Here is a 55497-nt window from a genome sequence, read left to right on the forward strand (position 1 = left end):
AGGCCCTCGCCGAGGAATTCGAAAAAACAACAACAACCGTTGCACTTGGAACTTGAGTTAACCAATCGTGAACGCCCACGGCCAACCCCTTGAAATCCCTCACCCCGAAACCCGCGCCACACGCGGCGCGTCAGGCATTGAACAGGAAGTGCAGCACGTCCCCGTCCTTGACCTCGTAGGTCTTGCCCTCGACCCGGAACTTGCCCGCTTCCTTCGCCCCCGCCTCGCCCTTCCCGGCGATGTAGTCCTCGTAGGCGATGGTTTCGGCCCGGATGAAGCCCTTCTCGAAATCCCCGTGGATCACCCCCGCCGCCTGCGGCGCCAGCGTCCCCTTGGGGATCGTCCAGGCCCGCGCCTCCTTCGGCCCCACGGTGAAATAGGTCTGCAACCCCAGAAGCGCATAGCCCGCCTTGATCAGGCGATCCAGCCCCGCCTCCTTCAGCCCCATCTCCTCCAGGAACAGCTTCGCTTCCTCCTCGGGCAGCTGCGCCAGTTCCTCCTCGATCCGGGCCGAGATCACCACCGAGGCCGCGCCCTGCGCCGCCGCCATCTCGGCCACCCGCGCCGACTGCGCGTTGCCCGAGGCCGCCGAGGCCTCCTCGACGTTGCAGACATACAGCACCGGCTTCGCTGTCAGCAGCTGCAACATCCGCCACTGCTTCCTGTCCTCGTCCGCGATCTTCAGCGTCCGCGCGGGCCTGCCTTCGTTCAGGGCCGCCAGAGCCGCCCGCAGCAGACGGTCCTGGTCCAGCACCTCCTGATCCCCGCCGCGCAGCTTTTTCCCCAGCGCGACCAGCCGCCGCTCGATCGACTCCATGTCGGCCAGCATCAGTTCCGTCTCGATCGTCTCGGCATCGGCAACCGGGTCGATCCGGCCCTCGACATGGGTGATGTCTCCGTCCTCGAAGCAGCGCAGCACATGGGCGATGGCGTCGCATTCGCGGATGTTGGCCAGGAACTGGTTGCCCAGCCCCTCGCCCTTCGACGCCCCCCGCACCAGCCCCGCGATGTCGACAAAGGTCATCCGCGTCGGGATGATCTGCTTCGACCCGGCAATGGCCGCAAGCTTCTCAAGCCGGGCATCGGGGACCGACACCTCGCCCACGTTGGGTTCGATGGTGCAGAACGGGAAGTTCGCCGCCTGCGCCGCCGCCGTCCGGGTCAGCGCGTTGAAGAGCGTGGACTTGCCCACATTCGGCAGCCCGACGATGCCCATCCTGAAACCCATGTGACCCTCCTGTGGCGACAGGGGGCCTTCTACGGGCGCGGGACCCGAGGATCAAGCGGCCCCCATTGATTTCCGCTCGCCCCCCGTGGCAGATGGAGCCGTTGACAAGGGGGACCGCCATGACACGGATCGACGACACCTTCGCCCGGCTGCGTGCGCAGGGCAAAAAGGCCTTCGTCGCCTATATCATGGGCGGCGACCCGGATGAGGCGACCAGCCTTGCCATCATGCAGGGCCTGCCCGCCGCCGGGGTCGATGTGATCGAACTGGGGATGCCCTTCACCGATCCGATGGCCGATGGTCCCACGATCCAGGCCGCAGGCCAGCGCGCGCTGGAAGGCGGCATGACGATGGACAAGGTGCTGGCCATGGTCCGCGCCTTCCGCAAGGGCGACCAGACCACGCCGATCGTCCTGATGGGCTATTACAACCCGATCTATTCTCGCGGGGTCGACCGCTTTCTGAAGGACGCGACCGAGGCCGGGATCGACGGCCTCATCGTCGTGGACCTGCCGCCCGAGGAAGATGACGAGCTTTGCCTGCCCGCCCAGAAAGCGGGCCAGAACTTCATCCGCCTTGCCACGCCGACGACCGACGACAGGCGCCTGCCGAAGGTGCTTCAGAACACCTCGGGCTTCGTCTATTACGTCTCGATCACCGGGATCACCGGGGCTGCTGCCGCTCAGGCCTCCGACGTCGGGCCCGAGGTCGCGCGGATCAAGCGGTCGACCGACCTGCCGGTGATCGTGGGCTTCGGCATCTCCACGCCCGAGCAGGCGAAGGCCATCGCCTCGGTGGCCGATGGCTGCGTCGTCGGCTCGGCCATCGTCAAGGACATCGGCGCAGGCGTGCCGGTTGCCGAGGTTCTGGCCCGCGTCAAGGCGCTGTCCGACGGGGCACATTCGGCCTGACAGCGCGCGTCGCGCCGATCTCCTGCGGAAATCGGACCGGAACGCGTGCCGCGTTCCGGCGCCCGGCCGGGCAAGGTCGCGGAAAGCGATGGACGGGACCGCGCCGCATTGGTAACACGATCTTACCAATCTGCCGCAAGGGACCCGGCCATGCCCGTCATCACCTGCATCGAGGACCTCAAGCGCCTGCACCGCAAGCGCACCCCGAAGATGTTCTGGGACTATTGCGAAAGCGGCAGCTACACCGAACAGACCTTCCGCGAGAATACCTCGGACTTCGCGAAACTGCGCTTCCGCCAGCGCGTCGCCCGCGACCTGACCGGACGGGTGCTGGAGAGCACCATGGCCGGGCAGAAGGTCTCGATGCCGGTGGCGCTGGCGCCCGTCGGCTCGACCGGCATGCAGCACCCGGACGGCGAGATCCACGCCGCCCGCGCCGCCGCCAAGGCCGGGGTGCCCTTCACGCTGTCCACCATGTCGATCTGCTCCATCGAGGACGTGGCCGCCCACAGCCCCGAGCCGTTCTGGTTCCAGCTTTACGTGATGAGGGACGAGGATTTCGTCGATGCGATCATCGAACGCGCGCGGGCCGCGAAATGCTCGGCCCTCGTGCTGACGCTGGACCTTCAGATCCTGGGCCAGCGCCACAAGGACCTGAAGAACGGCCTGACCTCGCCGCCAAGGCCCACGATCCCGAATCTGATCAACATCGCCAGCAAGCCGCGCTGGGCCTGGAACATGGCTCGGACCCCGCGGCGGCAGTTCCGCAACATCGTCGGCCATGTTAAGGGCGTGCAGAAACTGTCGGACCTGACTGCCTGGGCCAACGAACAGTTCGATCCCAAGCTCGACTGGTCCAAGGTCATCCGCATCCGCGACCAGTGGAAGGGCAAGTTCATCCTGAAGGGCGTGCTCGACCCCGAAGACGCGAAGATGGCCGCCGATGCGGGGGCCGATGCGGTGATCGTGTCGAACCACGGCGGGCGTCAGCTGGACGGGGCGCTGTCGTCGATCCGCATGCTGCCCTCCATCGTCCGCGCCATCGGCGACCGGACCGAGGTCTGGATGGATGGCGGCATCCGGTCGGGTCAGGACGTGCTGAAGGCGCTGTCCCTCGGCGCGAAAGGCACGATGATCGGCCGCGCCTATATCCATGGCCTTGGCGCAATGGGCGAGGCCGGGGTGAGCGCCGCGCTGGAGGTGATCCGCAAGGAGATGGACATCACCATGGCGCTGTGCGGCGAACGCGACGTGAAGAACATGGGCCGCCACAACCTTCTGGTGCCCGAGGATTTCGAGGGCCGCTGGGCCTGAAACCCCGCTCGTCCTCCGCCTTCGGCGTCTCCTCGCTGCCGTCCCGCGAAGAGACGGCGACCACTCAGGACGTGCTGCCGCTTGCAATTTGATCAAATTACGGCATAAACGCAGCGACTGTTCCCGGGGCGCCCGCCATGTCACTTGAAACCATCGCCGGAATTTCCACCGACCGTCTGGCCAGCTTTGCCCGGCGCGAGGCCGAGGTCTACGCCAGGGCCCGCCCCAAGGCCCTGAAAGCCTTGAAGGACGGTGCCGGCACCTTCCTTGGCGGCGTGCCGATGCACTGGATGGCCGACTGGCCGATGCCGCATCTGCCCGTGGTGGCGAAAGCCCGGGGCGCGCGGATCGAGGATATCGACGGTCACACCCTCGACGACTTCTGCCTTGGCGACACCGGGTCGATGTTCGGCCACTCGCCGCCGCCCGTGGCGAAAGCCATCCGCGCCCAGGCCCGCCGCGGCCTGACCTACATGCTGCCCACCGAGGCCGCGCTTGAGGCTGGCCGCCTTCTGACCGACCGCTTCGGCCCCTTCCGCTGGCAGATCGCCACCACCGCGACCGACGCCAACCGCTTTGCCCTGCGCGTCGCCCGCGCCATCACCGGCAAGCCCAAGGTCCTGGTCTTCAACGGCTGCTACCACGGCACGGTGGACGATACCTTCGTCAGCCTGGAAAACGGCCGCACCGTGAACTCTCCCGGCCTTCTCGGCCAGGTGAACGACCTGACGCAGACCGCCGTCTGCGCCGAATTCAACGACCTCGCCTCGGTCGAGGCGGCGCTGGCCCAGGGCGATGTCGCCGCCATCCTGACCGAGCCGGTGATGACCAACTCCTGCATGGTGCTGCCAGAAGCCGGGTTCCACGACGGCCTGCGCCAGCTGTCGCGGAAATACGGCGCGCTGCTCATCATCGACGAGACGCATACCATCTCCTCCGGCCTTGGCGGCTATACCCGCGTCCACTCGCTGCGCCCCGACATCTTCGTCGTCGGGAAATGCGTGGCGGGCGGGATGCCCACCGCCGTCTGGGGCCTGACCGACGAGACCGCAAGGCGCTATCACGAGGCGGACGCGAAACGCGAGCCCGGCCGCACCGGCATGGGCACCACGCTTTCCGCGAACCCGATGCAGTTCGCCTGCCTCGTCGCCACGCTGTCCGAGGTCATGACGCCCCAGAACTACGCCCATATGGAGAAGCTGGCCGAGCGTCTCTCGCACGGGCTGGCGAAGACCATCGACCGCCTCCGCGCCCCCTGGCATGTCGTCCGGGTCGGCGCGCGGGTGGAATTCATCTGCGCCCCCGGCCCGCTGCGCAATGGCACCGAGGCGGGCATGGCCCACCAGCCCCGGGTCGAGGCCGCGATCCACACCGGCCTCATCAACCGCGGCACGCTGATCGCGCCGTTCCACAACATGATGCTCATCAGCCCGGCGACGAGGAAGGCCCAGGTTGACAGGCTGATCGCAAACTTCGACACCATCCTGACCGACCTTTTCAAAGCAGCCTGAACATGCCCCAGACCAGCCCCTCCGGGTCCACCCCAGCCGAGGCGGAAGCCTTTCTCGCGGCCCATCCCGAGATCGAGGCTTTTGACATTATCCTGCACGACGCCAACGGAATCGGCCGGGGAAAGATCATCCGGCGCCATGAGCTTTTGTCTTTTTACAACAACGGCCGTCATCTGCCGATTTCCATCCTCGGCCTCGACATCTGCGGCGAGGATGTGCATGAGACCGGCCTCATCTGGGATCAGGGCGACGGCGACCTGCGCGCCTGGCCGATCCCCGGCACGCTGAAGCCGCTGCACAACACGCAGCCCCCGCGCGGCGAGGTGTTCATGTCGATGTACACCCTCGACGGCGCGCCGATGACCTCGGACCCCCGCCATGCCCTGCAACGGCAGGTGGACCTGCTGGCCGCCGAGGGCCTGCACCCCGCCGGGGCCTTTGAACTGGAATTCTTCCTTCTCGACCCCGAACGCGGCCCGGACGGCAAGATGCAGCCCGCCCGCGACGTGCTGGACCGCCGCTCAAGCCGCAAGACCGAGGTCTATTCGGTGGACCACCTGCACGGGATGCTGCCGCTCTTCTCCGACATCTATGCCGGGGCCGAGAAGGCCGGTATCAAGGCCGAGACGCTGATCTCCGAATACGCCCCCGGCCAGTATGAACTGACGTTGCATTACCGGACCGACGTGATGCAGGCCGCCGACGACCTGATGCGCCTGAAACGCATCGTCCGCGCCCAGGCCCGCGCCCATGGCGTCGTCGCCTGCTTCATGGCCAAGCCGAACGAGAACTACGCAGGCTCGGGCATGCATTTCCACGTCTCGCTGCTGGACGACAGGGGCCAGAACGTCTTTGTCGAGGCCGAAGAGGGCAAGTGGAACCGCACGCTCCTGCACGCGCTCGGGGGCATGAAGCAGACCATGGGCGAATCGATGCTGGTCTTTGCGCCGCACGCCAACTCCTGGCGCCGCTTTGCCAACCAGTCCTACGCGCCGGTCAGCCCGACCTGGGGCGTCAACAACCGCTCGGTCGCGCTGCGGATTCCGGCGGGCGACATCAAGGCGCGGCGGATCGAGCACCGCCCCGCCGGAGTGGATGCGAACCCCTATCTCGTGGCGGCAACCGTGCTGGCCGGGATCCGCAAGGGTCTGCGGGAAGGGATCGACCCCGGCCCGGAAACCACCGGCAACGGCTATGCCGACGAGGACAGCGCCGGCATCCCGACCGACTGGAAATCCGCGATCGACGCCGCGAAACGCTCGGCCTTCCTGAAGGAGGCACTGGGCGAGGACATGCACCGCACCTTCACCGCGATCAAGGCGGCGGAATATGCCCGCGTGATGCGCACGGTCAGCGAGGTGGACTTCGACCTTTACCTGCACACGGTATGATCGGCCGGGCAGGGCGCCCAGCGTGCCCTGCGATCATCCAGGCTTGAGCCCGGCCTCCCCCCGCGCTATCTGCACCGCGATCCCGACGCCCGGAGGCCTTGATGCCCGTCTTCCTCACGACCGCCGATCCCGGCTTCGAGGCCGACTTCCAGAGGCTTCTCGGACAGAAACGGGAAGAGGCCGAGGATGTCGATCAGGCCGTGGCCGCCATCATCGCCGATGTCCGCAACCGGGGCGACGCTGCGGTGATCGACCTTACCGCCCGCTTCGACCGGCTGACCCTGACGCCCGACAGGCTCGCGTTTTCGCCCGAGGAGATCGAGGCCGAGATCGCCAGGGTCTCGCCCGAGGACCGCGCGGCGCTGGAACTGGCGGCGGATCGCATCCGCTCATACCACGTCCGTCAGAAGCCGCAGGACGAAAGCTGGACCGACAGCACCGGGGCCACGCTCGGCTGGCGCTGGACGCCGGTGTCCGCTGCGGGGCTTTATGTGCCCGGGGGGCTGGCGTCCTATCCGTCGTCCGTCCTGATGAACGCGATCCCGGCCAAGGTGGCGGGGGTAGGGCGGCTGGTCATCGCCTGCCCGACGCCGGGCGGCGTGGTGAACCCGCTGGTCCTGCTGGCGGCCCGCATCGCCGGGGTGGATCAGGTCTACCGGATCGGCGGGGCGCAGGCGATCGCGGCGCTGGCCTACGGGACCGAAACCATCGCCCCGGTGGACAAGATCACCGGCCCCGGCAACGCCTTCGTCGCCGCCGCCAAGCGCCGGGTCTTCGGGCGCGTCGGCATCGACATGATCGCCGGACCCTCGGAAATCCTGGTCATCGCCGATGCCGACAACGACCCCGACTGGATCGCGCTTGACCTTCTGTCGCAGGCCGAACACGACGAAAGCGCGCAGTCGATCCTGGTCACGACCTCCGCCGCCTTCGGGCAGGCCGTGGCGGATGCCGTCGCCAGGCGCCTGGAAACGCTGGAGCGCCGCGCCATCGCCGGGGCCTCCTGGGCGCAGCACGGCGCGGTCATCGTCACGCGCGACCTGACCGAGGCCGCCGAACTTTCCAACCGCGTCGCCCCCGAACACCTGGAGCTTTGCACCGCCGATCCCGAGGCGCTGGCGCGGCAGATCACCCACGCCGGCGCGATCTTCCTGGGCCAGTACACGCCCGAGGCCATCGGCGACTATATCGGCGGTCCGAACCACGTCCTGCCCACCGCGCGGTCAGCCCGGTTCTCCAGCGGCCTCTCGGTGCTCGACTTCATGAAACGCACCACGCTGGCAAGGATGACGCCCGAGGCGCTGAAGGCCATCGGCCCGGCTGCCGAACGACTGGCCAGGTCGGAAAGCCTTGAGGCGCATGGGCTAAGCGTCCGCGCCCGGCTGGACCGGCTGAACGGCTGAGCCTGCCGCTTGCCGGGGGCGGGGCAGACGGCGCAGCCCGCGCCCGTCGCGCCCCATCGGGCCGATTGCTTCCGCGGCCTGAACGCCCCCATCCCCGCTTGACCCACTGCCCCAAGGTCGGGCATCACGGGCGGACCCTTCGGAACACAGCCCATGAACCGCATCTGCCAGATCGAGATCGACGAGAAAGGCCTCGCGCGCCCGACGCCCGAGATCGAACAGGAACGCCGCGTCGCGATCTACGACCTGCTGGAGGAGAACAGCTTCACCCCCGCCGCCCGCCCCGACCGCGAGATGCCCGAAGGCCCCTACCGCGTGCTGCTGGCGATCCGCGACGGGCGGCTGGTCTTCGACATCGCCACCGAGGCAGGGGAAAAGGCGGCCGAGTTCCACCTCTCGCTTGGCCCCTTCCGCCAGGTGGTGAAGGACTACTTCCAGATCTGCGAGTCCTACTTCGACGCGGTGAAACGCCTGCCGCCCAGCCAGATCGAGGCGATCGACATGGCCCGTCGCGGCATCCACAACGAGGGCGCCTCGATCCTGCGCGAACGGCTCGAGGGCAAGGCCGAGGTCGATACCGACACCGCGCGGCGTCTGTTCACGCTGATCTGCGTGTTGCACTGGGGCTGACGTTGGGCGACTTCCCCCAATCGGTGCTGTTCTGCTGCGACCACAACGCCGTGCGGTCCCCGATGGCCGAGGGGCTGATGAAGCAGATGTACGGCCAGCGCGCCTATGTCCAGTCGGCAGGCGTGAAGAACGACATGGAGATCGACGGCTTTTCTGTCGCGGTCTGCAAGGAACTGGGGATCGAGCTGTCCCGCCACCGCTCGCGGTCCTTCGAAGAGATGCAGGACTGGGGCGACGACCTGTCGCAGTTCGACCTCATCATCGCGCTGTCCCCGGCCAGCCAGCGCATGGCGCTGGAGCTGACCCGTTTCCACCATCTCGAGATCGAATACTGGCCGATCCTGGACCCGACCGGCCTGGGCGAGACGCGCGAGGCGAAGCTGGCCGCCTACCGCCAGGCCCGCGACCAGATCAGGGCGCGGATGCTGGAACGCTTCGGCCCGCCCACGGAAACCCCCGGGCGCTGACCCTTGGCGCAAGACGGGCCATGTCGCCCAGCCTGCTCGGCCGCGATACCGACGATCCCGCCACGTTCCAGGGCAGGGCGCTCTCGATCCAGCCGGCCGCCGCAAGCACAGGCCCCGCGGCCTCGCGCCCCCCGACCCTCTAGACCTTCGTCTTGCGCGCGAACAGCTTGCGGAACCGGGCCCGGTTGGTCTCGATGAACAGGTCGAACGGCGCCCCCAGCCGCCCGGCCCGGTCCAGCATGTAGACCACACCCGCCAGGGATGCCAGCACCGCGCCCAGCGTGTTGACGATCAGATCGCCCATCGTGTCGGGCAGCCCCGACTTCATCATGTTGAAGCCGAACAGCGTGTCCATCGCATATTCGAAGATTTCCCACAGCACGCCCACGGTCATCGCCAGGCAGAAGGACAGCACCCCCAGCGCCCAAGGCGGGGCGGCATAGCGGTCGCCTTCGAACAGCATGAAGACCAGAAGGAACCCCAGGATCCCGAACCCCATGGCCGAGCCGAAATGCAGCACCAGGTCCCACCACCAGAACCGGTCGTAGAAGTCGTAGACCTCGCCCAGATACAGCGTCGCCAAGACGAAAAGCGCGATGGCGGCCAGGAAACTTGGCGGCAGGCGCAGGCCGACCCGGCTGGCCAGCTTGCCCGGCAGCACCGTCAGCACCAGCGCCGCGAGCGTGATGAAAACCGCCGGAAGCACGCCATTCCAGGCCGCCACGACCGCCTCGACCGCCAGCAGCAGCCGGATGCCGGTCAGGACGATGGTCGATGGCGCGGGCACTGCCTTCTCCTTCCGTGGCTCTCGTGGCCTATATTGGGGACATGACCGCCAAGTCCAAGCCCAGCCTGCGCCTCGCCTCCTGGAACATCCACAAGGCGGTGGGAACCGACCGTCGCCGCGATGCCGACCGGGTGCTGGCCGGCATCGCGGCGTTGCAGGCCGATGTCGTCGCGCTGCAAGAGGCCGACTTCCGGCTTGGCGACCGCCCCTCGGCCCTGCCGCGCGACCGCATCGCCGAGGTGACGGGCCTCGTCCCCCTGCCGATCGGTCGCAATGCCGTCAGCCTGGGCTGGCATGGCAATGCGCTTCTGGCGCGGCCGGGCATAAGGCTTTGCGGTCTTGACCATCTGGACCTGCCGGGGCACGAGCCGCGCGGCGCGGTGATCGTCGATCTCGACACGCCCCTGCCGCTGCGCGTGGTCGCGGTGCATCTGGGGCTGCTGCGTGCGGCGCGGCGGCGACAGCTCGATGCGATCAAGGCTGCGTTGCAACGCCATCCGGCGCGGCCCACGGTGATCCTGGGTGATTTCAACGAACATTCCCGCCGCGTCGGGCTGGGACGAATCGCGCAGCCCTTCGCGATCCTGCCCACCGGCCCGACCTTCCCCGCGCGCCGGCCCTTCCTGCCGCTGGACCGGATCGCGCATTCGCACGACCTGGACCTCACCCCGCTCGACCTGCCGTCGACCCCCGGCCCGCAGCCCTCGGACCACCTGCCGCTGCTGGCCGAGCTGCGCTGGCGCTGACGGGCACTCCCGGCCACGCGATGGCAGCGGCTGGCCCTTCCAGCAGGACGTCCCTGCGGCTTCGGGCGCGCGAAGCCCCCTTGCGGCAGCCGTCACGGGCCGCGATCAGAAGTTAAGAATTTCCGAAGGCCCGCAGCCAAAAGATTGATTTAAAAGGATCCGGAAGCCTGCCCACGCGTGGACCGATCAGGGGATGATCTCGAAGCGGTCCACATCGACCAGCCCCATGTCGGTGATCTTCAGATGCGGGATCACCGGCAGGGCGAGGAAGGCCAGTTGCAGGAACGGCTCCTCCAGCACCACCCCCAGCGAGGTCGCTGCGGCGCGCAGCCGGACGAGGTCCTCCCGCACCTCCTCGAAGGATTTCAGGCTCATCAACCCCGCGACGGGCAGGGCAAGTTCGGCCAGCACCCGCCCCCCCTCGACGACGACGAACCCGCCCTCGATCTCCACCAGCCGGTTCGCCGCGATCGCCATGTCCGCGTAGTCCGCCCCCACCACCGCGATGTTGTGATGGTCGTGGCAGACCGTCGATCCGATGGCCCCGCGGCGCAAGCCGAAGCCCTTGACGAACCCCGTCGCCCGGTTGCCGTTGACCCCGTGCCGCTCGATCACCGCGATCTTCACCAGGTCGCGGGCAAGGTCCGGCCGCTTGTCCCCGTCCTGGGGCGCGATGTCGAAGGTCAGATGTTCGGTGATGATCTTGCCCGGCAGGATGCCGATCACCGGGGTCTCGACCCGGTTGCCCCCGGTGCGGAAGTGCCCCGCCTCGATCCGCGCCGATGTCACCGAGCCCCGCGCCACCGGCTCGGTTGCCCCCCGCGCCGCAAAGGCGGCATCATCCGCCACCACGCCCCCCGCCAGAACCAGGCTCGCATGGCAGCCCTCAAGACTGTCCACCACCACGATATCCGCCCGCTTGCCCGGCGCGATAAGACCGCGGTCCTTCAGCCCGAAGGCCTCGGCCGCCGAGAGGCTTGCGACCCGGTAGACCGCCAGCGGCGGCGCGCCGAGGCTGATCGCGGTGCGGATCATGTAGTCCAGATGCCCATGCTCGCCGATGTCCAGCGGGTTCCGGTCGTCGGTGCAGAAGGCAAGATAGGGCGCGAAGCGTTCGGTCAGCAGCCCGGCCAGCGCGTGCAGGTCCTTCGAGACCGACCCTTCCCGGATCAGCACCCGCATTCCCTTGCGCAGCTTTTCCAGCCCCTCGTCGTAGGAGGTCGCCTCATGTTCCGTCCGAATGCCCGCGCTGATATAGCCGTTCAGGTCATTGCCCCGCAAAAGCGGCGCGTGCCCGTCGATGTGGCGGCCCTGGAAGGCCTGGAGCTTCTCCATGCAGCCCGGGTCTTGCATCAGCACGCCGGGGTAGTTCATGAACTCGGCCAGACCGATCACCTTGGGGTGGTCCATCAATGGCACGAGGTCCGCAGCCGAAAGCCGCGCGCCGGTCGTCTCCATATGGGTCGAGGGCACGCAGGACGACAGCTGCACCCGCAGGTCCATCACCAGCTGAGACGCCGCATCAAGGAAATACCGGATGCCCTTCACGCCGCAGACATTCGCGATCTCGTGCGGGTCGCAGATCGCCGTGGTCACGCCGCGGGGGGTGACGCAGCGGTCGAATTCGTGCGGGGTGACGAGCGAGCTTTCCACATGCAGGTGCGTATCGATGAACCCCGGCACCAGCACGCGGCCCGAGACGTCGATCTCGCGCCTGCCGGAATAGGCTCCGAAGACCCCCACGATGGTGTCGCCGCAGATCGCCACGTCGGTTTCCACCAGATCGCCGGTCATCAGGTCGAAGACCCGCCCGCCCTTGAGCACCAGATCGGCGGGCGCCAGACCCCGGCCCTGTTCAATTCTGTCTGACAGCGGTGCTTTCGGCATGGCATTCTCCTTCCCGATCAGGGAACCTGAAAGCGATTGCGGCGTAAAGAGGCCGCGACCCTGACGGAACGACCCATGCGCCCCCCCATGCGCCCCCTGCGCGGCATTGCCCTGAAACTGGCCTCGGTGATGGTGTTCATCGTCATGGCCTCGCTCATCAAGTCCACCACAAGCCATGTGCCCGCCGGGCAGGCGGTGTTCTTCCGGTCGTTCTTTGCGATACCCGTCATCATGGCCTGGCTCGCCTGGCGGCACGAGTTGCGGACCGGCCTGAAGACCGTGCAGCCGCTGGGCCATGTCTGGCGCGGCGTGGTGGGCACACTGGCGATGGGCCTCGGCTTTGCGGGGCTGGGCTATCTGCCCCTGCCGGAGGTCACCGCCATCGGCTATGCCGCGCCGCTGCTGACCGTGATCTTCGCCGCGATGTTCCTGGGCGAGGAAGTGCGGGCCTTCCGCATCTCGGCGGTGATCCTGGGGATGGTGGGCGTCCTGATCGTGCTGGCCCCGCGCCTGTCCATCGACCCGGGGTCTGCGGGCGTGGCCGAGGCGCTTGGCGCGATGCTGGTCCTGGGCGGGGCGGTCTTTGCGGCCCTGGCGCAGGTCTTCGTGCGCAAGCTGGTGATGACCGAGCAGACCTCGGCCATCGTCTTCTGGTTCTCGGTCACTGCGGCGGTCCTGTCGCTGGTCACGCTGCCGTTCGGCTGGGTCTGGCCCACCCCGCGCGAGGCGGCGATCCTGGTCGGCGCGGGGCTTCTGGGGGGGCTGGGGCAGATCCTGCTCACCTCCAGCTACCGAGAGGCGGATGCGTCGCTGGTGGCGCCTTTCGACTATGCCTCGATGATCTTTGCGCTGGGGATCGGCTATTTCGTCTTTGCCGAGGTGCCGACCTGGCCGATGCTGGGCGGGGCCGTGCTGATCGTGACGGCGGGCATCCTCATCATCTGGCGCGAACGCAAGCTGGGTCTGGAGCGGGCGCGGCAGCGCAAGGCGATGACGCCGCAGGGCTAGTCTCCTCGTTCGCCTTCGTCTCCTCGTCGGTGCTCCCCCGCGAGGAGGAGCCGAAGGAGCACGACGAGCCATCACAGGCACAACCGGTCCACCACACGGAGGCCCATCGCCTGCACCGTGACGTCGCGATCAAGGCCCATCGGTCAACCCTCGTTTCCCCTTGGGCACAGTCTGCGGCGGCAAGTCCGGGCTGGCGGGCCGGGCGGATTTGACCCGTGCAATCGGGGGGCGGGAGGCATAGAGTTGGACAGGGCCGCACCGGCCGAAAGGGAGAATGCGTCATGGCCAAGGGCATGAACAAGCGCAAGGAAGTGAAGAAGCCGAAGAAAGAGGCAGCCAAGGCCCCGGTTCAAGTGTCGTCGACCAACGCGAAGGTCACGATCTCAGCGGGCAAGCCGAAGGATTAGGCGGGTCTGTGCGCGGCAGCCAGCACCAGAAGGCCGCCCGCAATTGCCCAGTTCTTGACGAAGATGGACATCTGCCAGCCGTCCTGTGGCTGGAAATGGAAGACGCTGGTCAGCGCGCAGTAGCCCGCAGCGACGATCGCCGCCTGTCGCACCGTCGGCGGCCACAGGAGACCGATGGCCAGGAGCGCGTTCAACCCGAGTGCGGGCCAGACCAGCCAGACGGGCGCGCCGAGCCCTGCCAGCAGGCCCTGAGCGGCGCCCGGGTCCAGGGTCTTCTGCACGGCTCCGGCAGCGAACAGGGCTGCCAGCAGGATACGTCCGGTCAGGTCCATGTCTGCCTCCGTGATGCGGAAGCTACGCGGCAGCGGGGCGAAAGTTGCGGCGGCACCAGGCAAGGGGGGCGATCCGCCGAGGCGACCTCAGAACACCTCTTTCACCGCCTCCATGGCCACATAGGTCGAGGTCGAGGCGACATGCGGCAGGGCAGAGATCACCTCGCCCAGCACGCGGCGGTAGGACTGGATGTCGGCGGTGCGGACCTTGAGCAGGTAGTCGAAGCTTGAGGCCATCATGTGGCACTGTTCCACTTCGGGCACCGTCAGCACCGCCCGGTTGAAGGCGGTCAGCGCCGCCTCGCGCGTGTCCGACAGGCGCACTTCGACGAAGGCGACATGCGCCTGGCCCATCCTGATCGGGTCGAGGATCGCGCGGTATCCGGTTATGATCCCGATCTCCTCCAGCCGCTTCATCCGCGCCTGGGTGGGGGATTTCGACAGACCGATCCGGCGGGCAAGTTCCACGGCGGAGATGCGGCCTTCGGTTTGCAGGACCCGCAGGATGGCAAGGTCGAAACGGTCAAGGTCGCTGCGGTCGTTTGGCATGGGGTTTCTGCTGATTTCTCCGAGTCCGGCCCGCATATAGCATGATCTTCAGGAAAACAGCCTGCCGTTTTCGCGTTATGCTGGGCGGAAAGAAGGGTGTCTGCGATGAAAGATCAAACCGCTCCTGCTGCCTGGTCCGTCATCACGACGGGCGCACTGACCGACGAGACCGCGCTGGTCCAGCGCCTTGCGGCCGAGGCCGCGCTGGACGCGCCCGCCCGCGCCGCCATCGTGGCGCAGGGGGCCGACCTGGTGCGGCGCATAAGGTCCAGCGCCCGGCCCGGGCTGATGGAGGTCTTCCTTGCCGAATACGGCCTGTCCACCGACGAAGGCATCGCGCTGATGTGTCTGGCCGAGGCGCTGTTGCGGGTGCCGGATGCCGAGACGATGGATGCGCTGATCGAGGACAAGATCGCCCCCAGCGACTGGGGCCGGCATCTGGGGAAATCGGCCTCCAGCCTGGTCAATGCCTCGACCTGGGCCTTGATGCTGACCGGCAAGGTGCTGGACGACCGCGAGGGCGGCATCGCGGGTGCCCTGCGCGGCGCGGTGCGGCGGCTGGGCGAGCCGGTGATCCGCACTGCCGTCTCCCGCGCGATGCGGGAGATGGGCCGCAACTTCGTGCTGGGCGAGACCATCGACACGGCCATGGACCGGGCCGAAGAGATGGAGGCGAAGGGCTATACCTACAGCTACGACATGCTGGGCGAGGCGGCCCGGACCGAGGCCGATGCGCGGCGGTATCACCTGTCGTATTCCCGCGCGATCACGGCGATTGCCCGGGCGGCCAAGGGCAACGACATCCGCACCAATCCCGGCATCTCGGTCAAGCTCTCGGCGCTGCATCCGCGCTATGAGGTCGCCAAACGCGCGCGGGTGATGGAGGAACTGGTCCCCCGCGTCCGCGCTCTGGCCTCGCTGGCGAAGGCGGCGGGGCTGGGCTTCAACATCGACGCCGAGGAGGCCGACCGGCTGGCCCTGTCGCTGGAGGTGATCGAGGCCACCCTTTCGGACCCTGCGCTGAAGGGCTGGGACGGGTTCGGCGTGGTGGTGCAGGCCTACGGGCGCCGCGCGGGGGCGGTGATCGACTGGCTGCACGCGCTGGCGGTGAAGCTGGACCGGCGGATCATGGTCCGGCTGGTCAAGGGCGCCTATTGGGATGCCGAGGTGAAACGGGCGCAGGTCCTGGGGCTGGAGAGCTTCCCCGTCTTCACCCGCAAACAGTCGACCGATGTGTCCTACATCGCCAATGCGCGGAAACTGCTGTCGCTGACCGATCGCATCTATCCGCAGTTCGCCACCCACAATGCCCATACCGTTGCTGCCGTCCTGCATATCGCGGACGAACTGGGCCTGACGCCGATGGACTACGAATTCCAGCGTCTGCACGGGATGGGCGAGCGGCTGCATGACATCGTGCTGACCGACCACGGCACGCGCTGCCGCATCTATGCGCCGGTGGGCGCGCACCGGGACCTGCTGGCCTATCTCGTCCGGCGTCTGCTGGAGAACGGCGCGAATTCCAGCTTCGTCAACCAGATCGTCGATGAGGAGGTCCCGCCGGAAACCGTCGTCGCCTGCCCGCTGACGGCGGTGGAGGGTCTGGCGACCATTCCCAGCCCGGCGCTGAAGACCGGTCCGGCGCTGTTCGGGGCGCGGAAGAACTCGCGCGGTTGGGACCTGACCGATGCCGCCGATCTTGAAGCGATCGAGAAGGCCCGCGCTCCCTTTGCCGAGGCCCGCATCGACGCCGCCCCGCGTCTGGCCGGTCGGGTCGTGGGCGGCGCGCAGCTTGCGGTGCTGAACCCCGCAACCGGCGCGCTGGTCGGCCATGTCACCACCGCAGGCCTGCCGGATGTGGACACGGCCCTGCGCCTTGCCGAGCCCTGGGCCGCCGCCGCGCCGGAACGCGGCACTGTCCTCAACCGCGCCGCCGACCGTATGGAGGCCGATTTCGGCCGTATCTTCGCGCTTCTGGCGCGGGAGGCGGGCAAGACGCTGGCCGATGCGGTATCCGAACTGCGCGAGGCGGTGGATTTCCTGCGCTACTATGCCATCCAGACCGCCCAGCCGCACCCCGCCCGAGGCGTCTTTGCCTGCATCAGCCCCTGGAACTTCCCGCTGGCCATCTTCTGCGGCCAGATCGGCGCGGCGCTGGCCGCCGGGAATGCCGTCATTGCCAAACCCGCCGAACAGACCCCGCTGATCGCCGCCGTGGCCGTCGACCACCTGCTAGCCGCCGGAGTGCCTCCGACCGCGCTGCAACTTCTTCCCGGCGACGGCGCCATCGGAGCGGCGCTGACCCGCGATCCGCGGGTGAACGGGGTTGCCTTCACCGGCTCGACCGAAACCGCGCAGGCGATCCGCCGCGCCATGGCCGACCATCTTGACCCCACCGCCCCGCTGATCGCCGAAACCGGGGGCCTGAACGCGATGCTGGTCGATTCCACGGCGCTGCCCGAACAGGCGGTGCGGGACATCATCGCCTCTGCCTTCCAGTCGGCCGGGCAGCGGTGTTCGGCGCTGCGCTGTCTTTATGTGCAAGAGGACGTGGCCGAAACCGTGTCCGAAATGCTCTTCGGCGCTATGGAGGAGCTGTCGCTGGGCGATCCCTGGGCCCTGTCCACCGACATCGGTCCGGTGATCGACGCCGAGGCGCAGGCGGGCATCCGCGCCTATGTGGAAGCCGCCCGCGCCGAGGGTCGGGTGCTGAAAGAGCTGAAGGCACCGGGGCAGGGGACCTTCGTTGCCCCCACCGTCCTGTCCGTCACAGGGATCCAGGACATGCCGAGGGAAATCTTCGGCCCGGTCCTGCACATCGCCACCTTCAAGGCCCATGACATCGACCGGGTCATCGCCGCGATCAATGCCACCGGCTACGGCCTGACCTTCGGCCTGCACTCCCGCATCGACGACCGGGTGCAGCACATCGTGGACGGGCTGCATGTCGGCAACACCTACGTCAACCGCAACCAGATCGGCGCGGTGGTGGGCTCGCAGCCCTTCGGGGGAGAGGGGCTGTCGGGAACCGGCCCCAAGGCGGGCGGGCCGCATTATCTGGCGCGGTTCACGGTCGCGCCAGTGCCCGAGGCCTTGCCGGATCCGGCGGAGACAGCGCCCGACGAGGTCGCCCGGACCCTGGCAACCCCCCGGCCCGCGATGGCGCCGATCACCGAGGACATGCCCGGTCCGACGGGAGAGTCGAACCGCCTGACGCTGATCCCGCGTGCACCGCTTCTGTGCCTTGGCCCCGGCCGCGCGACCGCCCTGCAACAGGCCGAAGCGATCCGCAGGCTGGGCGGCCATGCGGTCGAAGCGCCGGGCCTGCCTTGCGAGGCGCTGGTCACGCTGCAAGGCTTTTCCGGCGCGCTGTGGTGGGGTGGGCCCGACACCGGACGGCCCTATGCCCAGGCGCTTGCCCGGCGCAAGGGGCCGATCCTGCCGCTGATCGCGATGCCGGACGCAGGCCATGTCCACCTGGAGCGCCACCTCTGCATCGACACCACGGCCTCGGGCGGCAATGCCCAGCTTCTGGCCGCCGTCGCCGATGCTTGACGCTTCCTTGCGGATCGGAAAGGCTGCGCCGCATGTTTCCGATCCGCGACCATAACCCCTCGGGGCGCACGCCCTTTGTGACCTTCGCGCTGATCGCGAGCAACATTCTGATTTTCCTGGCATATTTCACCTCGCGGTCGGAATGGCAGCTGCAGGAATTCTTCATGACCTGGGGCCTGGTCCCGGCCCGCGTCCTGTCGGGCGAGGGGCTGGAGACCATCGTCACCTCGATGTTCCTGCATGGCAGCTGGATGCACCTGGCCGGGAACATGCTGTTTCTCTGGATCTACGGCGACAACCTGGAGGAAGAGATGGGCCATTTCGGCTTTCTGATCTTCTATCTGGCTTGCGGAGTGGTGGCGGGGCTGGCGCAGGCCTTGCCGGACCCGGGATCCCCGGTGCCGATGGTGGGCGCCTCGGGCGCGATCGCGGGGGTGATGGGTGGCTATCTCCTGCTGTTTCCCAGGGCGAAGGTCGATGTCCTGTTCATCTTCATCATCTTCTTCCGCATCGTCGCCATTCCTGCCTGGATCGTTCTGGGCCTGTGGCTGGTGATCCAGATCGGCTCGGGCGTCTCGGTGCCGGGGGATGAGGGCGGGGTCGCCTACTGGGCCCATGTCGGAGGCTTTGTCGCGGGTCTTGTCCTGACGCTGCCCGCCTGGATGCGGCGCGGGGCACGCCGGTACTGGCAGGCGACCGAAGGCCACCCGCCGCATCCCGAAACCCGGTTTCAGGCATCGCGGTCGAACGTGCCCCTGGTGCGCCGTCGCCGCTGAGCCCGTTTGACGGCAGGGGCGGTCCGGCGCAGGATTGCGCAGGGAAGGGGGATGCCATGCCGCCGCTTGCCGACCTTCTGCGCCGTGCTGCCCTGGGCCTCGGGGCCGGACTTGCCACCCCGGTCCTGGCCGATTGCCGCCTGGCCCTGGCGCTTGCCGTCGACATCTCGCGCTCCATCGATTCGCAGGACTACATCATCCAGACCGAAGGCCTGGCCCTGGCGCTGGAGGATCGCGAGATCCGGCGGGCGATCCTTGCGGCCGACGGAGAGGTCGTCCTGGCCGTCTACTACTGGTCGGGACGTGGCTATCAGGACCTGGTGCAGCCCTGGGTCCGGCTCGACAGCCCCGAGGCGCTGGACCGGGTGATCTGGACCGTGCGCCGCACGCCCCGGCCTCCGGCCCGGCTGGCCACCGCGCTTGGCGATGCGCTGCGCTATGGCCGGGCGCTGATGGACGATGCGCCCGATTGCGACCGCCGGGTGATCGACGTGGCGGGCGACGGACAGAACAACGAGGGCATCTCGGTCGCCCGGACCTATGAGCGCGAGGATTTCACCGGCATCACCGTGAACGGACTGGCGGTCGGCGAGCACGAGGCCGGCATCCTGGACTACTACCGGACCGAAGTGATCCGCGGCCCCGGAGCCTTTGTCGAAAGCGCGCCGATGCAGACCGATTATCCCGCCGCGATCCGCCGCAAACTTCTGCGCGAGCTGCAAGGCCCGGTGATCGGCGCGCTGATTGCGCCCGGGCCAGACGACGGTTGACCGAAACCCGCCACAAATCCGGGATTCCTGACCGGATTTTTGCCGCCTTTTCATTGACTACTGCGGCAGGGCGGGAATTCTGCCCCTGAATTGATGCAGACATTCGGAGGTTTCCATGCGCCGCCATTTTGCCGCGCTTGCTCTGGTCCTGGCATTCCTGCCCGGGCAGGCCCTTGCCGACCGGGTTCTGGCCCGTGTCTCGATTTCGACGCAGACCATGAAGGTCTACCACGAGGGACGTCTGCTTTACACCTGGCCGGTCTCGACAGCGAAGGCGGGCAAGATCACCCCGGCCGGAACCTTCGAGCCCGAGTTCCTGTCGAAGAACCACCGTTCGCGCCGCTACAACAACGCGCCGATGCCCTATGCGATCTTCTACGACGGGAATTATGCGATCCACGGCACCGACCAGATCAAGCGTCTGGGCAAGCCCGCCAGCCACGGCTGTGTCCGGCTGCATCCCGACAACGCGAAGATCCTGTTCCAGATGGTCAAGGCCGAGGGGATGGAGAATACGCGCGTGGTGATCGTCCAGTAGGCCCGCGGCCCCCTTCCTTTCCGGCCCCCGACCCGCTATAGCGCCGGGCTTGAAAAGCTGCGGGAGCGGATGATGCAAGGCTCGGCCAACCTCAACCTGATGATCAAGGCCGCGCGCAAGGCGGGCCGCAGCCTGGTCAAGGACTTCCGCGAGGTCGAGAACCTTCAGGTTTCCACCAAAGGACCGGGGGACTTCGTCTCGAAGGCGGATCGCGAGGCCGAGCGGCTTATCAAGGAGGAACTCCTCGGCGGCCGCCCGACCTATGGCTGGATCGGCGAGGAAACCGGTGTGACCGCAGGGGCCGACCCGACCCGGCGCTGGATCGTCGATCCGCTGGATGGGACCACCAATTTCCTGCACGGGATGCCGCATTGGGCCGTCAGCATCGCGCTGGAGCACAAGGGCGAGATCGTCAGTGCCGTGGTCTATGATCCGGCCAAGGATGAGATGTTCTGGGCCGAAAAGGGCGCGGGCTGCTGGCTGAACGACAACCGGCGGCTGCGCGTGTCTGGGCGGCGGGCGATGCATGAGGCGGTGTTTGCCACGGGCGTGCCCTTCGGTGCCAAGTCGACGCTGCCCGCGATGCTGAAGGACCTCGGCCGCCTGATGCCCGCCTGCGCCGGTGTCCGACGCTGGGGGGCGGCGGCGCTGGACCTCGCCTATGTCGCGGCGGGCCGGTTCGACGGCTATTGGGAGCGCGAGCTTTCCGCCTGGGATGTGGCGGCAGGCATCCTTCTGGTCAAGGAAGCCGGTGGTCTGGTGGAAGGACTGCGCGAAGGCACCGATCCCCTGGACGGGGCGCTGATCGCCGCGAACGATTCGCTTTTCAAGGCCCTGGCCGACACGATCCGCGCCTGACGCCAAGCGCCGATTTCTTCCAAGAAATCGGTCCGGAACTTTCGAAAATTCCGGTGCCCGGCCGATCACCCGCGCTGGAGTTTCACCGGCTCGGACCGTGCCAGCCGCAGGAAATGCGCGATGTAGGGCTTGGCCGCATCCTCTTCCCGCGTGGCCGCATACATCCGCTTTGTCACCACCCCTGGCCCCAAGGGCCGCGTGATGTAATCCGCGTTCGTCTTCACCTCGCGCATCACCCAGTCCGGCAGCACGGCCACGCCACGGTTCGAGCCCACGAGCATCAGGATCACCGCCGTCAGCTCTGCTGTCCGCTGGGCGCGAGGCTCGACCTTGGCGGGCGTCAGGATTTCGCTGAACACGTCCAGCTTGTCGCGGCTGACCGGGTAGGTGATCAGCACCTGATCGCGGAAATCCTCGGCCGTGATGAAATCCTTTGCGGCAAGGGGGTTCTGCGCCGATGCGACAAAGGTCGGGTGGTAGTCGAAAAGGGGGTTGAACACGATCCCCGGCGGCGGTTCGCGGTCCGACGAGATCACCAGATCCACATCCTCGCGGTTCAGCGCGGGCAGGGCCTCGAAGGCCAACCCCGCCCGGATGTCCACGTCGATTTCGGGCCAGGCGTGGCGGAACATCTCCAGCACCGGGAACAGCCAGTCGAAACAGGCGTGGCACTCGATCGCGATATGCAAGCGGCCCGTCCGCCCGGCGCGCAGGGCGCGGAACTCCTCTTCCATCGCGTCGATCTCGGGCAGGATGCGTTCCGCTGCCCGCAGCATCCGCACCCCCGCTGCCGACAGCCGCATGGGTTTCGAGCGGCGCACGAACAGCTCCATCCCCGCCTGATCTTCCAGCCCCTTCACCTGATGGCTCAGCGCGGATTGCGTCATGTTCAGCATCTCTGCCGCGCGGGCAAGCCCCCCCGCCTGCTGGATCGCGCGGATGGTCCGCAAGTGGCGCAGCTCGATGTACATGAATGAACCTCATGAAGATCGTGAGAATTATGAATTGGTCTCACAAGCGCCGATTTGCGACAAGGGGGCAATGAAGGAGACGACAATGGCCACGCCCCGTATCAGTTTCGAATTCTTCCCGCCGCAGTCGCTGGACGCCTCGTTCCGGCTGTGGGAGACGGTTCAGGCCCTGGCCCCGATGCAGCCGTCGTTCGTGTCCGTCACCTATGGCGCGGGCGGCACCACGCGGACGCTGACGCATGAGGCGGTCTCGACCATCCACCGCAACTACGGCCTGCCCGTTGCCGCGCATTTGACCTGCGTCGATGCCACGCAGACCGAGACGCTGGCCATCGCCGAGGCCTATGCCGCTGCCGGCGTGACCGAGATCGTCGCCCTGCGCGGCGATGCCCCGAAAGGCGCGCAACGCTTTGTTCCGCATCCCCTGGGCTTTGCCAACTCTGTCGAACTGGTGGAAAAACTGGCCCGAACGGGCAAGTTCAACATCCGCGTCGGCGCCTACCCCGAGCCGCACCCCGATGCCGCCGACGCGACCTCCGACGTGACCTGGCTGAAACGCAAGATCGACGCGGGCGCCTCATCGGCGATCACCCAGTTCTTCTTCGAGGCCGACACCTTCTTCCGCTTCCGCGATGCCTGCGCCAAGGCCGGGATCACCGCGCCGATCATCCCCGGCATCCTGCCGATCACCTCGTGGGAGGGCGCCAGGAAATTCGCCCGCCGCTGCGGAGCCACCGTGCCGAAGAAACTGGACGAAGCCTTCGCCACCGCCGCCCGCGACGGCCGTGAAGAACTGCTTGCGCTCGCCCAATGCACCCAGCTTTGCGACAGGCTGCTCCAGGGCGGGGTGGAGGACCTGCATTTCTACACCCTGAACCGCCCGCACCTGACCCGCGAAGTCGTCCGGGCCCTCGGCATCCTGCCCGAACTCGTCCTCGAGAAAGTCGCCTGACCGCGTCCCCGGTCAGGGCCAACGGCGTCTCCCTGGGCGGCTTTCCGACCTGTCCCCAGCAGGCCCCCGGAAAGCCGCCGATTTTTTGCCCGTTGTCCCCGCAAGCATATCGGCTACTCTCGCGCGACCCCAAAGTGCGGACCCCGAAATGCCGAAGCTCGTCACCCTTCTGAACGGCCCGAACCTGAACCTTCTCGGCCTGCGCCAGCCCGAGATCTACGGGCGCGAGACGCTGGACGACGTGTCGGCCAGGGTCTCGGATCTGGCCGAGGAACTGGGCCTTGCGGTCCGCGCCCTGCAATCGAACCACGAAGGCCAGCTTGTCGACTGGATCCACGAGGCGCGCGGCACATCGGCGGCGATCATCATCAACCCCGGTGCCTATTCGCATACCTCGGTCGCGATCCTCGATGCGCTGAACGCCTATGACGGCCCGGTGATCGAGGTCCACATCTCCAATATCCACAAGCGCGAGGCGTTCCGGCATCACTCCTACGTCTCGTCCCGCGCCGACGGGGTGATCGCAGGCTGCGGGACGGATGGCTACCTTCTGGCGCTGCGCCGGATCGCCTCGCTTCTCATGGCATGACCGACCGCTTCCGCTGGCACCCCGAGGCCCGGCTTTTCGACAGCTCGGGGGCTGACGTGCCACCCGTCCCAGCCGCCTCCGGGCCGGTCCTGCCTGACAGCGCCTCGGGCCTCGCTGCGGCGTTCGACCTCCCGGCCTTCCGCATCGGGGCACCCGACCAACCCCCGCCCGAACCCCATGACCAGCCGATCCTTGAGACCCTGACCTCCGGCTCCACCGGCCAACCCCGGCGCATCCGCCGCACCCAGGGGTCCTGGACCGCCAGCTTCGCCGTCAACGCGCGGCTCGGCATCGGCCCCGGCGCGCGCGTCGCCACGCTTGGCCGCCTTGTCCATTCCCTCGCGCTCTACGGCGCGATCGAGGGCCTGCACCTCGGCGCCCATGTCCACCTCCTCGCCGACCTCCGCCCCGACCGCCAGCGCGCCGCGCTGGCCGACAGGCAGATCACCCACCTCTATGCCACCCCGGCCCAGCTTCGCCTTCTCATCGGCCCTGAAACCCTCCCCGACCTCCGCCTCATCCTTGTCGGCGGCTCCAAGCTTGACGCCACCCTCCGCGCCCGCCTTGCGACCCTCGCCCCGAACGCCTGCATCCGCGAATTCTACGGCGCCGCCGAGACCAGCTTCATCACCCTTGCTGACGAGACCACCCCTGACCCTTCCGTCGGCCGCCCCTATCCCGGTGTCGATCTCCACCTCGATCCGACCGGCGAAGTCTGGGTCAAAAGCCCCTACCTTTTCCTGGGCTATGCCTCGCCTTTCCCTGCACAAAATATCCCCGCCGGAGGCATGTCCGAGCCGGTTGCGCGCCCTTCGCGCGCAGAGGCGAGACAAGAGGCTTGCGCGTCAGCGCTCAATCCGAAAACCGCCCCCACCCGCTGGCGCGACGGTTGGCTGTCCGTGGGCGAGATCGGCGACCTCAGGGGCGGTTTTCTCTATCTGAAAGGCCGCGCCGGACGCATGGTCACCGTCGCCGACCAGAACGTCTTTCCCGAAGAGATCGAGCTTTTCCTGGAAACGATGCCCGGTGTCACCCGGGCGGCCGTGGTGCCAAGGCCTGACCCGATCCGCGGCCAGGTGCTGGTGGCGATCCTGCAGGGCGACGCTGGGCAGGAGGCGGCCATCCTGACCGCGCTCCGCCAAACCCTCGGCCCGACGCGCGCGCCGAAGGCGGTGATCTGGCGGCAGGACTGGCCGGTTCTCGCTTCGGGCAAGACCGATTTCAACGCGCTGGGGGCAAGCCTGCCATGGCCCGCCTGATCGCCGCGCGCCGGACCGCCGTCGTGCCGCGCGGGGGGGCCTTTGCGCGGCTGTCGCTGGAGGACCTCGCGGCCCCGGTCCTGACCGCCTGTCTGGCCGATGCCGGAATCGCCCCCGGTCAGGTGGACGAGCTGATCCTGTCGAACGCCCTTGGAGCGGGAGGCAACCCGGCGCGGCGGGTCGCGCTGGCCGCCGGGCTGCCCGAATCGGTTGCCGGGCTGACCATCGACCGGCAATGCGCCGGGGGGCTGGATGCCATTCTTCTGGCTCGGGCGCTGGTCGACTCCGGCGCGGCTGAGGTCGTCCTTGCCGGGGGCGTCGAAAGCTATTCCCGCCGCCCCCTGCGCTTGCGCACCGATCCCGATGGCGGTCCGCCGGTCGCCTATGACGAGGCCCCGTTCACCCCCTGGCCGGATCGAAATCCGGGGATGGCCGAAGCCGCCGAGGCGCTGGCAAGGCGGTTGGGCATCGGGCGCGACCGGCAAGAGGCCTGGGCGGTGGCCAGCCACGACAAGGCGCTGCGGGCCGACCTGTCGCCGGAAATCGTGCCGCTTCAGGGGGTGACAGCCGACGCCTTCCCCCGACCGCTCACCCCCCGACTTCTCTCCCGCGCCCCGGTGGTGCAGGGCAGCATCACCGCCGCCACCGCCGCCGTCGCCGCCGATGCCGCTGCGGTCTGTCTGGTGGTCAGCGACCGGATTGCGCGGGGGCGGGGCCTCGCTCTGCTTGCGGGCCGGACCGTCGGGGGCGACCCGACCGAACCCGGGCTGGCCCCGGTCGCCGCGATCCGGGCGATCTGGCGCCGAGAGCCGCTGGCCATGGCCGAAGTGATGGAAGCCTATGCCGTCCAGGCCATCGCGGTGGTCGAGGCAGCGGGACTTGACCCCGCCATCGTCAACCCTGCGGGCGGGGGGCTTGCCCGGGGCCATCCGGTCGGGGCCTCTGGGGCGATCCTTGCGGTCCGGTTGTTCCACGGGCTGCGGCAGGGCCGGGGCCTTGCCGCCATTGCCGCGGCGGGCGGGATCGGGACCGCGCTTCTGGTCGAAGCCTCAGGCGCGTGACTGGACCACGCCGGGCCGCATCCGGGCCAGTTGCCCGGTGACAAGCCCCGTGGCGATCGCCTTGATCATGTCGCCCGGCAGAAAGGCCACCGCGCCGGCCGCAGTTTCCGCCAGCGTCAGGTCGTTCATGTAGGCGGCCACAGGGATGCCGATCGTGTAAAGCACGATCATCCCGCCCCCCACCGCCGCCACGCCGGCGGCAAAGGTCAGCGGCAACGCGGTCAGGCGCTGGGTCAGCCAGCCGGTGACGTAGGCCGCCACCGGGAAGCCGAGCACATAGCCGATACGCGGGGTGTAGAGCACCGACCACAGGTTTGCGCCCCCGGACAGCAGCGGCAGGCCCAGGGCGAGCAGCCCGATGAACACCAGCACCGCCAGCGCGCCCTTCCTCGCGCCCAGCACGGCTCCGGCCAGCATGACGCCGAAGGACTGGAAGGTGATCGGCACGCCTGCGACCATGTCGATCCGGGGCAGGAAGCCCAGGACCGAGATCAGCGCGGCAAACAGGGCGATATGGGCAAGGCTGCGTTCCAATGCGGGTCTCCTTCTCTGGGTCTGCGGGTGTTATACCAAAGCACTTCGGGCGCGCAAGGCTTCGGCGGCATGGTCGGCCTCGTCCAGCGCCGCAATGGCAAGGGGAACCAGCAGGCGGTGACGAGCCTTGCGGGCGGACCGGGCCCGCCAGGCCTCGGCCAGGTCGCTGGCCCGCTGCGTCAGGACCGGGATGAACCGGACCGCCATGGCCAGCGCCAGCGCGATGCGGTTGACCGGCAGGCCAAGGCGCTCCAGCGGGCGCAGAAGGGACGAGAACGCCGCCAGAAGCGCGTCGAACCGCGTGGTCAGCAGCATGAGCGTCGCCGCGCCGAACATGGTCAGCATCCGCAGGATGACCACCAGCCCGGCCTCGGGTGTGCCTCGGACCAGATGCCAGCCGCCGATCACCAGAACGAAGGGCCAGAGCAGCCACAGGCGGCGCGGCAGGCGGGCGGCCTCGACCGGACCCAGCGGCAGGTAGGCCAGCCACAGGCCCGCGAAGACCGCGGCCAGCAGGACAGGATCAGCGGTCAGCCCCAGAATCACGCCAAGCCCGGCGATGCCCGCCAGCTTGGCCGCCGCCGAAACCCGGTGCAGCGCGGTCTCAACCGGCAAGGTCAGCGTCAGCATCCGTCGCTCCGATCCGGGCCATTTCGGCGGTGTAAAGGGGGATCACCCTGGACGGAGGACCATCCGCCGCGATCCGCCCCGCGTCGAGCCAGATCACGCGGTCGCAGTCGCCCACGCTTGCCGGGTCATGGGTGATCGTCACCAACCGCTGCGGCAGGGCGGCAAAGCGGCGGGCAAGACGCGCCTGCGTCGGCAGGTCCAGCCCGGCAAGCGGCTCGTCCAGCAGGATCGTGCGCGGGGCCATCAGCAGGACCGCCATCAGGCACAGGTAATGGCGCTGGCCCTGGCTCAGACTGGTGACAGGGGCCTTGGCCCAATGCGCCCGGGCCTCGGACGCCAGGGCGGCATTGGCGCGGGCCAGGGCCTCGGACTGCGAGAGGCCCTGCTGCGCCAGACCGAAGGCGAGTTCCTCCTCGACGGTCGGGAACAGGATCTGGTGGTCGGGGTTCTGGAACAGGATGCCGATTCCTGCCAGCGCCGCGCGCCGATCGGCGAAGGGATCGAACCCGTCCACGCGAACCGTGCCGGTCTGCGGCGCGATCAGGCCCGCGATCAGCCGCAACAGCGTGGTCTTGCCCGAGCCGTTCCGGCCCAGGATGCCGATCCGCCGTTCGGTCAGACGCAGGCTCAGCCCGGTCAGGACCGGCCGGTCGCCAAGCACGACGCTGGCAGCGGCAATCTCGATCCCGGACGATGGATCAGCCATATCGGCCCCTGTGCTGGACTGGCCGCGCTTCTAGCCGCTCTGCCTGTCCTGCGAAAGGGCGCAAGGCTTTGCAGGTGCGCAGGGGGGCGCTGGGGGGATTGCATGAAAAAACCCCGGCCGCGGACGGCCAGGGTTTCCGAAAAAGTCGCTTGCAATGGTGCCGGGCTTACGCGCAGTCGGCGATGAAGCGGTTGCCGTACTGGTCGCGGTAGTAGCACTTGCCTCTCTGCGGCGCAGGCCCAAGCAGCTGCGAGGCGGCAACGCCGACCACGGCGCCGACCATCGCCCCTTTGGTGCGGTCCTTGTCCGACGACACCGCCGCCCCGACAGCAGCACCGCCCAAAGCGCCCAGCGTCGCGTTCTGTTCGGCCGGGGTGCAGGCTGCCACCAAGGCCAGAATCAGGGGAAGAGTAAGAAGAGAACGCTTCATCATGTGTGCTCCAATTGATGACTCATCTGCTGCATTCTAACGCCGTGCGGCGCAAAAGGTTCCACAACCTTCGGTTTGGCGGCGCTCTGGGCGGATTTCAACCGATTCGGTGCAGCAGGAGCAAATCCCTTGCCGTGCCGGCCATCAAAAGGCGGGGTTGCCGCCGCCGTGCTGGCGCGCGAAGGCCCGGGCGCGCTCGTAGGCCGGGCGCAGGTCGGGGTTCAGCAACGGTCGCTGTGCGGCGACCTGGTAGACGTGGCCGGGGCTGGCATTGGCCTCGTTCAGGATCGGCCCCGCATCGGTCAGGAACACATCCCAGCCGATGATCCCATGGCCCGGAAAGCTGGTGTGAGCCTCCTGGCAAATCTCGATCGCGCGTGCCCAGTCGGGCATCCTGAACCCAAGGAAGGGCAGATCAGGGTCATTCCCATGGCGCTGGTCTTCGGCCAGCGGGTCACGAAGGATGCGCAGCTTCACCACCTCGCCCGTGCCGATGTCGATCAGCCCCCAGATCCTCTGATCCTTCGCATCGCCGTCATGCATCGCCGTCTTCGCAGGCAGCCGGATCACCGCATACCAGGGCTCGATCCCCCGGTCGGTCCAAAGCGTCACGATGCGGACCGAAGCCATCGCCGCCCCGACATGCCGCCGCAGGCTGGCCTCGCACTGGTAGAAGGGCTGGAAGACATAGCCCTGCCTCCAGTCCCGGACGATCTCGGCGGCAAGCCCGTCCACCGGCACGATCTCTCCGGTCAGGAACCTGAGCCTGCCCGGCTCGGAGAGGCCCGAGATCGCCGCCGCCCCGCGGGCGAAACTGTCCGCCCGCGGCTTGCCGAAGACGGGAAGGTTTGCCGGATCGCCAAGGAACGCTTCCAGATCCTGCGCCGACCGCAAGGCGCGCAGATGGGGCAGGTCCGGCAGCGCCTCGCCCTCGGGCGCATAGGCGGCCAGCGTCCGGCTGACGGGCAGGCCCCGGGCAAACAGAAGCGCTTCGGTGCCGACCTTGTCGTTCACCAGATCATGCGCCAGCCCCCGGTCGGGCATGTTCAGCGAGCTGTTGAACTCATTGACCCGCCAGTTCGAGATGAAGTCGCGCAGGAAGGCCCTTCCACGGTCCTTTCTCCACAAGGCATAGGTGAAATATTCCTCGGGCCGAACCTTGTAGCGCCCAAGCTGCAACCGGACCATGGCAAGCCCCTGCCGCAAGGGGCCGGGCCCGCCCTTGGCGACCAGCTCCTCGACCGCCCGCTGCACATTGTATTTCCCTGCCTCGGACGTCGTCGACAGATAGCCCACCGAGGTCAGCCCTGGCGCGCCGCCGCGACCGAAGCCTCCAGGATGTCCATCGCTTCCGCGAAATGGGCATCCGGAATGGTGATCGGCGCCAGAAAGCGAATGACGTTGCCGTAGACACCGCAGGTCAGCAGGATCAGCCCGCGCTTCTGCGCCTCCAGCCGGACCCGTCCGGTAAAGCCCGCGTCGGGCTCATGGGTGCCCGGCTTGCCGAATTCGACCGCGACCATGAAGCCGGGGCCGCGGATGTCGATGATCTCGGGCGTGGTGGCGCGCAGGGCCTCGAGCCGCTGCTTCAACCGGCTGCCAAGCTCATTGGCACGGGCGCAGAGGTCTTCCTCCTCGATCACGTCCAGAACTGCATTGGCCGCCGCGATCCCAAGGGGGTTCCCGGCATAGGTGCCACCGAGGCCCCCCGGATTGGCCGCATCCATCAGCTCTGCGCGCCCCGTGACGGCCGCCAGCGGCAGCCCGCCCGCAAGGCCCTTGGCCATGGTGGTCAGATCGGCGGCGACCCCGTGCATCTCCATCGCGAAGAGGTGGCCGGTCCGGGCAAAGCCCGTCTGCACCTCGTCCGCGATCATCACGATGCCATGCTGGTCGCACAGTGCGCGGATCGCCTTCACAAGGTCGGTGGGCGCGGGGTAGAAGCCGCCTTCGCCTTGCACCGGTTCGAAGATGATCGCGGCCACCCGGGCCGGGTCGAGGTCGGCCTTGAAGAGCTTTTCGATCCCCGCCATCGCGTCCTTCGTCGAAATCCCGTGCGGCTCCATCGGGAAGGGGACATGGAAGACGTCCGGCATCATCGCGCCGAAGCCCTTCTTGTAGGGTTCGACCTTCCCGGTCAGCGACATGCCCATGAAGGTCCGGCCGTGGAAGCCGCCACCGAAGGCGATCACGGCGTTCCGGCCGGTGGCGATGCGGGCGATCTTGATCGCGTTCTCGCAGGCTTCCGCCCCGGTGGTCACGAAGATCGTCTTCTTCCTGAAATCGCCCGGCACCTTCTCGTTCAGCCGCTCGGCCAGACGGATGTAATTCTCATAGGGCATCACCTGGTGGCAGGTGTGGGTGAATTTCGTCATCTGGTTGGCCACCGCTGCCATGACCTTCGGATGGCAATGCCCGGTGTTCACCACCGCGATCCCGGCGGCAAAGTCGATGTAGCGGTTGCCCTCGATGTCCCAGACTTCCGCGTTCAGCGCCCGATCCGCATAGATCTGCGTCATCATCCCCACCCCGCGCGAGATGGCTTCGTCGCGGCGCTTGGCAACTTCGGCGTTCAACATGGTCTTTGCTCCCCAGAAGGCATGTCACCCGCAAAGACCGGACTCGGACCTCGGGGCCTTGACGCCATATGATCAAATATCCGCGCCGACTGCAATGCTTGTGACTGAAGGCCCGGATCACGTTCAGCATTCGTTAACCTTCCCCGGCGCAGACTGGCCGGAGCGAATGTGATGGGGCTTCCGATGGCGGATGGTCAGCTTGCGAACCACTCTTGCGCCCTGACGGTCGAGGATCGGCGCGACCGGCTGCGGCTGGCGCGGTCGCGGCGCGTGGGGGCGGTGACCTGGCACCGGCTGATGGCCGAACACGGCTCGGCCCGGGCGGCGCTGGCGGCCTTGCCGGGCATCGCCGCTGCGGCCGGGGTCGAGGATTACGAGGTCTGCCCGATGGGCGTGGTGCTGGCCGAGGAACGCCAGGGGCTTGCTGCGGGCGCCCGGCTCGTGGTCCATGGCGAGGCCGACTATCCCCGCGCCCTTTCCGACATCCCCGATGCGCCGCCGGTCCTGTGGGTGAAGGGCGACGCTGCGCTGCTTCATCGCCCGGCCACCGGCATGGTCGGCGCGCGCAACGCCTCGTCGCTGGGGATGCGCATGGCGCGCAGGCTGGGGCAGGGCCTGTCCGAGGCCGGGTTCACGGTGGTCTCGGGCCTCGCCCGCGGCATCGACACCGCCGCGCATGAGGCGGCGCTGGAGGGCGAAGGGCGAACGGTCGCGGTGATGGCCGGCGGGATCGACGTGATCTACCCGGCGGAAAACGACGGCCTTGCCCGCCTGATCGACGAAAGGGGCTGCCGGATCAGCGAACACCCGCCGGGGCTGGAGCCTCAGGCCCGCCACTTCCCCCTGCGCAACCGCATCGTCGCGGGCCTGTCGCGTGCCGTTGTCGTGGTCGAGGCGGCATCGAAATCCGGCAGTCTCATCACCGCGAAGGCGGCGCTCGACTATGGCCGCGAGGTGATGGCAGTGCCCGGCCACCCGTTCGATGCCCACGCCTCGGGCTGCAACGGGCTCATCCGCGACGGGGCGCTTCTGGTGCGCGGTCCGCAGGACGTGCTCGAGGCGCTGGGCGCCCCGACCGATGCGCGGCCCGAACCGGTCATGCAGCTTACGCCCCTGCCCGGGCCGGAAGCGCCGCAGCGCCCGCTGAAGGATGTGGCGCTGCTGCATTCCATGATCCTGAACCGGCTTGGCCCCAGCCCCCTGGCCGAGGATCAGCTGATGCGCGATCTGAAGGTCACCTCGGCCCAGCTTGCGCCCGAACTGCTGAGCCTGGAACTCGAAGGCCGCATTGCCCGTCAGCCGGGCGGGCTGCTGGCGCGGGTGGACTGACCGCACCGCCAGGCGCCGCTCATCCCTCCCCTGCGGTCGGTCTTCGCTCTGGCATCCGCCGGCGAGGAGCGACCGAACGGAAGCGACGAGCGTCCGTTTGCCCCCCGGTTGACAAGTCTGCCGCGACACCCACATGGTGCCGCGCCGTCCGTGGGGCCTTGGAGCGTTGGGAAACACATGCCAGTCGTCGTCGTCGAATCCCCCGCCAAGGCCAAGACAATCAACAAGTATCTTGGCCCCGACTTCACGGTTCTCGCCTCTTACGGCCATGTCCGGGACCTGCCGGCGAAGGATGGCTCGGTCGATCCCGAACATGGATTCGACATGCTGTGGGAAGTCGCCCCCGAATCGAAGAAACACGTCCGCGCCATCGCCGAGGCGCTGAAGTCCGACGACACCCTGATCCTTGCGACCGACCCCGACCGCGAGGGCGAGGCGATCAGCTGGCACCTGAAGGAGGCCCTGCAAGGCAGCCTGAAGAAAGGCAAGAAAGTCGCCCGCGTCACCTTCAACGCCATCACCAAGGACGCCGTGACCAAGGCGATGAAGGAACCGCGCGACATCGACACACCGCTGGTCGAGGCCTATCTCGCCCGTCGTGCGCTGGACTATCTGGTGGGCTTCACCCTGTCGCCGGTCCTGTGGCGCAAGCTGCCGGGCGCGAAATCGGCGGGCCGGGTGCAATCGGTCTGCCTGCGGCTCATCGTCGAGCGCGAGATGGAGATCGAGGCCTTCAAGGCCCAGGAATACTGGACGGTGAAGGCCGTGTTCCGCACCCCGCGCGGGCAGGAGTTCGAGGCCGGGATGGTCACTCTGGGCGGCAAGAAGCTGACCAAGTTCGACATCCCGACCGCCACCGCTGCCGAACTGGCCGTCCAAGCGGCGAAATCGCGCGATTTCAAGGTGATGGCGGTGGAATCGAAACCTGCCACCCGCAATCCCTGGCCGCCCTTCATGACCTCGACCCTGCAACAGGAGGCAAGCCGCAAATACGGCATGGGCGCCAAGCAGTGCATGAACGCGGCACAGCGGCTCTATGAGGCGGGCTACATCACCTACATGCGGACCGACGGGATCGACATGGCGCCCGAGGCGGTGATGGCCGCCCGCGACGAGATCAGGCGGCGGTTCGGCGAGGCCTACGTCCCGGATTCTCCCAGGATGTACAAGAACAAGGCCAAGAATGCTCAGGAAGCACATGAATGCATCCGGCCGACGGACATGGGTCTTGGTCCCGAGAAGATCCGGGTCGAGGAGGACCAGCGCAAGCTCTATGACCTGATCTGGAAGCGGACGATTGCCAGCCAGATGGCCGCCGCGCGGCTGGAGCGGACGGCGGTGGACGTGGCCTCGCCCGATGGTCAGGTGGGGTTCCGGGCCAATGGTCAGGTGGTGCTGTTCGACGGCTATCTCAAGGTCTACGACCAGGGCCGCGACGACCGGCAGGAGGGTGAGGAGGACGAAGAGGGCCGCCTGCCGCAGGTGATGCAGGGCGAGGCGCTGGACAAGGGCGCGGTGACGCCAGAGCAGCATTTCACCCAGCCCCCGCCGCGCTATACCGAGGCGACGCTGGTCAAGCGGATGGAAGAGTTGGGGATCGGGCGGCCCTCTACCTATGCCTCGATCCTGACCACGATCGTTGACCGGGAATATGTGCGGAAGGAGAAGAACCGTCTGATCCCCGAGGACAAGGGGCGGCTGGTGACGGCGTTCCTGGCGAACTTCTTCAAGCGCTATGTCGAGTATGATTTCACCGCCGATCTTGAGGCGGAGCTGGACGATGTCTCGGCCGGAGAGCGCGACTACAAGGACGTGCTGGCCCGCTTCTGGCGCGACTTTTCGGCTGCGGTGGCCGAGACGGCGGACCTGCGCATCGGCGAGGTGCTGGAGAAGCTGGACGATTTCCTGGCCCCGCATCTCTACCCGCCGCGGGCGGATGGCGGCGATCCCCGGATCTGCCCGACCTGCGGGACGGGGCGGCTGCATCTGAAGACGGCGCGCTCGGGCGGGGCCTTCATCGGCTGCGGCAACTATCCGGAATGCCGCTACACGCGGCCGTTGGCGGGGGATGCCGAGAGTGTGGCCTCGGACGGGCGGGTGCTGGGGCTGGATGAGGCGGGCAACGAGATCAGCCTGCGGGCGGGGCGGTTCGGGCCCTACGTCCAGCGGGGCGAGGCCAGCGAGGCCAATCCGAAGCCCGACCGGGCGAGCCTGCCGAAGGGGTGGACTCCCGATGGGCTGACTTTGGAGCGGGCGCTTGCCCTGCTTTCCCTGCCGCGCGAAGTTGGCAGGCATCCCGAGGATGGCGTGCCGGTCGAGGCGGGGATCGGGCGGTTCGGGCCCTATGTGAAGCATGGCTCGGTCTATGCGAACCTGCCGGAGGTCGAGGAGGTCTTCACCATCGGGATGAACCGGGCGGTGGAAGTGCTGGCCCAGAAGGCGAGCCGGGGCCGGGGCAGGGCCGCCCCTGCGGGGCCGCTGAAGGTGCTGGGGGCGCATCCGGACGGCGGCGAGGTCCAAGTGATGCCAGGCAGATACGGGCCCTATGTGAAGTGGGAAAAAGTGAACGCGACGCTGCCGAAGGGGGTGGAGCCGGAGGCGGTCACTCTGGAGGAGGCGCTGGCCCTGATCGCCGAGAAGGCGGGGAAGTCGGGGGGGAAGAAGAAGGCGGCTTCCAAGGCTCCGGCGAAGAAGGCGGCGGCCAAGCCTGCGGCGAAGAAGGCCCCAGCGAAGGCGGGGGTGAAGAAGGCGGCTCCGAAGAAGCAGGCGGCCAAGGCAGAGTAAGCGCCGCGCGCGGCGCCATTTTCCAGCCCAATGAAATCAAGAGGTTGGTTGCGGGCCTTTACCCGGGCTTAACTTTTTGGCGTGGCACTTCGGGGCGGCTCGTCGCGCAGTTCGCGCTCTCCTCTCTGGGGTGTCGTACCGATGAGGACGCAGGGGTCCCTCCCGTTCGGCGGGCCAAGACTTTTCGAAAAGTCTTGGCAAAAGTTTTCGAAAACTTTTGCCCCCGGTGTCCGTCAGCCGCGCGGGTTGATGAGCTTGGCGATCAGCCCCGCCGTCCGAACCATCCCGAGGTTGCGGCCGTTTTCCGTCACCACCAGTTCGGCCACGCCCTGCGCCATCAGGTCCATGATGTCCTTCACAGGCGTTTCGGCATCCAGCGCGCGGGCATGGGCCGAGGCTTCACCGGCCTCCATCACGTCGCGGGCGGTGAGCACCCCGAGCGGGTTCATGTGCGCGACGAAATCGGCCACATAGTCCGAAACCGGGTTCGCGATGATCTCGCGCGCGGTGCCGCATTGGACGATCCGCCCGCCCTCCATCAGCGCGATGCGGTTGCCGATCTTGAAGGCCTCGTCGAGGTCATGGCTGACGAAGACGATGGTGCGCTTCAGCTTCTGTTGCAGGTCCAGAAGCTCGTCCTGCAACTTCGACCGGATCAGCGGGTCAAGCGCGCTGAACGGTTCGTCCATCAGCAGGATCGGCGCTTCGGTCACGAAGGCGCGAGCCAGGCCCACGCGCTGCTGCATCCCGCCCGAGAGGTCGCCCACCTTGCGGTCGACCCATTGCGACAGGTTCACCAGCTCCAGCTGCGCATCGACGCGCGGGCGGCGCTGGGCGGGGGGGATGCCGGCAAGCTCCAGCCCCAGGCCCACGTTTTCGCGCACCGTGCGCCAGGGCAGCAGGCCGAACTGCTGGAACACCATGGCGACGCGGGTCGCGCGCAGGCGGCGGAGCGTCGCCGGGTCGGCCTTCGTCACCGAGACCATGTGGTCGCCGTCCAGCACCCGCACCTCGCCCCTGACCACGGGGTTCAGCGCATTGACCCCGCGCAGAAGCGTGGACTTGCCGCTGCCCGACAGACCCATCAGCACCAGGATCTCGCCCTCGGCTACGGACAAGGTGCAGTCGTGCACGCCCAGCACCTGGCCGGTGGCCTGCTGCACCTCGGCACGCGACTTGCCCTGATCCATCAGCGGCAGGGCGGTTTCCGGCCGGTCGCCGAAGACGATGGAAACGCGGTCGAATTCGACGGCATTGGTCATTTGCGCGTCACCCTAAGCATGCGGTCCAGCATGATCGCCACCACGACGATAACCATCCCCGATTCGAACCCGAGCGCGGAGTTGTTCTGCCCCAGCGCCCGCACCACGGGGATGCCAAGGCCGTTGGCGCCCACCATGGCGGCGATGACCACCATCGACAGCGACAGCATGATGGTCTGCGTCAGCCCCGCCATGATCTGCGGCAGGGCATAGGGCAGTTCCACCTTCCACAGCTTCTGTCGGGGCGTGGCGCCAAAGGCGGTTGCGGCCTCGATCAGCGCCGTGGGCGTGGCCGAGATGCCAAGGTAGGTGAGCCGGATCGGCGCGGGGACGACGAAGATCACCGTGGCCAGAAGGCCCGGCACCATGCCGAGGCCGAAGAAGACCACGGCGGGGATCAGATAGACGAAGGTCGGCAGGGTCTGCATCAGGTCGAGGATCGGCGACATGGCGGCGTAAAGCCGGGGCCGGTGCGCGGCGGCGATGCCGATGGGCACCCCGATCGCCATGCAGATCAGGCAGGAGTAGAACAGCAGGACGAGGCTTTCGGTCGTGGCCTTCCAGTAGCCCTGGTTCAGAATGAAGAGAAAGCCCAGCAGCACCAGAAGGCAGGTTTTCCAGGACCTTTGCAGCACCCAGGTCAGCGCGACGAACAGCGCCACGACGATCAGGGGATGCGGCCACTGGATCAGCGACAGCGTGGCGTTGATGAGCCAGCCGCAGGCATCGCTGATCCCGTCGAACAGCGGGCGCGCATTGGCCTTCAGCCAGTCCACGCCCTGTTTGGCCGCCCAGCCCACCGGAATCTTCTCGAATAGCCACGGAAAGGTGGTTTGCAGCCAGTCCACGTCGGTCCCCCCCGTTCAGCCGGGTCGAAAGCGGCGGCCGGGTTGAGCCCCGGCCTGCCGAAGCCTATTGCAGCGCCGCCGCGACGGCCGCCTTGGCGTCGCCGCCGTCCTTCGTGGTCACGCCGTCCAGCCAGGCCTCCCAGGTCGCCGGATTGGCGGCAAGCCAGGCCTTGGCGGCCTCACGCGGGTCGGTGCCGTCGTTCAGGATCGCGCCCATGATCTCGTTTTCCATCTGGAGCGAGAAGCTGAGGTTCTGCAGGAACTTGCCGGTATTGGGGCATTCCTGGACATAGCCCTTGCGGGTGTTCGTCGCCACGATGGCGCCGCCGAAATTCGGGCCGAAGACATCGTCGCCGCCCGAAAGATAGGTCAGCTTGAAGTTCGCGTTCATCGGGTGCGGTTCCCAGCCGAGGAAGACGATGGGCTTGCCCGCGCTGGTCTTGCGGTCCACCTCGGCCAGCATGCCCTGTTCGCTGCTTTCGACCAGTTCAAAGCCGCCGAGGCCGAACTTGTCGGCGGCGATCATGTCGAGGATCAGCCGGTTGCCGTCATTGCCGGCCTCGATGCCGTAGATGCGGTTTTCCAGTTCTTCGGCATGGTCCTTGATGTTGGAGAAATCGCTGATCCCCAGCGCCGCGCCGTATTCGTTGGTGGCCAGCGTGTATTTCGCGCCTTCCAGGTTGGTGCGGACGGTCTCGACCGTGCCGGCCTCGCGGTAGGAGGCGATGTCGCCCTCCATCGTCGGCATCCAGTTGCCGAGGAACACGTCGATGTCGCCCTCGGCCAGGCCCGCGTAGGTCACGGGGACGGAGAGGATGTTGGTCTCGGTCTGGTAGCCGAGCGCCTCGAGCACCAGCGTCGTCGCGGCGGTGGTGGCGGTGATGTCGGTCCAGCCGACGTCCGAGAAGACGATCTTGTCGCAGCCCTCGGCGAAGGCGGACCCGGCCAGCGCGAAGGTGACGGCGGTGGTCATGAGAGTGGAACGGATGAACATGGAAACTCCCCGCAGTTTTTTGTTGATTGACGAGTCAATAAACTTCGCCCTTATTCGGTTTGGCAAGAGATTTCTGGGGCCGCACCGACATGCCGAAGCTTGGAATGGAGCCTATCCGCAAGGAAGCCTTGGTGAAAGCCACGATTGTCGAGATCGGCAGGGTGGGGTCGCTGGATGTGACGGTCAGCCAGATCGCCAAGCGGGCGGGGATGTCGAGCGCGCTGGCGCATCATTACTTCGGGTCGAAGGAAGAGATGTTCCTAGCCGCGATGCGGCACATCATGACGCTCTATGGCGCCGAGGTGCGCGGTGCGCTGTCGGTGGCCGAGGGGCCGGAGGGGCGGATCAGGGCGATTCTTCGGGCCAGTTTCAGCCCCGGCAACTTCCGGCGCGAGGCGGTGGGGGCCTGGCTGAACTTCTGGGTCCTGGCGCAGACGGTGCCGGCAGCCAGGCGGCTTCTGGCGATCTATCAGGGGCGGCTGCGGTCGAATCTGGTCTCGGCGCTGCGGCCCTTGGCTGGGGATCGGGCCGAGGGGATCGCCGAATCGCTGGGGGCGCTGATCGACGGGCTTTACCTGCGCGAGGTGCTGAAATCGGGCGCGCCGGACGGGGCGGCGGCGGTGGAGCTGGCGCTGCGGCACCTGGAAGCGGAACTCAAGCGGGGGGCGGTCTGATGCAGGCGGATTATGTGATCGTGGGGGCCGGGTCGGCGGGCTGTGCGATGGCCTATCGGCTGGCCGAGGCGGGCAAGCGGGTGGTGGTGATCGAGCATGGCGGGTCTGACGCGGGGCCCTTCATCCAGATGCCGGGCGCGCTGAGCTATCCGATGAACATGGGGATCTACGACTGGGGCTTTGCCACGGAACCCGAGCCGCATCTGGGCGGGCGGGTGCTGGCGACGCCGCGCGGCAAGGTGATCGGGGGGTCCTCGTCGATCAACGGGATGGTCTATGTCCGGGGCCACGCGCGCGACTTCGACACCTGGGCCGAGATGGGGGCGGACGGCTGGTCCTATGCCGACGTGCTGCCCTATTTCAAACGGATGGAAACTTCGCACGGCGGGTCGGGCCCGGAGTTCCGCGGCACGGACGGGCCGCTGCACGTCACCCGCGGCAAGCGGGAAAACCCGCTGTTCGACGCCTTCATCGAGGCCGGGCGGCAGGCGGGATACCCCGTGACGGCGGACTACAACGGCCAGCAGCAGGAGGGCTTCGGCCCCTTCGAGGCGACGATCCACAAGGGGCGGCGCTGGTCGGCGGCGAATGCCTATCTGAAGCCTGCGCTGAAGGGGGGGAACGTGCAGGTGGTGCGGGGGTTCGCCCGCCGCGTGGTGCTGGAGGGCAGGCGTGCGGTGGGGGTCGAGGTCGATACCCGCGCCGGGCGGCAGGTGATCCGGGCGGGGCGCGAGGTGATCATTGCGGCGTCCTCGATCAACTCGCCGAAGCTTCTGATGCTGTCGGGGATCGGCCCTGCGGCGCATCTGAAGGAGCACGGGATCGAGGTGGTCGCGGATCGGCCCGGCGTGGGGGCGAACTTGCAGGACCATCTGGAAATCTACATGCAGTTCGCGGCCAGCCAGCCGATAACCCTTTACAAATACTGGAATCTCTGGGGCAAGGCCTGGGTGGGCGCGCAATGGCTTCTCAGCCGGTCGGGGCCGGGTGCCTCGAACCAGTTCGAGGCCTGCGCCTTCATCCGGTCGAAGGCCGGGGTGGAATACCCCGACATCCAGTATCACTTCCTGCCCATCGCCGTGCGCTATGACGGCAAGGCGGTGGCGGAAGGTCACGGCTTTCAGGCCCATGTCGGGCCTATGCGGTCGAAGTCGCGCGGCTCGGTCACGCTGCGGTCTGGCAATCCCACGGACGCGCCGGTGATCCGGTTCAACTACATGTCGCACCCCGAGGACTGGGAGGATTTCCGCACCTGCATCCGCCTGACGCGCGAGATCTTCGGGCAGGAGGCGTTCAAACCTTACCTCAAGGCCGAACTGCAACCGGGGCCGGGTGTCCAGACCGACGCCCAACTGGACGACTTCCTGCGCGAGCATGTCGAAAGCGCCTATCACCCCTGCGGCACCTGCCGGATGGGGCGGGCGTCCGACCCGATGGCGGTGGTCGATCCCGAATGCCGGGTCATCGGGGTCGAAGGGCTGCGGGTGGCCGATTCGTCGATCTTCCCGCAGGTGACGAACGGCAACCTGAACGCCCCCTCGATCATGACCGGCGAGAAGGCGGCAGATCATATCCTGGGGCGGACGCCCTTGCCGGCCTCGAACCTGGAGCCCTGGATCAACCCGAACTGGCGGGTGTCGCAGCGCTAGCTTGATCCCGGTCAAGGCGGCGGGGTGCGGGGTGTTCCAGACTGGCTGGGACAGTCAAGAAGGAGAAACCGATGTCGAACACCCCGCACACGCTGCACGAGGAATTTCCGGGCGATGCGCAGAAGATCAGTGCGTTGAAATCAACGGACGCGCATTTCGCCAAGCTGTTGATCGAATATGACGTGGTCAACGACAAGGTGCATCGGGCGGAAACGCGGCTGGACCTGCTGACCGAGGAGGAGGAAGAGACCCTGCGCAAGCTGCGCGCTCGGCTGAAGGACCAGATCGCGGCGGCGTTGCGGAAGTAGCGCACCTTCGGATGGTGCGCTGTAGCGCACCCTGCGCCGGGACGCCGGCGGCGGTCAGCCGATCTCGTAGGGAAGGACGTCGCGGGCGTTGGGGTTGATCTTCAACCGGCCTTCCAGTGGCGGAACGCTGCGCTGGTGGCAGTTGATGCGCTCGCAGATGCGGCAGGAAATCCCGATGGGCTCGAACCTGCCTTTCAGGTCGAGCCCGTCGGAATAGACAAGCTGCGGCGCGTGCTGCACTTCGCAGCCGAGGCCGATGGCATAGCGGCGCACGGGTGCGAGGAAGGCGCCGGCGGGTTTCGACACATCGCGGGCAAGGCAGAGATAGCGCACGCCGTCCGGTGTTTCCGCCAGTTGCCGCAGGAATTGTCCCGGGGTTTCAAAGGCCTGGTGGACGTTCCACAGGGGGCAGGCCCCGCCGAAGCGGGCGAATTGCAGCCGGGTCGAGGAGTGGCGCTTGGTGATCGTGCCGGCCTGATCGACGCGGACGAAGAAGAAGGGGATGCCCTTGGCGCCGGGGCGTTGCATCGTGGACAGCCGGTGGCCGACCTGTTCGATCGAGGCGCCGAAGATGTCGGCGAGCCGTTCGAGGTCGTGGCGCACCTCTTGCGCGGCGGTCAGGAAGGCGCGGTAGGGCAGGAGCGCCGCCCCGGCGAAGTAGTTCGCCAGGCCGATCTTGGCGATGTCGCGTGCCTCGGGCGTGGAAAACCTTGCGAGGTCGAGGGTTGCCTCGAGAAGCTCGTTCTGCGTCAGAAGCGCGACCTGATGCAGGAGCTGGAAGCGCTGCGAGGGGCCTGAAGCGCGGGCGGAGATGTCGAGGCGTTTCGCCTGCGGGTCATAGTGGCGCAGGGGCGCGGTGTTCGAATAGTGCAGGCTGATCCCGGCGCGCCTCAGCAGGTCCTGCGCCAGGGTTTCGATGGATTTTCCGTTGCTTGCCGAAGTCGCGAAATGTTCCGCAGCGCGGTCGATGGCATCGAGGTAATTGTCGCAATAGTGAAAGAAATCGCGGACCTCCTCCCAGGCGGAGGGGCGGAGGTCGGCGTCCTCGCGGCCCAGGGCTTCGTCGAGGGAGGCGAGGCGTTCGTGGGTCTGGCGGTAGGCGCGGTGGAGGTCGAGGAAGGCGCGGGCCAGCGCCGGGGCGTTGGAGGCGGCGAGGCGGAGGTCGGCCAAGGGCGGGGTGGCGGTGGTGAAGACGGGGTCGGCCAGCGCCTCGCGCATGTCGGTGACGAGGCGCTCGGATTCGCCCACCGTCAGTTCGGTCACGTCAAGGCCGAATTCCTGCGCGAGCGCCAGCACCACGGCGGCCGAGACGGGCCGGTGGTTGTTCTCCATCTGGTTCAGATAGGGCAGCGAGACCTTCAGCTTGTCGGCGAAGGCCTTCTGGGTCAGGCCGAGACGGGCGCGGATCTCGCGCAGCTTGACGCCGGCATAGAGTTTCTGGGTGGCCATCGGAACCTCTTTGCAAAGCTATGCGGCGCTTTGCAAAGCTGCGTCAAGGGTCAGGCGAGGCCGATCTGCCGGGCGCGGCGGATCACGAAGAGGATGGCCAGGACCGAGGCTGCGGAAGAAGCCAGCATCAGAAGGATGAGCGGCATTTCCGAAGAGCCGGGGCCGAGGAGGACGCCGGCAAAGGCGGCAAGGGCGGCGCCGCCGCCGATCAGGATGGCTCCACCGAGGCCCGAGGCGGTTCCGGCGAGGTCGGGGCGGACCGACAGCATCCCGGCATTGGCATTGGGCAGGCAGATGCCGTTGCCGAGGCCCATGAAGACAGTGAGGCCGAAGAACATGGTGGGGCCGGAGAGGCCCGCGAGGGTGAGAAGGGCGAGGATCGCCATGCCGGCAGTGGTCACGAGGCAGCCGAGAAGGATCATCCGGTTCATGCCGATCCGCACCGAGTAGCGCCCGGCGAAGAAGTTGCCTGCCGCGTAACCGATGGCGGTCAGGGCGAAAAGCGCGCCGACATGGGTGGAGGAGAGGCCATAGATCTTGTCGCCGACATAGGGCGCCCCGCCGAGGTAGGCGAAGAAGCAGCCCGAGGCGAAGGCGGCGGAAAGGGTGTAGCCCCAGAACCTTTGCGAAGCGAAAAGCGCGGGGTAGCTGCGGATCTGGTCCATCAGGCTGACGCGGCGCAGAGTGGCGGTCTCGCCCAGGTCGGCCCAGACGAGGGCGAGGGTGCCGAGGCCGAGGATCAGGAGCAGCGCGAAGTTCGCCTGCCAGCCGTAGAGGTCGTCGAGGGCTCCGCCGATCACCGGGCCGATCATGGGGACAAGGCTCATGCCCATGGTGACATAGCCGATCATGCTGGCGGCGCGTTCGTCGGCCACCATGTCGCGGACGACGGCGCGGGAGAGGACCATGCCCGAGGCGATGACGGCCTGGGCCATGCGGAAGATCAGGAACCAGGTCGCGGTGGGGGCAAGCAGCGTCCCGACGGTGGCGAGGAGGAACAGGACCAGCGACCAGATCAGCACGGCGCGGCGGCCATAGCGGTCGGAGATCGGGCCGATCACGATCTGGAGAAGGGCGGAGAGCAGGAGGTAGAGCGCCACGGACTGCTGCATCACGCCGTAGGGGACGCCGAACCAGGTCGCCATTCCGGGCAGCGAGGGCAAAAAGATGTTCATCGTCAGGGCCGACAGCCCGGCCATCAGGATCAGGGTGACGATCTTCGGCGGGGTCGTCCGGTCAAGGAATACGGGCTCTTGCATAGGTGATGGGCTACGCCTGCGGGTCCGGATTGTCCACAGGCGGCCGGGTGGGGAAACCCGGCGTCACGCCCATTTGTGAAAGATGAAGAAGGCCCCCGCCGCGATGAACGCGAAACCGACGAGGTGGTTCCAGGACAGCGGCTCTTTCAGGTAGAGGACCGAGAACACGGCGAAAACCGACAGGGTGATGACCTCCTGGATCGTCTTCAGCTCGGCGGCGGAGAAATGGCCGTGCCCGATGCGGTTTGCGGGGACCTGCAACACATATTCGAAAAACGCGATCCCCCAGGAGACCAGGATCACGGTGACAAGCGCGCTTTCCTTGAACTTCAGGTGGCCATACCAGGCGAAGGTCATGAAGATGTTCGAGGCGAGAAGCAGGCCGATGGTCACGACGGGGATGGGCAGGTTGGGCATGATGTCCTCGGGATGGCGATCCGGGAGGGCATAGCGCGGCAACCGGCAAGGTCCAAGGCTTTGCGATTTCGCAATTTGAAGCAGAGCATTTCAAAGTGGTTTGCAAATTTTCTCATTGCCGCTTCTCGCACCCGCAGCGTTCCCGTAAGGTGCAGCGGACATCAGCCGGGGGAGGGCGCGATGAAGGACATTCTGGCAGAGCTTGAGGCCCGTCGCGCGGCTGCGCGTGCCGGGGGGGGCGAGCGTCGGGTGGCCGCACAGCACGCCAAGGGCAAGCTGACCGCGCGGGAGAGGATCGAGCTGCTGCTGGACGAGGGCAGCTTCGAGGAATTCGACATGTTCGTCGCGCACCGCTGCACCGATTTCGGCATGGAGAAGGACCGCCCCGCAGGCGATGGCGTCGTCACCGGCTGGGGCACGATCAACGGGCGGCAGGTCTATGTGTTCAGCCAGGACTTCACGGTCATGGGTGGGTCGGTGTCGGAAACGCATGGCGCCAAGATCTGCAAGATCATGGACATGGCGATGCAGAACGGCGCGCCGGTGATCGGGATCAACGATTCCGGCGGGGCGCGGATCCAGGAAGGGGTCGCCAGCCTTGCGGCCTATGGCGAGGTTTTCCAGCGCAACATCGAAGCCAGTGGCGTCGTCCCCCAGATCAGCCTCATCATGGGCCCTTGCGCGGGCGGGGCGGTCTATTCCCCGGCGATGACCGACTTCATCTTCATGGTGAAGGACTCGTCCTACATGTTCGTCACCGGCCCCGATGTGGTCAAGACCGTGACGAACGAGGTGGTGACGGCGGAAGAACTCGGCGGGGCCTCGACCCATACCCGCAAGTCCAGCGTTGCCGACGGGGCGTTTGAAAACGATGTCGAGGCGCTGGCGGAAATCCGCAGGCTGTTCGACTTCCTGCCCCTGAACAACCGGCAGAAGGCGCCGGTGCGGCCGTTCTTCGACGATCCGTCGCGGATCGAGCCAAGCCTCGACACGCTGGTGCCCGACAACCCGAACCAGCCCTACGACATGAAGGAACTGATCACGAAGGTCGCGGACGAGGGCGATTTCTTCGAGATTCAGAAGGACTTCGCCGCCAACATCATCATCGGCTTCATCCGGCTGGAGGGGCAGACCGTGGGCGTGGTGGCGAACCAGCCGATGGTGCTGGCCGGGTGCCTGGACATCGACGCATCCCGCAAGGCCGCGCGCTTCGTGCGGTTCTGCGATGCCTTCGAGATTCCGATCCTGACCTTCGTCGATGTGCCGGGCTTTCTGCCGGGGACGGGGCAGGAATACGGCGGTGTCATCAAGCACGGGGCGAAGCTTCTGTTCGCCTATGGCGAGGCGACGGTGCCGAAGGTCACGGTCCTGACCCGCAAGACCTATGGCGGGGCCTATGTGGTGATGGCCTCCAAGCACCTGAAGGCCGATTTCAACTATGCCTGGCCCACGGCGGAGGTTGCGGTGATGGGGGCGAAGGGCGCGGTCGAGATCCTGTATCGGTCAGAGCTTGGCGAGCCGGAAAAGATCGCGGCCCGGGTCAAGGACTACGAGGACCGCTTTGCCAACCCCTTCGTGGCGGCGGAAAAGGGCTTCATCGACGAGGTCATCATGCCGCATTCGACGCGGCGGCGCGTGGCGCGGGCCTTTGCGGCGCTGCGCGGCAAGAAGGCCGCGATGCCGTGGAAGAAACACGACAACATCCCGCTGTGACGATGCGTCGCCTTGCACCCCTGCGCCGTTCCGCCCTGCTGGCCATGGTCCTTGCGGCCTCGGCCTGCCAGGACGACTCACCGGCGGGCGAGGCGGTCGAGGTGCCCTCGGGGCGGCCGCTGACGCTGATCGATGTCATCACCGACGTGCGCGGCCCGCAAGGCGCCACCGCGCGGTTCCGCTTTCTGGCGCCGGGGCTTGCGCAGGATGAGGTCGAAGCGGCGGCCGAGGACATGCAGGCGGTCTGCGACACGTTCGCCATCAAGCGGATCGACGGGATGGTGCCCGCCCCGCAGCAGATCGTGATCTCGTTCTCCAGCGAAGTGGTTCCCTTCGGCCAGGCGGCGCCCGACGTGGTGCAGTTCTTCGAATCCTACCGCCCGGAAAACGGTGCCTGCGTCTGGGAGGTCTTCTGATGCAGACGCGAGATGTTGTTTTTCCGACTGGCCATGCACTATCGGCTGATGTAGGAACGCCACAGGTCGAGAACTTGGTCCGGCGCTCATACCAATCCGAAATTCTTTCGGATAAAGTGGCGACGGGCCGGGCCAAATCGGCCTTAAACAGCGAACAGGTGCCGGAATGCCGAATGGCTTCCGAAGCGCCCCTAGAAGGATGGAGTAGAGGATGTCGAAGAGCGCACGTCTCGTTCTGGTTCTGGCTGCGGTTGCAGCTCTGGCTGCTTGCGCCAAGAAGGAAGAGCCGATGCCCGAGCCGGTCACCCCGGAAGTCGTGGACACCGGCAAGTACAAGTAATCTACCGGAGCGGGCCTGCCGGCCTTGGCAGGGCAGGCCCGCGCCCATCGACGGCCTCCTGCGCAAGGGCGCGGTTTGCAGGCCGGATTTCCCTGACATGGCAAGTGCTTCGCGGTATGGCCTCTGGGCTGTCCCGGCGCTTTCGCCTATCCCTGCCGTCGATTGCCACGACAGGAGACAGGCGAGATGCTGAAGCACCGCGGATTTCCGGGCCGGATGCCCGGAACCGATTTCCAGTTCACGATTCGCCGCGCCAATGTGAAGGACGGCGCGACCAAGCTGATCCGACGCGAGCGGTTCAAGGACCGCAAGCATGTCGACCGGCTGGCCGATCAGGCTTTCATGGCGGCGCTCTGGCAGTATTTCGGGGAAGAGCCGTTCGAGCGTGGCAACCTCGATGCAGGGCGGCTGTCCTGGCTTTTCGGGCGCGAGGTCGTCCCGGCGGAAGACCCGTTCGATCCCTGTTCCTATGAGGCGCTGCTGCGTATCGACGTGAAGCGCGCGCAAGCGGCCTTTCCCGAGGTCTTTGCGCCCGACGCGCCCGACGCGCTGGCTGACGACTGGGACGAGGACGAGGAACAGGCATGAATTCGCCGACCCATCAGGCTTTTTGGCGCAGTTTTGCTCAGGCCCGGGCGGCTGTTTTCTATGGGTTTGCAATGGCTGGATCGTCGCGCCATTGTTTCGGTGCGGGTCTGCGGCAGTCCAGCCATGACTTGCACAGTCTACGTTGTTACCCTTCCCCTTCCTCTCGGTCCGGCCCGTCCCAGGCCGGACCGATCCTTGCCGGGCGGCGGGCTGCTGCCGATCGCGCGCGTGGTGACAGATATTGCTTCCAAATCCTCGATCTTGCGGTAGAATCAGCCGCAATAACAACAATCCTACGAGGCAGTACACAATGCAGAAGTCGCTTATCGTCTTCGCTCTTCTTGTCCTACCCCTGGCAGGCTGCATGCAGGACCCCGCGTCCCGCGGTCTGGCCGGTGCGGCCGCAGGCGCTGTTGTCGCCGACGCGACCGAGAATGACGTGCTTACCGGTGCGCTTATCGGCGGCCTTGCCGGTGTCGCGACCTGCGGTATCGAGCTGGGCCTGCCGCCCTGTCGCTCGGGCTACTGACGTAACCGCCTTCGGGCGGGTCCACACGACCAGAAAGGACCATCCGGGCCGTGCGCCCGGGTGGTCCTTTGCATTTTCCGATGGGGGGAGCCGATGTTTGACAAGATCCTGATCGCCAACCGGGGCGAAATCGCCTGCCGGGTCATCAAGACCGCGCGCAGGATGGGGATCAGGACGGTGGCGGTCTATTCCGACGCCGACCGCAATGCACTGCATGTGCAGATGGCCGACGAGGCGGTGCATATCGGGCCCCCTCCTGCCGCGCAGAGCTATATCGTGATCGACAGGATCATGCAGGCCATTCGCCAGACCGGCGCGCAAGCCGTGCATCCGGGCTATGGCTTCCTGTCCGAGAACCGCAACTTCGCCGCCGCGCTGGAGGCGGAAGGGGTGGTGTTCATCGGGCCGCCTTCGCCCGCGATTGAAGCCATGGGGGACAAGATCACCTCGAAGAAGATCGCGCAGGAGGCGGGGGTTTCGACGGTTCCGGGCTACATGGGCCTGATCGCCGACGCGGACGAGGCGGTGAAGATCAGCCGCGAGATCGGCTATCCGGTGATGATCAAGGCCAGCGCGGGCGGCGGCGGCAAGGGGATGCGGATCGCCTGGAACGATGCCGAGGCGGCAGAGGGCTTCCAGTCGTCGAAGAACGAGGCGGCGTCGTCCTTCGGCGACGATCGGATCTTCATCGAGAAATTCGTCACGCAACCGCGCCACATCGAAATTCAGGTACTGGCCGACAAGCACGGCAACTGCGTCTATCTGCACGAGCGGGAGTGCAGCATCCAGCGGCGGAACCAGAAGGTCATCGAGGAGGCGCCCTCGCCTTTCCTGGACGAGGCGACGCGGAAGGCGATGGGCGAACAGGCCTGCGCGCTGGCGAAGGCGGTCGGCTATACCTCGGCGGGGACGGTGGAGTTCATCGTCGATGGCAACCGCAACTTCTATTTCCTTGAAATGAACACCCGTTTGCAGGTCGAACATCCGGTGACGGAGCTGATCACCGGGGTCGATCTGGTCGAACAGATGATCCGCGTGGCCGACGGCCAGCCGCTGCCGTTCCGGCAGGCGGACCTGAAGATCCACGGCTGGGCGATGGAAAGCCGGCTTTATGCCGAGGACCCTTACCGGAACTTCCTGCCCTCCATCGGGCGGCTGACGCGCTACCGGCCCCCCATGGAAGGCCGCACCGAGCGCGGGGGCGTCGTGCGCAATGATACCGGCGTCCAGGAGGGCGGCGAGATCAGCATGTTCTACGACCCGATGATCGCCAAGCTCTGCACCTGGGGCCCGACGCGGGCCGATGCCATCGAGGAGATGCGGCTGGCGCTGGATACCTTCGAGGTGGAGGGCATCGGGCACAACCTGCCGTTCTGTTCCGCCGTGATGGACCATCCGCGCTTTGCCTCTGGCAACATCACCACGGCCTTCATCGCCGAGGAATACGAGGGCGGGTTCACCGGGGCGGTGCTGGATGCAAGCCTCTTGCGGCGCGTGGCGGCGGCGGCGGCGGCGATGAACCGGGTGGCGGAGATCCGGCGGACGCGGATTTCCGGCACGATGGACAACCACACGCGGCGGGTGGGCGATGACTGGGTGGTCACGCTGCAGGGCGAAAGCTGGCCGGTGACGGTGAAGGCCGACCATGAAGGCGCGACCGTGGCCTTCGAGGATGGGACCGACCTGCGGGTGGAAAGCGACTGGACACCGGGCCAGCCTCTGGCGCGGCTGACGGTGGGCGGCGAGCCTCTGGTCATCAAGACCGCGAAGATTCCGATGGGCTTCCGGATGCGGCTGCGCGGCGCGGACCTGAAGGTCCATGTGCAATCGCCCCGCCAGAAGGCGCTGGCAGGGTTGATGCTGGAGAAGGCGCCGCCGGATACGTCGAAATACCTGCTTTGCCCGATGCCGGGGCTGGTGGTGAAGATCGCCGTGTCCGAAGGCGAGGAGGTGCAGGAGGGGCAGGCGCTGGCGACCGTCGAGGCGATGAAGATGGAGAACATCCTGAAGGCGGAACGCAAGGGCGTCGTGAAGAAGATCAAGGCCAGCCCGGGGGCGAGCCTGAAGGTCGATGACGTGATCATGGAGTTCGAGTGATGGAATGCCGGTCGGGCCGGGGACGATCTCTTCGAAGAAATCGTATCGGAGCCTTTGAAGGCTCCGGCCCGGAATTTTCAAAAATTCCGGGGGCCTACCGACCGGCGGGGTTCTTCTCCAGCGCCTCGCTGCGGGCGATGGGCATCTTGTCGATGGAGTTGATGATCTCGCGCCCCTCCCAGGGCAGGGGCTTGCGGATCGAGGGTTTCCAGTCCTTGTCCATCAGCACCAGCGAAAAGCCCCGGGGACGCAGCTTCCGGCGCAGATCGGAGGGGTTCGCGGGGTCGGTGTCGGTGATGAGGATGACGTCGCGGGCCTCGAACTGGGGGTAGTAGCGGGTCAGCAGCTCCATCTGCCGCAGGAAGGCGGGGTCGGCGGGGCTGTCGGCGAAGACGATGACCGGGCGGCGCTTGAAGAGGAGGTCGGCCTCGACAACCTCGGAGGCCGGAACCGGCGCGAAAGCGGGAGGGTCGGCGGGGGCCTCATCGGCCCCGGCGGCAAAGGCAAGCGCCGGAATGGCCAGGGCCAGGACGGCAAGGAACGGACGACGGGCGACTGCTTTCATGCCCCTGATATAGGCGGCATTCGGCAAAAGCCCAAGCGCGCGCGTGGCGCGGAACGGAGAGAGAGATGGCAGAGCTGAAGCAGTGGGAGGCGCTGGCCTCGAAGGAGCTGAAGGGCAGGGACCCTTCGAGCCTCAACTGGCAGACGCTGGAGGGGATCACGGTCAAGCCGCTCTATACCGCGGCGGATGTCGAAGGTCTGCCGCAGATGGACGAGTTGCCGGGCGTGGCGCCGTTCACGCGGGGCGTGCGGGCGACGATGTATGCCGGGCGGCCCTGGACGATCCGGCAATATGCGGGGTTCTCCACCGCCGAGGAGTCGAATGCCTTCTACCGCAAGGCGCTGGCGGGCGGGCAGCAGGGGGTCTCGGTGGCCTTCGATCTGGCGACGCACCGGGGCTATGACAGCGATCACCCGCGTGTGGTGGGGGATGTGGGCAAGGCGGGGGTCGCGATCGACAGCGTCGAGGACATGAAGATCCTCTTCGACGGCATCCCGCTGGAAAAGATCAGCGTTTCCATGACGATGAACGGGGCGGTGATCCCGATCCTGGCGAATTTCATCGTGGCGGGGGAAGAGCAGGGGGTGGCCCGCAAGGATCTGTCGGGGACGATCCAGAACGACATCCTGAAGGAATTCATGGTGCGGAACACCTATATCTATCCGCCCGAGCCTTCGATGCGGATCATCGCGGACATCATCGAATACACCAGCCGCGAGATGCCGAAGTTCAACTCGATCTCGATCAGCGGCTACCACATGCAGGAGGCGGGCGCGAACCTGGTGCAGGAGCTGGCCTTCACGCTGGCGGACGGCAAGGAATATGTCCGCACCGCCATGGAGCGGGGGATGGATGTGGACGACTTCGCCGGGCGGCTGTCGTTCTTCTTTGCCATCGGGATGAATTTCTTCATGGAGGTGGCCAAGCTGCGCGCGGCGCGGATGCTGTGGCACCGGATCATGTCCGGGTTCGGGGCGAAGAAGCCGTCCAGCCTCATGCTGCGGACGCATTGCCAGACCTCGGGCGTCAGCTTGCAGGAGCAGGACCCCTACAACAACGTGATCCGCACGGCCTATGAGGCGATGGCGGCGGTCCTCGGCGGCACGCAGTCGCTGCACACCAATGCGCTGGACGAGGCGATCGCCCTGCCGACCGAATTCAGCGCCCGGATCGCGCGCAACACGCAGCTGGTCTTGCAGGAGGAGACGGGGATCACCCATGTCGTCGATCCTCTGGCCGGGTCCTACTATGTGGAAAGCCTGACCGCGCAGCTGGCCGAGGAAGCCTGGAAGCTGATCGAGGAAGTCGAGGCGATGGGGGGCATGACCAAGGCGGTGGCGAGCGGCATGCCGAAGCTGCGGATCGAGGAGACGGCGGCGCGGCGGCAGGCGATGATCGACCGGGGCGAGGAGGTGATCGTCGGGGTCAACAAGTATCGCAAGGACAAGGAAGACCCGATCGACATCCTGGACATCGACAACATGGCGGTGCGCGAGGCTCAGGTCGCGCGGCTGAAGGCGGTGCGTGCCAGCCGCGACGAGGCGCGCTGTCAGGCGGCGCTGGATGAGGTGACGCGGCGGGCGGCGGAGGGGGGCAACCTTCTGGACGCGGCGGTGGAGGCGGCCCGGGCGCGGGCTTCGGTCGGGGAGATTTCGGACGCGATGGAAAAGGTGTTCGGGCGGCATCGGGCCGAGGTGAAGACCCTCGCGGGGGTTTATGGTGCGGCCTATGAGGGCGACGCGGGGTTCGAGGCGATCCAGCGCGACGTGGAGGCCTTTGCCGAGGCGGAAGGGCGGCGGCCGCGGATGCTGGTCGTCAAGATGGGACAGGACGGGCACGACCGGGGGGCGAAGGTGATCGCCACGGCCTTCGCCGACATCGGGTTCGACGTGGATGTGGGGCCGCTGTTCCAGACGCCGGAAGAGGCGGCGCAGGATGCGATCGACAACGACGTGCATGTCATCGGGATTTCCAGCCAGGCGGCGGGGCACAAGACGCTGGCTCCGCGGCTGATCGAGGTGCTGAAGGAACGGGGTGCGGGGGATATTCTGGTGATCTGCGGGGGGGTCATTCCGCAGCAGGACTACGACTTCCTGAAGGCGGCCGGGGTGAAGGCGATCTTCGGGCCGGGGACCAACATCCCGGCGGCGGCGAAGGAGATCCTGGACCTGATCCGGGCGGCGCGGGGGTAGGTGCGCCGCGCGTGGTCAGTTTTTCTGCGCGAGGAAAATCAAGGGGTTGGCTGTGGGCGTTTACGGTCTGGTCATCTTTGCCCCGGGCCGGGTTCGGGCTTGTCGATGACTTCGTCGCTCTGCGCCGGGCGGGCGGCGAGGGTGCCTCCGGCGGGAGTATTTGGGAAAAGAGCAAGACCCTGGGGCCTAAAGCTCGATCTCGCCGTTCGGGCCGGGTTCGGGGGCGGCTTGCGGGCCCATTTTCGGCGGCAGGGGCGCATTGCGGCGGATCAGGATGTCGCCGTTGGGCAGCATGATGGGCGCGTCGTAGTTCCTGATGTCGTCGATCATCGTGATGAGCTGGCGCAGCCTGGGGCCGATCTCTTCGCCAAGCCCCTTGAGGGCGGGACCCGCCTCTTCCAGCGCCTTGCCCATCTCGTCCAGCGCGGGCTGCATTTCCTGCATCATGCCGCGCATCACGAGTTTCATCCCCTCTTCCATCAGGCTGACGCCTTCGCCCTGGGCCCTTGGCGTGGCGGGGGGCTCTTCGGCCAGGGCCGGAGCAGCAAGGAAGCAGAGGAGCAGCGCAACTCTCATTCATTCAATATGGGGATGGCGACCCCGGTTTTCAAATCACATCTGGAATGTCGATGGTGACAGGGAAATGGTCGGAGGCCTGCAGGAGCGCTTCGCGCAGGTCGGGGATGTCCATGATCTGCGGATCGTCGAACGGGTGCCAGATGCGCCAGACGGGCGCGCGGGCGGCCAGGTCGGGCGAGACCATGATGAAATCGAGGAGCGCCTCGAAATAGCGCTTCTGCGGGGCAAGGTAGAAGCGCGCCGTGGTCGGGGTCGCCCCGCTGATCCGGCCATGGATTGCCATCGCGGCGTGAGGATCGAACAGATGGCGGGCGGGGTCGGGGCCGGTGCCCAGCACGATCTCGACCCCGGAATGGCCGAAGAGCCTTTCGAATTCGTCAAGGCCGGGGCCGTCGTTGAAATCACCCATCACCAGAAGGCTGTCGCCCCGGTCGAGATGTCCCTCGATCCGCTGTCGCAGCCAGAGGCATTGCGCCAGCTGCTTGCGGCGGTTCTCGATGGACAGCCGGATCTGCGCCTCGCGTCCGATGGCGCCGTGGGAGTTCTTCGACTTGGCGTGGACGCCGATCAGCCGCAGCGGGGTGCCGCTGCGGGTGGTGATGGCCAGTTCGAGCGGTGGTTTCGAAAAGCGGATGGTTTCCGAGATGCTGTCGGCATCCAGATCGTAGCGGAAGGTGGTGTCGAAGCGCGGGGCCTCGGATGAGCCCAGGCTCGTGGCAGGCTCGCCGATCGGATCGTGACGCGCGGTCAGGATGTCGGGATCGTAGAGGAAGGCGATTTCCTGTTCCGTGTCAGAGGGATAGCCGATCAGAGCCTTGCGGGCGCGCAGGCCTGCGGCGCGGGCGAAGGTCTCCAGCGCCTTGACGGTCGAGCGTTTGCCGTTGGTATCGGGCGCCTCGATGATGGTGATGCCGTCGGCGTCCATCGCGGTGAAGACGATGGCGAGCGCGGCCAGCTGTTCGCCGCGGCTGACCTTGTAGCGGGTCGAGGGCTCGCCATCGTCCAGCATCCGGCCATGGTCGTCGAACAGCGCGTTGAACCATTCGACATTGTAGGTCGCAAGGCGCAGGGGGCGGGCGGTCATGCCGCCTCTTTGGCCGAGATCGCGCGCCAGGCTTCGTTGATGAGTTGCAGGCGGCGTTCGGCGAGTTTCATCGCCTCGGGCGGGACGCCGCGGGACTGGAGCACATCGGGGTGGGTGTCGCGGACGAGGTCCTTCCAGGCCTTGCGGGCCTGATCCTTCGAGGCGTCGCGGGGCAGGCCGAGGACGTCATAGGGGTCGCGCGGGGCGCCTTCGACAAGGCGGGAGCGGACGATGGTGAAGCAGCGTTCGTCAAGGCCGAATTCCTGCGCGACATGGGCGAGGAAGGCATCTTCGCCTTCGTGGTAGGTGCCATCGGCCAGGGCGATCTGGAACAGCGCCTCGAGGATGTCGACAAGGACGTGGTGGTCGTCGGCGCAGATGCGCTTGCCCTCGGGGTTGAAGAGCCGCGCGATCTTGCGGGCATAGGCGTCGAAGCCTGCGACGTCCTGCCGGGCGAGGTTGTAGACGCGGGCGGCGTGTTCCTCTTCGCCGGGCGGAAAGGTGAAGATGCGGCGGAAGGCGGTCACTTCGTCGCGGGTCACGGTGCCGTCGGCCTTGGCCATCTTGGCGCCGAGGGCGAGGACGGCGATGGTGAAGCCGATGGAATTTTCCGGCGCGGGGGCGGCGCGCAGGCGGTCGAAGACGACCGACAGAGGTTCGCCCCGGGCAACGGCGGCGATGGCGTCGGCGATGCGGGTCCAGATCGACATGGCCCGACCATAACCGCGCCGCGCGGCGTTGTCAGAGGATTTTCTGCATCAGCACAAGGTCGATGTAGCGGCCGAACTTGAACCCGGCCTCGGGGATCGTGGCGATGTGGTGGTAGCCCAGGCGTTCGTGAAAGGCGCGGCCATCGGGGTTTTCGCCCGAGACGCCGGCGATCATCTGATGGGCCCCGGCGGCGCGGGCGTGATCCTCGATCGCGGTCAGAAGCATTCGGCCGAGGCCCCTGCGGGCGGTGCCGGGAAGGAGGGAGATCGAATGCTCCATGCAGGTCCGGTAGCCCTGACCGCCGCGGAACTGGCCGTAGCTGGCCTGACCGACGATCCGGCCGGCGTCCTCGGCCACGAGGAAGGCATGCCCGGCGGTGGCCTTGCTGGCGATCATGTCGAGGATGTCGGCACTGGTCCTGGGCACCGGGTTGAACGTGACGGCGGTGTTCAGGATCCAGTGGTTCAGAAGCGCGGCAAGCGCGGGGGCGTCGGCAGCGCGGGCGGGGCGGATCATGTCAGGACGCGGGTGCCGTTCGGAGTGTCGAATGTGGCGCGCAAGGCGCGGCAGGGGCCGGTCTCGACCCGGACGCGGGGGTCGACAAGGCCGGTGAGGGCGGCGCGCAGGGCGGGAGCCCGGGGGTGGGTGATCTCCAGCCGGGTGAGGCGGATGCCGTGATCGCGGAGCGAGCGGGCGGGGTGCAGCGCGCCCTGCCACTGGATGAGGGCGGGGTGGCAGTCGTCGAAGGGGAGCCTTCCGCTGGCCGGGACGGCAAAGCGCCAGCGATAGTCGCCGCGTTGCAGGTCGGTGGCGGTGCCGGTGCCGGGGGGGGCCTCGCGCAGGGCGGCGTCGAGGTCGTCGGTGCGGCAGATCCAGTTCGTGAGGCGCGGGGGGCCCTGGAACTGGTCGAGGTCGAACCAGCGCGGATGGG

General features: G+C 67.2%; 55 protein-coding genes (1 of these 55 only partly in view). 31 read left to right on the plus strand and 24 right to left on the minus strand.

The window, feature by feature from the left end:
- Window positions 1–130 precede the first annotated feature (130 nt).
- Window positions 131–1228, minus strand: a complete 1098-nt coding sequence (ychF, locus tag D5084_RS11650; protein ID WP_128515665.1) for a redox-regulated ATPase YchF — start codon at window positions 1226–1228, stop codon at window positions 131–133.
- A gap of 119 nt (window positions 1229–1347) precedes the next feature.
- On the opposite strand from ychF, the gene trpA reads away from it, so the two are divergent.
- From trpA to D5084_RS11685, 7 genes are all read left to right on the plus strand, one after another.
- Window positions 1348–2139: a tryptophan synthase subunit alpha gene (trpA, locus tag D5084_RS11655; RefSeq protein ID WP_128515666.1), complete on the plus strand. Its 792-nt coding sequence runs from the start codon at window positions 1348–1350 to the stop codon at window positions 2137–2139.
- Window positions 2140–2289: 150 nt separating this feature from the next.
- A complete protein-coding gene (locus D5084_RS11660; RefSeq protein ID WP_128515667.1) occupies window positions 2290–3453 on the plus strand; it encodes an alpha-hydroxy acid oxidase in 1164 nt (387 codons plus the stop codon).
- A 137-nt stretch (window positions 3454–3590) separates the two neighbouring features.
- Window positions 3591–4964 (plus strand): aspartate aminotransferase family protein, encoded by a 1374-nt coding sequence (locus D5084_RS11665; protein WP_128515668.1) that lies wholly within the window; start codon window positions 3591–3593, stop codon window positions 4962–4964.
- Window positions 4965–4966: 2 nt separating this feature from the next.
- Complete coding sequence (locus tag D5084_RS11670; protein WP_128515669.1) at window positions 4967–6355, plus strand: glutamine synthetase family protein; 1389 nt, start codon at window positions 4967–4969, stop codon at window positions 6353–6355.
- 101 nt (window positions 6356–6456) lie between these two features.
- Window positions 6457–7758 carry a histidinol dehydrogenase gene (hisD, locus tag D5084_RS11675; RefSeq protein ID WP_128515670.1) on the plus strand — a complete coding sequence of 434 codons (1302 nt, stop codon included), beginning with the start codon at window positions 6457–6459 and terminating at the stop codon, window positions 7756–7758.
- Window positions 7759–7911: 153 nt separating this feature from the next.
- Entirely contained in the window at window positions 7912–8388 is a 477-nt protein-coding gene (locus tag D5084_RS11680) for a UPF0262 family protein (RefSeq protein WP_128515671.1), read from the plus strand.
- 62 nt (window positions 8389–8450) lie between these two features.
- Window positions 8451–8855, plus strand: a complete 405-nt coding sequence (locus D5084_RS11685; RefSeq protein ID WP_238382633.1) for an arsenate-mycothiol transferase ArsC — start codon at window positions 8451–8453, stop codon at window positions 8853–8855.
- 139 nt (window positions 8856–8994) lie between these two features.
- Here D5084_RS11685 and D5084_RS11690 read toward each other — a convergent pair whose 3' ends face one another.
- A complete protein-coding gene (locus D5084_RS11690) occupies window positions 8995–9642 on the minus strand; it encodes a DUF2238 domain-containing protein (RefSeq protein WP_128515673.1) in 648 nt (215 codons plus the stop codon).
- 41 nt (window positions 9643–9683) lie between these two features.
- On the opposite strand from D5084_RS11690, the gene D5084_RS11695 reads away from it, so the two are divergent.
- Window positions 9684–10388: an endonuclease/exonuclease/phosphatase family protein gene (locus D5084_RS11695; protein ID WP_128515674.1), complete on the plus strand. Its 705-nt coding sequence runs from the start codon at window positions 9684–9686 to the stop codon at window positions 10386–10388.
- Window positions 10389–10574: 186 nt separating this feature from the next.
- Here D5084_RS11695 and ade read toward each other — a convergent pair whose 3' ends face one another.
- Window positions 10575–12275 (minus strand): adenine deaminase, encoded by a 1701-nt coding sequence (gene ade / locus D5084_RS11700; protein WP_128515675.1) that lies wholly within the window; start codon window positions 12273–12275, stop codon window positions 10575–10577.
- Between the two features lie 75 nt (window positions 12276–12350).
- Between ade and D5084_RS11705 the strand changes: the two genes are divergently transcribed.
- Window positions 12351–13283, plus strand: a complete 933-nt coding sequence (locus D5084_RS11705; RefSeq protein ID WP_435532677.1) for a DMT family transporter — start codon at window positions 12351–12353, stop codon at window positions 13281–13283.
- A gap of 281 nt (window positions 13284–13564) precedes the next feature.
- A complete protein-coding gene (locus D5084_RS18870; protein WP_274378895.1) occupies window positions 13565–13690 on the plus strand; it encodes a hypothetical protein in 126 nt (41 codons plus the stop codon).
- Here the strand turns inward: D5084_RS18870 and D5084_RS11710 are convergent.
- Window positions 13687–14022: a DoxX protein gene (locus tag D5084_RS11710; protein WP_128515676.1), complete on the minus strand. Its 336-nt coding sequence runs from the start codon at window positions 14020–14022 to the stop codon at window positions 13687–13689. The two genes, D5084_RS18870 and D5084_RS11710, sit on opposite strands and share 4 nt — an antisense overlap.
- 87 nt (window positions 14023–14109) lie before the next feature.
- Window positions 14110–14571, minus strand: a complete 462-nt coding sequence (locus D5084_RS11715) for an Lrp/AsnC family transcriptional regulator (protein ID WP_128515677.1) — start codon at window positions 14569–14571, stop codon at window positions 14110–14112.
- Window positions 14572–14676: 105 nt separating this feature from the next.
- Between D5084_RS11715 and putA the strand changes: the two genes are divergently transcribed.
- The 5 genes from putA to D5084_RS11740 all read left to right on the plus strand — a co-directional run bounded on the left by putA (window position 14677) and on the right by D5084_RS11740 (window position 21068).
- Window positions 14677–18126, plus strand: coding sequence for a bifunctional proline dehydrogenase/L-glutamate gamma-semialdehyde dehydrogenase PutA (gene putA, locus D5084_RS11720; protein ID WP_128515678.1), 3450 nt, complete (start codon window positions 14677–14679; stop codon window positions 18124–18126).
- A 32-nt stretch (window positions 18127–18158) separates the two neighbouring features.
- Entirely contained in the window at window positions 18159–18902 is a 744-nt protein-coding gene (locus D5084_RS11725; protein ID WP_128515679.1) for a rhomboid family intramembrane serine protease, read from the plus strand.
- Between the two features lie 56 nt (window positions 18903–18958).
- Entirely contained in the window at window positions 18959–19672 is a 714-nt protein-coding gene (locus tag D5084_RS11730; RefSeq protein WP_128515680.1) for a DUF1194 domain-containing protein, read from the plus strand.
- Window positions 19673–19787: 115 nt separating this feature from the next.
- Window positions 19788–20210: a L,D-transpeptidase gene (locus D5084_RS11735; protein WP_128515681.1), complete on the plus strand. Its 423-nt coding sequence runs from the start codon at window positions 19788–19790 to the stop codon at window positions 20208–20210.
- A 72-nt stretch (window positions 20211–20282) separates the two neighbouring features.
- The gene (locus D5084_RS11740; protein WP_128515682.1) at window positions 20283–21068 is read left to right on the plus strand and encodes an inositol monophosphatase family protein; all 786 of its coding nucleotides are present in this window, start codon (window positions 20283–20285) and stop codon (window positions 21066–21068) included.
- 65 nt (window positions 21069–21133) lie between these two features.
- Here D5084_RS11740 and D5084_RS11745 read toward each other — a convergent pair whose 3' ends face one another.
- Window positions 21134–22039, minus strand: a complete 906-nt coding sequence (locus D5084_RS11745) for a LysR family transcriptional regulator (RefSeq protein ID WP_128515683.1) — start codon at window positions 22037–22039, stop codon at window positions 21134–21136.
- Between the two features lie 85 nt (window positions 22040–22124).
- Here D5084_RS11745 and metF point away from each other — a divergent pair, with 85 nt between their 5' ends.
- The 4 genes from metF (at window position 22125) to D5084_RS11765 (ending at window position 25900) form a co-directional block, all read left to right on the plus strand.
- Complete coding sequence (gene metF, locus D5084_RS11750) at window positions 22125–22991, plus strand: methylenetetrahydrofolate reductase [NAD(P)H] (protein ID WP_128515684.1); 867 nt, start codon at window positions 22125–22127, stop codon at window positions 22989–22991.
- Between the two features lie 148 nt (window positions 22992–23139).
- Entirely contained in the window at window positions 23140–23580 is a 441-nt protein-coding gene (gene aroQ / locus D5084_RS11755) for a type II 3-dehydroquinate dehydratase (protein ID WP_128515685.1), read from the plus strand.
- Window positions 23577–24839 carry an AMP-binding protein gene (locus D5084_RS11760; RefSeq protein WP_128515686.1) on the plus strand — a complete coding sequence of 421 codons (1263 nt, stop codon included), beginning with the start codon at window positions 23577–23579 and terminating at the stop codon, window positions 24837–24839. Before aroQ ends, D5084_RS11760 begins: the two co-directional genes overlap by 4 nt.
- Window positions 24827–25900 carry a thiolase family protein gene (locus D5084_RS11765; RefSeq protein ID WP_128515687.1) on the plus strand — a complete coding sequence of 358 codons (1074 nt, stop codon included), beginning with the start codon at window positions 24827–24829 and terminating at the stop codon, window positions 25898–25900. Before D5084_RS11760 ends, D5084_RS11765 begins: the two co-directional genes overlap by 13 nt.
- Here D5084_RS11765 and D5084_RS11770 read toward each other — a convergent pair.
- The 6 genes from D5084_RS11770 to D5084_RS11795 form a co-directional block, all read right to left on the minus strand.
- Window positions 25889–26434, minus strand: coding sequence for a biotin transporter BioY (locus D5084_RS11770; RefSeq protein WP_128515688.1), 546 nt, complete (start codon window positions 26432–26434; stop codon window positions 25889–25891). The genes D5084_RS11765 and D5084_RS11770 overlap by 12 nt on opposite strands.
- 30 nt (window positions 26435–26464) lie before the next feature.
- On the minus strand, window positions 26465–27064 hold the full coding sequence (locus D5084_RS11775; RefSeq protein WP_128515689.1) for an energy-coupling factor transporter transmembrane component T family protein: 600 nt from the start codon (window positions 27062–27064) through the stop codon (window positions 26465–26467).
- Window positions 27039–27770 (minus strand): energy-coupling factor ABC transporter ATP-binding protein, encoded by a 732-nt coding sequence (locus D5084_RS11780; protein ID WP_128515690.1) that lies wholly within the window; start codon window positions 27768–27770, stop codon window positions 27039–27041. Before D5084_RS11780 ends, D5084_RS11775 begins: the two co-directional genes overlap by 26 nt.
- 166 nt (window positions 27771–27936) lie before the next feature.
- Window positions 27937–28203, minus strand: coding sequence for a YMGG-like glycine zipper-containing protein (locus D5084_RS11785; RefSeq protein WP_238382628.1), 267 nt, complete (start codon window positions 28201–28203; stop codon window positions 27937–27939).
- A 141-nt stretch (window positions 28204–28344) separates the two neighbouring features.
- The gene (locus D5084_RS11790; protein WP_128515691.1) at window positions 28345–29496 is read right to left on the minus strand and encodes a sugar-transfer associated ATP-grasp domain-containing protein; all 1152 of its coding nucleotides are present in this window, start codon (window positions 29494–29496) and stop codon (window positions 28345–28347) included.
- 5 nt (window positions 29497–29501) lie between these two features.
- Window positions 29502–30779 (minus strand): 4-aminobutyrate--2-oxoglutarate transaminase, encoded by a 1278-nt coding sequence (locus D5084_RS11795; protein WP_128515692.1) that lies wholly within the window; start codon window positions 30777–30779, stop codon window positions 29502–29504.
- 171 nt (window positions 30780–30950) lie between these two features.
- On the opposite strand from D5084_RS11795, the gene dprA reads away from it, so the two are divergent.
- Together dprA and topA are read left to right on the plus strand one after the other, a co-directional pair.
- Complete coding sequence (dprA, locus tag D5084_RS11800; protein WP_238382629.1) at window positions 30951–32108, plus strand: DNA-processing protein DprA; 1158 nt, start codon at window positions 30951–30953, stop codon at window positions 32106–32108.
- 177 nt (window positions 32109–32285) lie between these two features.
- A complete protein-coding gene (gene topA, locus D5084_RS11805) occupies window positions 32286–34892 on the plus strand; it encodes a type I DNA topoisomerase (RefSeq protein ID WP_128515693.1) in 2607 nt (868 codons plus the stop codon).
- 233 nt (window positions 34893–35125) lie between these two features.
- Here the strand turns inward: topA and choV are convergent, their stop codons facing one another.
- The 3 genes from choV to choX all read right to left on the minus strand — a co-directional run bounded on the left by choV (window position 35126) and on the right by choX (window position 37996).
- The gene (choV, locus tag D5084_RS11810; protein WP_128515694.1) at window positions 35126–36154 is read right to left on the minus strand and encodes a choline ABC transporter ATP-binding protein; all 1029 of its coding nucleotides are present in this window, start codon (window positions 36152–36154) and stop codon (window positions 35126–35128) included.
- Complete coding sequence (choW, locus tag D5084_RS11815) at window positions 36151–37002, minus strand: choline ABC transporter permease subunit (RefSeq protein WP_128515695.1); 852 nt, start codon at window positions 37000–37002, stop codon at window positions 36151–36153. Before choW ends, choV begins: the two co-directional genes overlap by 4 nt.
- Window positions 37003–37066: 64 nt before the next feature.
- Window positions 37067–37996, minus strand: coding sequence for a choline ABC transporter substrate-binding protein (gene choX / locus D5084_RS11820; protein ID WP_128515696.1), 930 nt, complete (start codon window positions 37994–37996; stop codon window positions 37067–37069).
- An 89-nt stretch (window positions 37997–38085) separates the two neighbouring features.
- Here choX and betI point away from each other — a divergent pair, with 89 nt between their 5' ends.
- The 3 genes from betI (at window position 38086) to D5084_RS11835 (ending at window position 40627) form a co-directional block, all read left to right on the plus strand.
- A complete protein-coding gene (betI, locus tag D5084_RS11825) occupies window positions 38086–38670 on the plus strand; it encodes a choline-binding transcriptional repressor BetI (protein WP_128515697.1) in 585 nt (194 codons plus the stop codon).
- Complete coding sequence (gene betA / locus D5084_RS11830; protein ID WP_128515698.1) at window positions 38670–40319, plus strand: choline dehydrogenase; 1650 nt, start codon at window positions 38670–38672, stop codon at window positions 40317–40319. The genes betI and betA overlap by 1 nt, the downstream gene beginning before the upstream one ends.
- A 71-nt stretch (window positions 40320–40390) precedes the next feature.
- Window positions 40391–40627 carry an HP1242/YdcH family protein gene (locus D5084_RS11835; protein WP_128515699.1) on the plus strand — a complete coding sequence of 79 codons (237 nt, stop codon included), beginning with the start codon at window positions 40391–40393 and terminating at the stop codon, window positions 40625–40627.
- A 54-nt stretch (window positions 40628–40681) separates the two neighbouring features.
- Here D5084_RS11835 and D5084_RS11840 read toward each other — a convergent pair whose 3' ends face one another.
- From D5084_RS11840 to D5084_RS11850, 3 genes are all read right to left on the minus strand, one after another.
- Window positions 40682–42076 carry a helix-turn-helix domain-containing protein gene (locus D5084_RS11840; protein ID WP_128515700.1) on the minus strand — a complete coding sequence of 465 codons (1395 nt, stop codon included), beginning with the start codon at window positions 42074–42076 and terminating at the stop codon, window positions 40682–40684.
- A 50-nt stretch (window positions 42077–42126) separates the two neighbouring features.
- Window positions 42127–43335: a multidrug effflux MFS transporter gene (locus tag D5084_RS11845; RefSeq protein WP_128515701.1), complete on the minus strand. Its 1209-nt coding sequence runs from the start codon at window positions 43333–43335 to the stop codon at window positions 42127–42129.
- 63 nt (window positions 43336–43398) lie between these two features.
- Window positions 43399–43752 (minus strand): DMT family protein, encoded by a 354-nt coding sequence (locus D5084_RS11850; protein ID WP_128515702.1) that lies wholly within the window; start codon window positions 43750–43752, stop codon window positions 43399–43401.
- A gap of 180 nt (window positions 43753–43932) precedes the next feature.
- Between D5084_RS11850 and D5084_RS11855 the strand changes: the two genes are divergently transcribed.
- From D5084_RS11855 to D5084_RS11875, 6 genes are all read left to right on the plus strand, one after another.
- Window positions 43933–45465 (plus strand): acyl-CoA carboxylase subunit beta, encoded by a 1533-nt coding sequence (locus D5084_RS11855; protein WP_128515703.1) that lies wholly within the window; start codon window positions 43933–43935, stop codon window positions 45463–45465.
- A 2-nt stretch (window positions 45466–45467) separates the two neighbouring features.
- A complete protein-coding gene (locus D5084_RS11860; protein ID WP_128515704.1) occupies window positions 45468–45881 on the plus strand; it encodes a DUF6497 family protein in 414 nt (137 codons plus the stop codon).
- Window positions 45882–46092: 211 nt separating this feature from the next.
- On the plus strand, window positions 46093–46221 hold the full coding sequence (locus tag D5084_RS18875; protein ID WP_274378896.1) for a hypothetical protein: 129 nt from the start codon (window positions 46093–46095) through the stop codon (window positions 46219–46221).
- A gap of 186 nt (window positions 46222–46407) precedes the next feature.
- Window positions 46408–46809 (plus strand): hypothetical protein, encoded by a 402-nt coding sequence (locus D5084_RS11865; RefSeq protein WP_128515705.1) that lies wholly within the window; start codon window positions 46408–46410, stop codon window positions 46807–46809.
- A gap of 310 nt (window positions 46810–47119) precedes the next feature.
- Entirely contained in the window at window positions 47120–47338 is a 219-nt protein-coding gene (locus tag D5084_RS11870; protein WP_128515706.1) for a YMGG-like glycine zipper-containing protein, read from the plus strand.
- Window positions 47339–47431: 93 nt separating this feature from the next.
- Window positions 47432–49435: an acetyl-CoA carboxylase biotin carboxylase subunit gene (locus D5084_RS11875; RefSeq protein ID WP_128515707.1), complete on the plus strand. Its 2004-nt coding sequence runs from the start codon at window positions 47432–47434 to the stop codon at window positions 49433–49435.
- Window positions 49436–49529: 94 nt separating this feature from the next.
- On the opposite strand, the gene D5084_RS11880 is transcribed toward D5084_RS11875, so the two are convergent.
- Window positions 49530–50000, minus strand: coding sequence for a DUF4174 domain-containing protein (locus D5084_RS11880; RefSeq protein WP_128515708.1), 471 nt, complete (start codon window positions 49998–50000; stop codon window positions 49530–49532).
- Between the two features lie 65 nt (window positions 50001–50065).
- Here D5084_RS11880 and scpA point away from each other — a divergent pair, with 65 nt between their 5' ends.
- Window positions 50066–52192 (plus strand): methylmalonyl-CoA mutase, encoded by a 2127-nt coding sequence (scpA, locus tag D5084_RS11885; RefSeq protein ID WP_128515709.1) that lies wholly within the window; start codon window positions 50066–50068, stop codon window positions 52190–52192.
- A 186-nt stretch (window positions 52193–52378) separates the two neighbouring features.
- On the opposite strand, the gene D5084_RS11890 is transcribed toward scpA, so the two are convergent.
- The 5 genes in view from D5084_RS11890 to D5084_RS11910 are tightly spaced (at most 31 nt apart) and all read right to left on the minus strand, a layout consistent with a single transcriptional unit that may run on beyond the window.
- On the minus strand, window positions 52379–52768 hold the full coding sequence (locus tag D5084_RS11890) for an AAA+ family ATPase (protein WP_128515710.1): 390 nt from the start codon (window positions 52766–52768) through the stop codon (window positions 52379–52381).
- Window positions 52769–52799: 31 nt separating this feature from the next.
- Window positions 52800–53855 (minus strand): endonuclease/exonuclease/phosphatase family protein, encoded by a 1056-nt coding sequence (locus D5084_RS11895; protein WP_128515711.1) that lies wholly within the window; start codon window positions 53853–53855, stop codon window positions 52800–52802.
- Window positions 53852–54565 carry a molecular chaperone DjiA gene (locus D5084_RS11900; protein WP_128515712.1) on the minus strand — a complete coding sequence of 238 codons (714 nt, stop codon included), beginning with the start codon at window positions 54563–54565 and terminating at the stop codon, window positions 53852–53854. Before D5084_RS11900 ends, D5084_RS11895 begins: the two co-directional genes overlap by 4 nt.
- Before the next feature lie 31 nt (window positions 54566–54596).
- Window positions 54597–55082 carry a GNAT family N-acetyltransferase gene (locus D5084_RS11905; protein ID WP_128515713.1) on the minus strand — a complete coding sequence of 162 codons (486 nt, stop codon included), beginning with the start codon at window positions 55080–55082 and terminating at the stop codon, window positions 54597–54599.
- Window positions 55079–55497, minus strand: partial view of a VOC family protein gene (locus D5084_RS11910; RefSeq protein ID WP_128515714.1) — the 3' portion only. It continues 196 nt past the right edge of the window; only the last 419 of its 615 coding nucleotides appear in the window; its start codon lies off the right edge, out of view; the stop codon is at window positions 55079–55081. The genes D5084_RS11905 and D5084_RS11910 overlap by 4 nt, the downstream gene beginning before the upstream one ends.

The sequence above is a fragment of the Tabrizicola thermarum genome (genome assembly GCF_003574395.1).
Taxonomy (GTDB): Bacteria; Pseudomonadota; Alphaproteobacteria; order Rhodobacterales; family Rhodobacteraceae; genus Tabrizicola; species Tabrizicola thermarum.

Bases quoted from the DNA above. Each gene is read 5' to 3' on its own strand.
- D5084_RS11795 (WP_128515692.1), bottom strand. From the start codon at position 30,779: ATGTTGAACGCCGAAGTTGCCAAGCGCCGCGACGAAGCCATCTCGCGC.
- choV (WP_128515694.1), bottom strand. From the start codon at position 36,154: ATGACCAATGCCGTCGAATTCGACCGCGTTTCCATCGTCTTCGGCGAC.
- D5084_RS11880 (WP_128515708.1), bottom strand. From the start codon at position 50,000: ATGAAAGCAGTCGCCCGTCGTCCGTTCCTTGCCGTCCTGGCCCTGGCC.
- betA (WP_128515698.1), top strand. From the start codon at position 38,670: ATGCAGGCGGATTATGTGATCGTGGGGGCCGGGTCGGCGGGCTGTGCG.
- aroQ (WP_128515685.1), top strand. From the start codon at position 23,140: ATGCCGAAGCTCGTCACCCTTCTGAACGGCCCGAACCTGAACCTTCTC.
- putA (WP_128515678.1), top strand. From the start codon at position 14,677: ATGAAAGATCAAACCGCTCCTGCTGCCTGGTCCGTCATCACGACGGGC.
- D5084_RS11725 (WP_128515679.1), top strand. From the start codon at position 18,159: ATGTTTCCGATCCGCGACCATAACCCCTCGGGGCGCACGCCCTTTGTG.
- D5084_RS11695 (WP_128515674.1), top strand. From the start codon at position 9,684: ATGACCGCCAAGTCCAAGCCCAGCCTGCGCCTCGCCTCCTGGAACATC.
- ade (WP_128515675.1), bottom strand. From the start codon at position 12,275: ATGCCGAAAGCACCGCTGTCAGACAGAATTGAACAGGGCCGGGGTCTG.
- D5084_RS11780 (WP_128515690.1), bottom strand. From the start codon at position 27,770: ATGGCTGATCCATCGTCCGGGATCGAGATTGCCGCTGCCAGCGTCGTG.
- D5084_RS11860 (WP_128515704.1), top strand. From the start codon at position 45,468: ATGCGTCGCCTTGCACCCCTGCGCCGTTCCGCCCTGCTGGCCATGGTC.
- betI (WP_128515697.1), top strand. From the start codon at position 38,086: ATGCCGAAGCTTGGAATGGAGCCTATCCGCAAGGAAGCCTTGGTGAAA.
- ychF (WP_128515665.1), bottom strand. From the start codon at position 1,228: ATGGGTTTCAGGATGGGCATCGTCGGGCTGCCGAATGTGGGCAAGTCC.
- hisD (WP_128515670.1), top strand. From the start codon at position 6,457: ATGCCCGTCTTCCTCACGACCGCCGATCCCGGCTTCGAGGCCGACTTC.
- D5084_RS11870 (WP_128515706.1), top strand. From the start codon at position 47,120: ATGCAGAAGTCGCTTATCGTCTTCGCTCTTCTTGTCCTACCCCTGGCA.
- D5084_RS11775 (WP_128515689.1), bottom strand. From the start codon at position 27,064: ATGCTGACGCTGACCTTGCCGGTTGAGACCGCGCTGCACCGGGTTTCG.
- D5084_RS11665 (WP_128515668.1), top strand. From the start codon at position 3,591: ATGTCACTTGAAACCATCGCCGGAATTTCCACCGACCGTCTGGCCAGC.
- choX (WP_128515696.1), bottom strand. From the start codon at position 37,996: ATGTTCATCCGTTCCACTCTCATGACCACCGCCGTCACCTTCGCGCTG.
- D5084_RS11670 (WP_128515669.1), top strand. From the start codon at position 4,967: ATGCCCCAGACCAGCCCCTCCGGGTCCACCCCAGCCGAGGCGGAAGCC.
- D5084_RS11680 (WP_128515671.1), top strand. From the start codon at position 7,912: ATGAACCGCATCTGCCAGATCGAGATCGACGAGAAAGGCCTCGCGCGC.
- topA (WP_128515693.1), top strand. From the start codon at position 32,286: ATGCCAGTCGTCGTCGTCGAATCCCCCGCCAAGGCCAAGACAATCAAC.
- D5084_RS11715 (WP_128515677.1), bottom strand. From the start codon at position 14,571: ATGCCAAACGACCGCAGCGACCTTGACCGTTTCGACCTTGCCATCCTG.
- D5084_RS11710 (WP_128515676.1), bottom strand. From the start codon at position 14,022: ATGGACCTGACCGGACGTATCCTGCTGGCAGCCCTGTTCGCTGCCGGA.
- D5084_RS11740 (WP_128515682.1), top strand. From the start codon at position 20,283: ATGCAAGGCTCGGCCAACCTCAACCTGATGATCAAGGCCGCGCGCAAG.
- metF (WP_128515684.1), top strand. From the start codon at position 22,125: ATGGCCACGCCCCGTATCAGTTTCGAATTCTTCCCGCCGCAGTCGCTG.
- D5084_RS11850 (WP_128515702.1), bottom strand. From the start codon at position 43,752: ATGCCCAACCTGCCCATCCCCGTCGTGACCATCGGCCTGCTTCTCGCC.
- D5084_RS11865 (WP_128515705.1), top strand. From the start codon at position 46,408: ATGCTGAAGCACCGCGGATTTCCGGGCCGGATGCCCGGAACCGATTTC.
- D5084_RS11895 (WP_128515711.1), bottom strand. From the start codon at position 53,855: ATGACCGCCCGCCCCCTGCGCCTTGCGACCTACAATGTCGAATGGTTC.
- D5084_RS11840 (WP_128515700.1), bottom strand. From the start codon at position 42,076: ATGGCCACCCAGAAACTCTATGCCGGCGTCAAGCTGCGCGAGATCCGC.
- D5084_RS11760 (WP_128515686.1), top strand. From the start codon at position 23,577: ATGACCGACCGCTTCCGCTGGCACCCCGAGGCCCGGCTTTTCGACAGC.
- D5084_RS11845 (WP_128515701.1), bottom strand. From the start codon at position 43,335: ATGCAAGAGCCCGTATTCCTTGACCGGACGACCCCGCCGAAGATCGTC.
- D5084_RS11735 (WP_128515681.1), top strand. From the start codon at position 19,788: ATGCGCCGCCATTTTGCCGCGCTTGCTCTGGTCCTGGCATTCCTGCCC.
- D5084_RS11855 (WP_128515703.1), top strand. From the start codon at position 43,933: ATGAAGGACATTCTGGCAGAGCTTGAGGCCCGTCGCGCGGCTGCGCGT.
- D5084_RS11835 (WP_128515699.1), top strand. From the start codon at position 40,391: ATGTCGAACACCCCGCACACGCTGCACGAGGAATTTCCGGGCGATGCG.
- D5084_RS11890 (WP_128515710.1), bottom strand. From the start codon at position 52,768: ATGAGAGTTGCGCTGCTCCTCTGCTTCCTTGCTGCTCCGGCCCTGGCC.
- trpA (WP_128515666.1), top strand. From the start codon at position 1,348: ATGACACGGATCGACGACACCTTCGCCCGGCTGCGTGCGCAGGGCAAA.
- D5084_RS11705 (WP_435532677.1), top strand. From the start codon at position 12,351: ATGCGCCCCCCCATGCGCCCCCTGCGCGGCATTGCCCTGAAACTGGCC.
- D5084_RS11660 (WP_128515667.1), top strand. From the start codon at position 2,290: ATGCCCGTCATCACCTGCATCGAGGACCTCAAGCGCCTGCACCGCAAG.
- D5084_RS11785 (WP_238382628.1), bottom strand. From the start codon at position 28,203: ATGATGAAGCGTTCTCTTCTTACTCTTCCCCTGATTCTGGCCTTGGTG.
- scpA (WP_128515709.1), top strand. From the start codon at position 50,066: ATGGCAGAGCTGAAGCAGTGGGAGGCGCTGGCCTCGAAGGAGCTGAAG.
- D5084_RS11905 (WP_128515713.1), bottom strand. From the start codon at position 55,082: ATGATCCGCCCCGCCCGCGCTGCCGACGCCCCCGCGCTTGCCGCGCTT.
- D5084_RS11765 (WP_128515687.1), top strand. From the start codon at position 24,827: ATGGCCCGCCTGATCGCCGCGCGCCGGACCGCCGTCGTGCCGCGCGGG.
- dprA (WP_238382629.1), top strand. From the start codon at position 30,951: ATGGGGCTTCCGATGGCGGATGGTCAGCTTGCGAACCACTCTTGCGCC.
- D5084_RS18875 (WP_274378896.1), top strand. From the start codon at position 46,093: ATGTCGAAGAGCGCACGTCTCGTTCTGGTTCTGGCTGCGGTTGCAGCT.
- D5084_RS11875 (WP_128515707.1), top strand. From the start codon at position 47,432: ATGTTTGACAAGATCCTGATCGCCAACCGGGGCGAAATCGCCTGCCGG.
- D5084_RS11685 (WP_238382633.1), top strand. From the start codon at position 8,451: ATGGCCGAGGGGCTGATGAAGCAGATGTACGGCCAGCGCGCCTATGTC.
- D5084_RS11900 (WP_128515712.1), bottom strand. From the start codon at position 54,565: ATGTCGATCTGGACCCGCATCGCCGACGCCATCGCCGCCGTTGCCCGG.
- D5084_RS11745 (WP_128515683.1), bottom strand. From the start codon at position 22,039: ATGTACATCGAGCTGCGCCACTTGCGGACCATCCGCGCGATCCAGCAG.
- D5084_RS11730 (WP_128515680.1), top strand. From the start codon at position 18,959: ATGCCGCCGCTTGCCGACCTTCTGCGCCGTGCTGCCCTGGGCCTCGGG.
- D5084_RS18870 (WP_274378895.1), top strand. From the start codon at position 13,565: ATGGCCAAGGGCATGAACAAGCGCAAGGAAGTGAAGAAGCCGAAGAAA.